Annotated in this window: 56 protein-coding genes and 3 riboswitches (1 of these 59 running past the window's edge); of the genes, 41 read left to right on the top strand and 15 right to left on the bottom strand. The window is 45.2% G+C overall.

Going from position 1 to position 57,671, the window contains the following annotated elements; genetic code table 11:
• Window positions 1-1,306 carry the 5' portion of a beta-glucosidase family protein gene (locus ASG81_RS25675; RefSeq protein ID WP_056641247.1) on the bottom strand. The gene continues 971 nt to the left of window position 1, outside the view, so only the first 1,306 of its 2,277 coding nucleotides appear in the window; the start codon lies at window positions 1,304-1,306; the stop codon falls past the left edge of the window.
• A gap of 163 nt (window positions 1,307-1,469) precedes the next feature.
• Between ASG81_RS25675 and ASG81_RS25670 the strand changes: the two genes are divergently transcribed.
• Both ASG81_RS25670 and ASG81_RS25665 read left to right on the top strand, forming a co-directional pair.
• Window positions 1,470-2,705 carry a helix-turn-helix domain-containing protein gene (locus ASG81_RS25670; RefSeq protein ID WP_056641244.1) on the top strand — a complete coding sequence of 412 codons (1,236 nt, stop codon included), beginning with the start codon at window positions 1,470-1,472 and terminating at the stop codon, window positions 2,703-2,705.
• A 14-nt stretch (window positions 2,706-2,719) separates the two neighbouring features.
• Window positions 2,720-3,037 carry a low molecular weight protein tyrosine phosphatase family protein gene (locus ASG81_RS25665; protein WP_056641705.1) on the top strand — a complete coding sequence of 106 codons (318 nt, stop codon included), beginning with the start codon at window positions 2,720-2,722 and terminating at the stop codon, window positions 3,035-3,037.
• Between the two features lie 16 nt (window positions 3,038-3,053).
• On the opposite strand, the gene ASG81_RS25660 is transcribed toward ASG81_RS25665, so the two are convergent.
• Window positions 3,054-4,202 (bottom strand): metallophosphoesterase, encoded by a 1,149-nt coding sequence (locus ASG81_RS25660; RefSeq protein ID WP_056641241.1) that lies wholly within the window; start codon window positions 4,200-4,202, stop codon window positions 3,054-3,056.
• 205 nt (window positions 4,203-4,407) lie between these two features.
• Here ASG81_RS25660 and ASG81_RS25655 point away from each other — a divergent pair, with 205 nt between their 5' ends.
• The 6 genes from ASG81_RS25655 (at window position 4,408) to sda (ending at window position 9,648) form a co-directional block, all read left to right on the top strand.
• Window positions 4,408-5,319 carry a hypothetical protein gene (locus ASG81_RS25655; protein WP_056641238.1) on the top strand — a complete coding sequence of 304 codons (912 nt, stop codon included), beginning with the start codon at window positions 4,408-4,410 and terminating at the stop codon, window positions 5,317-5,319.
• 66 nt (window positions 5,320-5,385) lie between these two features.
• On the top strand, window positions 5,386-7,560 hold the full coding sequence (locus ASG81_RS25650; protein ID WP_056641235.1) for a DNA topoisomerase III: 2,175 nt from the start codon (window positions 5,386-5,388) through the stop codon (window positions 7,558-7,560).
• 120 nt (window positions 7,561-7,680) lie between these two features.
• Window positions 7,681-8,112 (top strand): hypothetical protein, encoded by a 432-nt coding sequence (locus ASG81_RS25645; protein ID WP_162255069.1) that lies wholly within the window; start codon window positions 7,681-7,683, stop codon window positions 8,110-8,112.
• Between the two features lie 3 nt (window positions 8,113-8,115).
• On the top strand, window positions 8,116-8,370 hold the full coding sequence (locus ASG81_RS25640) for a DUF2269 family protein (RefSeq protein ID WP_056641229.1): 255 nt from the start codon (window positions 8,116-8,118) through the stop codon (window positions 8,368-8,370).
• A 114-nt stretch (window positions 8,371-8,484) separates the two neighbouring features.
• Window positions 8,485-9,156 carry a YheC/YheD family protein gene (locus tag ASG81_RS25635; protein WP_081417588.1) on the top strand — a complete coding sequence of 224 codons (672 nt, stop codon included), beginning with the start codon at window positions 8,485-8,487 and terminating at the stop codon, window positions 9,154-9,156.
• A 348-nt stretch (window positions 9,157-9,504) separates the two neighbouring features.
• Window positions 9,505-9,648 carry a sporulation histidine kinase inhibitor Sda gene (gene sda, locus ASG81_RS30360; protein ID WP_081417587.1) on the top strand — a complete coding sequence of 48 codons (144 nt, stop codon included), beginning with the start codon at window positions 9,505-9,507 and terminating at the stop codon, window positions 9,646-9,648.
• A gap of 381 nt (window positions 9,649-10,029) precedes the next feature.
• Here the strand turns inward: sda and ASG81_RS25630 are convergent, their stop codons facing one another.
• Window positions 10,030-11,031, bottom strand: a complete 1,002-nt coding sequence (locus tag ASG81_RS25630; RefSeq protein ID WP_056641223.1) for an NAD(P)/FAD-dependent oxidoreductase — start codon at window positions 11,029-11,031, stop codon at window positions 10,030-10,032.
• Window positions 11,032-11,364: 333 nt separating this feature from the next.
• On the opposite strand from ASG81_RS25630, the gene ASG81_RS25625 reads away from it, so the two are divergent.
• On the top strand, window positions 11,365-12,558 hold the full coding sequence (locus ASG81_RS25625) for an NAD(P)/FAD-dependent oxidoreductase (RefSeq protein WP_056641220.1): 1,194 nt from the start codon (window positions 11,365-11,367) through the stop codon (window positions 12,556-12,558).
• Window positions 12,558-12,824 carry a hypothetical protein gene (locus ASG81_RS25620; RefSeq protein ID WP_056641217.1) on the top strand — a complete coding sequence of 89 codons (267 nt, stop codon included), beginning with the start codon at window positions 12,558-12,560 and terminating at the stop codon, window positions 12,822-12,824. The genes ASG81_RS25625 and ASG81_RS25620 overlap by 1 nt, the downstream gene beginning before the upstream one ends.
• 124 nt (window positions 12,825-12,948) lie before the next feature.
• On the opposite strand, the gene hemQ is transcribed toward ASG81_RS25620, so the two are convergent.
• A complete protein-coding gene (gene hemQ / locus ASG81_RS25615) occupies window positions 12,949-13,695 on the bottom strand; it encodes a hydrogen peroxide-dependent heme synthase (RefSeq protein WP_056641214.1) in 747 nt (248 codons plus the stop codon).
• A 164-nt stretch (window positions 13,696-13,859) separates the two neighbouring features.
• On the opposite strand from hemQ, the gene ASG81_RS25610 reads away from it, so the two are divergent.
• The 3 genes from ASG81_RS25610 (at window position 13,860) to dnaI (ending at window position 16,765) form a co-directional block, all read left to right on the top strand.
• Entirely contained in the window at window positions 13,860-14,150 is a 291-nt protein-coding gene (locus tag ASG81_RS25610; protein WP_056641211.1) for a YuiB family protein, read from the top strand.
• A gap of 104 nt (window positions 14,151-14,254) precedes the next feature.
• Window positions 14,255-15,790 carry a hypothetical protein gene (locus tag ASG81_RS25605; protein WP_056641207.1) on the top strand — a complete coding sequence of 512 codons (1,536 nt, stop codon included), beginning with the start codon at window positions 14,255-14,257 and terminating at the stop codon, window positions 15,788-15,790.
• 18 nt (window positions 15,791-15,808) lie between these two features.
• A complete protein-coding gene (gene dnaI / locus ASG81_RS25600; protein ID WP_056641204.1) occupies window positions 15,809-16,765 on the top strand; it encodes a primosomal protein DnaI in 957 nt (318 codons plus the stop codon).
• A 78-nt stretch (window positions 16,766-16,843) separates the two neighbouring features.
• Here the strand turns inward: dnaI and ASG81_RS25595 are convergent, their stop codons facing one another.
• Window positions 16,844-18,430, bottom strand: a complete 1,587-nt coding sequence (locus ASG81_RS25595) for an alkaline phosphatase family protein (RefSeq protein ID WP_056641201.1) — start codon at window positions 18,428-18,430, stop codon at window positions 16,844-16,846.
• Between the two features lie 171 nt (window positions 18,431-18,601).
• On the opposite strand from ASG81_RS25595, the gene ASG81_RS25590 reads away from it, so the two are divergent.
• The 5 genes from ASG81_RS25590 (at window position 18,602) to ASG81_RS25570 (ending at window position 22,804) form a co-directional block, all read left to right on the top strand.
• On the top strand, window positions 18,602-19,201 hold the full coding sequence (locus ASG81_RS25590; protein WP_327205192.1) for a class I SAM-dependent methyltransferase: 600 nt from the start codon (window positions 18,602-18,604) through the stop codon (window positions 19,199-19,201).
• A gap of 467 nt (window positions 19,202-19,668) precedes the next feature.
• Window positions 19,669-20,784, top strand: coding sequence for a sulfate ABC transporter substrate-binding protein (locus ASG81_RS25585; RefSeq protein WP_056641702.1), 1,116 nt, complete (start codon window positions 19,669-19,671; stop codon window positions 20,782-20,784).
• A gap of 34 nt (window positions 20,785-20,818) precedes the next feature.
• Window positions 20,819-21,652, top strand: a complete 834-nt coding sequence (gene cysT / locus ASG81_RS25580; protein WP_056641194.1) for a sulfate ABC transporter permease subunit CysT — start codon at window positions 20,819-20,821, stop codon at window positions 21,650-21,652.
• Window positions 21,653-21,672: 20 nt separating this feature from the next.
• The gene (gene cysW, locus ASG81_RS25575; RefSeq protein WP_056641191.1) at window positions 21,673-22,557 is read left to right on the top strand and encodes a sulfate ABC transporter permease subunit CysW; all 885 of its coding nucleotides are present in this window, start codon (window positions 21,673-21,675) and stop codon (window positions 22,555-22,557) included.
• Window positions 22,558-22,582: 25 nt separating this feature from the next.
• The gene (locus ASG81_RS25570) at window positions 22,583-22,804 is read left to right on the top strand and encodes a YezD family protein (RefSeq protein ID WP_056641187.1); all 222 of its coding nucleotides are present in this window, start codon (window positions 22,583-22,585) and stop codon (window positions 22,802-22,804) included.
• Between the two features lie 55 nt (window positions 22,805-22,859).
• Here ASG81_RS25570 and ASG81_RS31440 read toward each other — a convergent pair whose 3' ends face one another.
• Window positions 22,860-23,006, bottom strand: coding sequence for a YqzM family protein (locus tag ASG81_RS31440; protein ID WP_155971946.1), 147 nt, complete (start codon window positions 23,004-23,006; stop codon window positions 22,860-22,862).
• Between the two features lie 179 nt (window positions 23,007-23,185).
• Here ASG81_RS31440 and uvrC point away from each other — a divergent pair, with 179 nt between their 5' ends.
• Entirely contained in the window at window positions 23,186-25,084 is a 1,899-nt protein-coding gene (gene uvrC, locus ASG81_RS25565; protein ID WP_056641184.1) for an excinuclease ABC subunit UvrC, read from the top strand.
• Here uvrC and ASG81_RS25560 read toward each other — a convergent pair.
• On the bottom strand, window positions 25,050-26,678 hold the full coding sequence (locus tag ASG81_RS25560; protein WP_056641181.1) for a CPBP family intramembrane glutamic endopeptidase: 1,629 nt from the start codon (window positions 26,676-26,678) through the stop codon (window positions 25,050-25,052). The genes uvrC and ASG81_RS25560 overlap by 35 nt on opposite strands.
• A 245-nt stretch (window positions 26,679-26,923) precedes the next feature.
• Window positions 26,924-27,126, top strand: a riboswitch (cyclic di-AMP (ydaO/yuaA leader).
• 137 nt (window positions 27,127-27,263) lie between these two features.
• On the opposite strand from ASG81_RS25560, the gene ASG81_RS25555 reads away from it, so the two are divergent.
• From ASG81_RS25555 to ASG81_RS25545, 3 genes are all read left to right on the top strand, one after another.
• Window positions 27,264-27,926: a potassium channel family protein gene (locus tag ASG81_RS25555; RefSeq protein WP_056641701.1), complete on the top strand. Its 663-nt coding sequence runs from the start codon at window positions 27,264-27,266 to the stop codon at window positions 27,924-27,926.
• 28 nt (window positions 27,927-27,954) lie between these two features.
• A riboswitch (cyclic di-AMP (ydaO/yuaA leader) is annotated at window positions 27,955-28,086 on the top strand.
• Between the two features lie 60 nt (window positions 28,087-28,146).
• The gene (locus tag ASG81_RS25550) at window positions 28,147-29,505 is read left to right on the top strand and encodes a TrkH family potassium uptake protein (protein WP_056641178.1); all 1,359 of its coding nucleotides are present in this window, start codon (window positions 28,147-28,149) and stop codon (window positions 29,503-29,505) included.
• Between the two features lie 67 nt (window positions 29,506-29,572).
• Window positions 29,573-30,853 carry a sodium:proton antiporter gene (locus ASG81_RS25545; RefSeq protein WP_056641176.1) on the top strand — a complete coding sequence of 427 codons (1,281 nt, stop codon included), beginning with the start codon at window positions 29,573-29,575 and terminating at the stop codon, window positions 30,851-30,853.
• A gap of 138 nt (window positions 30,854-30,991) precedes the next feature.
• Here ASG81_RS25545 and ASG81_RS25540 read toward each other — a convergent pair whose 3' ends face one another.
• A complete protein-coding gene (locus tag ASG81_RS25540) occupies window positions 30,992-31,900 on the bottom strand; it encodes a LysR family transcriptional regulator (RefSeq protein ID WP_056641171.1) in 909 nt (302 codons plus the stop codon).
• A gap of 300 nt (window positions 31,901-32,200) precedes the next feature.
• On the opposite strand from ASG81_RS25540, the gene ASG81_RS25535 reads away from it, so the two are divergent.
• From ASG81_RS25535 to sdhB, 3 genes are read left to right on the top strand one after another with little or no spacing between them, the layout of a single operon-like run.
• Entirely contained in the window at window positions 32,201-32,872 is a 672-nt protein-coding gene (locus tag ASG81_RS25535; RefSeq protein WP_056641168.1) for a succinate dehydrogenase cytochrome b558 subunit, read from the top strand.
• 24 nt (window positions 32,873-32,896) lie between these two features.
• The gene (gene sdhA / locus ASG81_RS25530) at window positions 32,897-34,654 is read left to right on the top strand and encodes a succinate dehydrogenase flavoprotein subunit (protein ID WP_056641166.1); all 1,758 of its coding nucleotides are present in this window, start codon (window positions 32,897-32,899) and stop codon (window positions 34,652-34,654) included.
• A gap of 2 nt (window positions 34,655-34,656) precedes the next feature.
• Complete coding sequence (gene sdhB / locus ASG81_RS25525) at window positions 34,657-35,421, top strand: succinate dehydrogenase iron-sulfur subunit (RefSeq protein WP_056641163.1); 765 nt, start codon at window positions 34,657-34,659, stop codon at window positions 35,419-35,421.
• A gap of 182 nt (window positions 35,422-35,603) precedes the next feature.
• On the opposite strand, the gene ASG81_RS25520 is transcribed toward sdhB, so the two are convergent.
• The 5 genes from ASG81_RS25520 to corA form a co-directional block, all read right to left on the bottom strand.
• A complete protein-coding gene (locus ASG81_RS25520; protein WP_056641160.1) occupies window positions 35,604-35,912 on the bottom strand; it encodes a winged helix-turn-helix transcriptional regulator in 309 nt (102 codons plus the stop codon).
• A gap of 75 nt (window positions 35,913-35,987) precedes the next feature.
• Window positions 35,988-36,833: a DMT family transporter gene (locus tag ASG81_RS25515; RefSeq protein ID WP_056641157.1), complete on the bottom strand. Its 846-nt coding sequence runs from the start codon at window positions 36,831-36,833 to the stop codon at window positions 35,988-35,990.
• A 163-nt stretch (window positions 36,834-36,996) separates the two neighbouring features.
• Complete coding sequence (locus tag ASG81_RS25510; protein WP_056641153.1) at window positions 36,997-37,806, bottom strand: histidinol-phosphatase; 810 nt, start codon at window positions 37,804-37,806, stop codon at window positions 36,997-36,999.
• A gap of 36 nt (window positions 37,807-37,842) precedes the next feature.
• Complete coding sequence (locus ASG81_RS25505) at window positions 37,843-38,745, bottom strand: LysR family transcriptional regulator (RefSeq protein ID WP_056641150.1); 903 nt, start codon at window positions 38,743-38,745, stop codon at window positions 37,843-37,845.
• 153 nt (window positions 38,746-38,898) lie between these two features.
• The gene (gene corA / locus ASG81_RS25500; protein ID WP_056641147.1) at window positions 38,899-39,834 is read right to left on the bottom strand and encodes a magnesium/cobalt transporter CorA; all 936 of its coding nucleotides are present in this window, start codon (window positions 39,832-39,834) and stop codon (window positions 38,899-38,901) included.
• 304 nt (window positions 39,835-40,138) lie between these two features.
• Window positions 40,139-40,248, top strand: a riboswitch (SAM riboswitch).
• A 100-nt stretch (window positions 40,249-40,348) separates the two neighbouring features.
• Here corA and metA point away from each other — a divergent pair.
• The 10 genes from metA to ASG81_RS25450 all read left to right on the top strand — a co-directional run bounded on the left by metA (window position 40,349) and on the right by ASG81_RS25450 (window position 51,307).
• On the top strand, window positions 40,349-41,266 hold the full coding sequence (gene metA, locus ASG81_RS25495; RefSeq protein ID WP_056641144.1) for a homoserine O-acetyltransferase MetA: 918 nt from the start codon (window positions 40,349-40,351) through the stop codon (window positions 41,264-41,266).
• Between the two features lie 27 nt (window positions 41,267-41,293).
• Entirely contained in the window at window positions 41,294-42,457 is a 1,164-nt protein-coding gene (locus ASG81_RS25490; protein ID WP_056641142.1) for an aminotransferase class I/II-fold pyridoxal phosphate-dependent enzyme, read from the top strand.
• Window positions 42,458-42,460: 3 nt separating this feature from the next.
• Window positions 42,461-43,633, top strand: coding sequence for a trans-sulfuration enzyme family protein (locus ASG81_RS25485; RefSeq protein WP_056641139.1), 1,173 nt, complete (start codon window positions 42,461-42,463; stop codon window positions 43,631-43,633).
• A 162-nt stretch (window positions 43,634-43,795) separates the two neighbouring features.
• Entirely contained in the window at window positions 43,796-44,881 is a 1,086-nt protein-coding gene (mqnC, locus tag ASG81_RS25480; protein ID WP_056641136.1) for a cyclic dehypoxanthinyl futalosine synthase, read from the top strand.
• Between the two features lie 174 nt (window positions 44,882-45,055).
• On the top strand, window positions 45,056-46,105 hold the full coding sequence (locus tag ASG81_RS25475) for a tyrosine-type recombinase/integrase (protein ID WP_056641134.1): 1,050 nt from the start codon (window positions 45,056-45,058) through the stop codon (window positions 46,103-46,105).
• 300 nt (window positions 46,106-46,405) lie between these two features.
• A complete protein-coding gene (locus ASG81_RS25470) occupies window positions 46,406-47,359 on the top strand; it encodes a phage lytic cycle repressor MrpR family protein (protein WP_056641131.1) in 954 nt (317 codons plus the stop codon).
• Between the two features lie 272 nt (window positions 47,360-47,631).
• Complete coding sequence (locus tag ASG81_RS25465) at window positions 47,632-48,003, top strand: hypothetical protein (protein WP_056641128.1); 372 nt, start codon at window positions 47,632-47,634, stop codon at window positions 48,001-48,003.
• Entirely contained in the window at window positions 48,000-49,874 is a 1,875-nt protein-coding gene (locus ASG81_RS25460; protein WP_056641125.1) for a DEAD/DEAH box helicase, read from the top strand. The genes ASG81_RS25465 and ASG81_RS25460 overlap by 4 nt, the downstream gene beginning before the upstream one ends.
• Before the next feature lie 103 nt (window positions 49,875-49,977).
• Window positions 49,978-50,856 carry a DUF3991 and TOPRIM domain-containing protein gene (locus ASG81_RS25455; protein ID WP_056641122.1) on the top strand — a complete coding sequence of 293 codons (879 nt, stop codon included), beginning with the start codon at window positions 49,978-49,980 and terminating at the stop codon, window positions 50,854-50,856.
• A gap of 208 nt (window positions 50,857-51,064) precedes the next feature.
• Window positions 51,065-51,307: a hypothetical protein gene (locus tag ASG81_RS25450; RefSeq protein ID WP_056641118.1), complete on the top strand. Its 243-nt coding sequence runs from the start codon at window positions 51,065-51,067 to the stop codon at window positions 51,305-51,307.
• 308 nt (window positions 51,308-51,615) lie between these two features.
• Here ASG81_RS25450 and ASG81_RS25445 read toward each other — a convergent pair whose 3' ends face one another.
• Window positions 51,616-53,295 (bottom strand): PQQ-binding-like beta-propeller repeat protein, encoded by a 1,680-nt coding sequence (locus ASG81_RS25445; protein WP_056641115.1) that lies wholly within the window; start codon window positions 53,293-53,295, stop codon window positions 51,616-51,618.
• A gap of 323 nt (window positions 53,296-53,618) precedes the next feature.
• Here ASG81_RS25445 and ASG81_RS25440 point away from each other — a divergent pair, with 323 nt between their 5' ends.
• The 6 genes from ASG81_RS25440 to ASG81_RS31695 all read left to right on the top strand — a co-directional run bounded on the left by ASG81_RS25440 (window position 53,619) and on the right by ASG81_RS31695 (window position 57,036).
• A complete protein-coding gene (locus tag ASG81_RS25440) occupies window positions 53,619-53,942 on the top strand; it encodes a hypothetical protein (RefSeq protein WP_056641112.1) in 324 nt (107 codons plus the stop codon).
• Window positions 53,943-53,976: 34 nt separating this feature from the next.
• Window positions 53,977-54,501, top strand: a complete 525-nt coding sequence (locus ASG81_RS25435; protein WP_056641107.1) for a hypothetical protein — start codon at window positions 53,977-53,979, stop codon at window positions 54,499-54,501.
• A gap of 51 nt (window positions 54,502-54,552) precedes the next feature.
• The gene (locus ASG81_RS25430) at window positions 54,553-55,023 is read left to right on the top strand and encodes a GNAT family N-acetyltransferase (protein WP_056641104.1); all 471 of its coding nucleotides are present in this window, start codon (window positions 54,553-54,555) and stop codon (window positions 55,021-55,023) included.
• Window positions 55,024-55,088: 65 nt separating this feature from the next.
• Window positions 55,089-55,952 (top strand): DUF5677 domain-containing protein, encoded by an 864-nt coding sequence (locus ASG81_RS25425; protein ID WP_056641101.1) that lies wholly within the window; start codon window positions 55,089-55,091, stop codon window positions 55,950-55,952.
• Window positions 55,953-56,175: 223 nt separating this feature from the next.
• Window positions 56,176-56,547: a hypothetical protein gene (locus tag ASG81_RS25420; protein ID WP_056641098.1), complete on the top strand. Its 372-nt coding sequence runs from the start codon at window positions 56,176-56,178 to the stop codon at window positions 56,545-56,547.
• A gap of 30 nt (window positions 56,548-56,577) precedes the next feature.
• Complete coding sequence (locus ASG81_RS31695) at window positions 56,578-57,036, top strand: hypothetical protein (RefSeq protein ID WP_056641096.1); 459 nt, start codon at window positions 56,578-56,580, stop codon at window positions 57,034-57,036.
• Window positions 57,037-57,069: 33 nt separating this feature from the next.
• Here the strand turns inward: ASG81_RS31695 and ASG81_RS25410 are convergent.
• Window positions 57,070-57,671, bottom strand: a 602-nt coding sequence (locus ASG81_RS25410; RefSeq protein WP_155971940.1) for an IS256 family transposase, incomplete at its 5' end; no start/stop codon positions are given.

Raw genomic sequence — 57,671 nt, 5'->3', positions numbered from 1 at the left:
GCGCAAGCTGGTTGCCCGGAATGTTCAGATGCTGGCGATCATAACCTTCCGACTCATAGCGATCGGGCAAGCCGATGAACAATACGACTACGTCAGCAGTGCCGGCTTTATCCTTCGCTTCTTGAAGCAGCTGCTCATCTTGGTCATCGTTGTCGAGACGATAGCCTTGCGCATAGGATACTTGCGCCGCGGCTCCGGCTGTGCGCGTAATTTCCGCTAGCGTGTTATCGAGCTTCGTCGGCTTAATATGGGAGCTGCCGCCGCCTTGGTACCTGGGCGCATTAGCGAACGCGCCGATTACGGCGATCGAGCCGCTCTTCGGAAGCGGCAGGATAGCTTGCTCGTTTTTGAGCAGCACCATGCTCTCAGCCGCTACCTTCGTTGCCAGCTGATGATGGGCGTCCGCATCGTATACCGCATTCTCTTTCTTGTTGTCCACTGCTTTAAATACAACCGTCAAAATCCGTTCCACCGCATTGCTCAGCGTTTCTTCTGACAATTTGCCATTCTGGACGGCTTCTACGATTTTTCGGTCTCCCGAACCGTTGCTGGACGGCATCTCCAGCTCAAGGCCTGCCGCTAAGCCGGCGACACGCTCATTGACTGCGCCCCAGTCAGATACGACAAAACCTTCATGACCCCACTCTTCCTTCAATATTTCGGTAAGAAGACGGCTGTTCTCGGAGGCGAATGCGCCGTTTACTTGATTGTAGGAGGACATGACCGTCCACGGCTGGCCTTTGATAACCGCCCCTTCGAAGCTGGCCAAATAAATTTCCCGCAGCGTACGCTCATCTACGACCGCATCGGTTGTCATGCGGCGATGCTCCTGGTTATTGACAGCGAAATGCTTTAGCGAGGTACCGATGCCTTGGCTTTGAACGCCGTTGATATGGGCAGCGGCCATTTCCGAGGATAAATAAGGGTCCTCAGAAAAATATTCGAAATTTCTTCCGCATAGCGGCGACCGTTTAATGTTAGCTCCAGGTCCGAGCAGAACGGCTACGTCCTCCGCCTGGCATTCTTCGCCGAGCGCCACACCGACCTCACTCACAAGCTGAACGTCCCACGAGCACGCAAGTCCCGCCGCAGAAGGAAAACATGTTGCCGGAACGCTGTCGAGCAGTCCGAGATGATCGCTGCTTCCGCTTTGCTTACGGAGACCATGCGGTCCGTCCGTTACCATAACGGATGGGATGCCGAGCCTCTCTACGCCCTTCGTATGCCAGAAGTTAAGGCCTGAGCATAGCCCGGCTTTTTCCTCAAGTGTCAGTTGTGATACGATTTGCTTGATATTTCTAGTCATCGTACAAGCTCCCTTCAACCTATTAATAACGCTTTCATTGCTGGTGTAAGCTTATTTTAAACGATAAAAAAGAGGAGTTATGGTAAAATACATAGATAAATAGTATAAATTCTTTATTGGATATCGAGGGCCATAAAATGCTGTGGATGGGAGGAGAGTAGTAATGGAACATGCTGCATCGGATGAGCAAATTACCGCGATATGCAGGTTGATGTACAACAATTTTCAAGTCAATGCTCAATTTGTAAATGCTCAGTTGGAGCTGCTATCAGGGTCAGGCGGCGAAGCACACGCAGCTAATCCGCTCCATTCAACCCTTCGGGAATCGTTAGTGCAGCTGAATATAGAGGCTGCCGAGCTCAATTATCCGCTTATTCAGAGCCTGAACGAGCTGGAGAACTATGTCATTGTCCGTATAGAGCGGGAGAAGATGCGGGTAGGCTATGTCATTTTTGGGCCGTCTGCGTATTCGGATATTTCCGTTGATGCGATTACGGGATTTTTGAATGATTACAACGTGCCGGCCAACCTGAAGGAAGCAGCGCGTGATTATTATTGTTCATTGCCGATCATTAGCGGGTTTAAGCTGCTGCATGCAAGCGTACTATTGTATTACCTCATTTACGGCAAAGAGCTGAATACGCTGGATGTTCTCCATCACAGAGCACTTTTTTCAGAAGATGAGCATGTGCGGTTTGAGCGGCATATAGACAAAAATTTATCCGATCAACGGGAAACGACAGCGCTCCATCATGACGTTGAACTGGAAAAGCAGCTTTTTCAAAGCATTAAGGAGGGAAGGACGGAGAAGCTGCGGGAGTTGGCGAACTTTGATCCCAAAAACCTCGGTATTTTGTCCAAAAGCAGTTATTTACGAAGCCAAAAAAATATTGCGATAGCCGGAATAACGCTTGCGACGCGCGCGGCGATGGAAGGCGGGCTCCATTCGGAGATCGCCTATACGATGAGTGATTTGTACATTCAGCACATGGAGGAGCTAACGGACATTCAAAGCGTCGTAAAGCACCGGACCGAGGCGATGATCGCTTTTGCCGAGCGAGTCAAGCAAAGCCGGTCCGAAAAGTATTCACGAGTGGTCGCCGAGTGTCAGAAATATATTTATAACCATATTTACGAGGAGTTAACGGTGGCAACGCTTGCGGAAAAGGTAAGGTTAAATGCAAATTATTTATCGCAGCTGTTCAAGAAAGAGGTTGGAATTCCGATCCACAGCTATATCATGCGCGAAAAGGTTGAGGAAGCGAAGAAGCTGCTGACCGCCTCCGAGCTCTCACTGTCCGAGATTTGCGCGCGGCTTAACTTTTATGATCAGAGCCATTTCACAAAAATATTCAAAAAACTGACCGGCGTAACGCCGAAGCAGTTTCGTTCCTATTAAGGAGAGTGAAGCTAATTAATCTATTATTTATTTGCAGCCGAAACAAGTGGCGCAGCTTAACGGCCGAAACGATTTTCCAAGGCGTAGGCGGCCATGAGGTAAGGTCGGCGGGGACGGAAGAAAATGCCCGCATTAAGGTAACGGAAGGGCATATTGGCTGGGCTGACATTATTTTTGCTATGGAAAAAAAGCATGTTCGAAGGCTTCATCATAAATATAGCGATGCCCTTATTGGCAAAAAGCTCATTTGCCTTCATATACCGGATGAATTTGAATATATGAACGAAGATCTGATCGGTCTGCTGCAGTCGGGCGTAGATTCATATATTTAACACGTTCGTACAACCTTCATGCGTGAACGAACTCGATCTCGATATGAATTACCTCAGAGCGGCTGCCGATCCGCACGGGGGGGCCCCAGGTGCCGAAGCCGGATGAGACGATAGCATGCAGCCCGCCTTTTTTTAAATAGCCCCAGTCGAGCTCGAACAATCTTCTTGTAATGAGATGATTTGGCATCATTTGACCGCGATGGGTGTGGCCGGATACGGAAATGTCAATGCCGTTCTCGGCTGCTTTCGTGATATCGGACGGCTGATGGTCGAGCATAATGAGCGGTCGTGACTGGTCGAGCGGTGCGACCAGCTCGTGGATGGAGAGCCTGCTATCTGCGCCGAAGCCCGCGGACGCTTTGTCCTTGCGGCCGATGACGTAGAAGCTGTCCTCCACTAGCGCAGCCTCGTCCATGAGGACGCGAATGCCGATCGCATCCATTGCGGCAATAAATTCCGGCACCTTTCTGCCGATGTATTCATGATTGCCGGTTACGGCGAATACGCCTAATGGTGCTTTCAGCTTACCAAGCACCTTGGACATATTTTTGCGAAGAAAAGGCTCAATGTCATCGTCCAAAATGTCGCCGGGAAGCAAAATAAGATCCGGCTTGATTTGCTCCACCTTGTTCACCAAGCGTTTCAAATGCCTGTTGCCGACAATTGTGCCCAAATGAAGGTCGGATGCCATTGCAATTCGCAGCTTTTTCATTTTTCCAGCCGGCTTCGGTACTTGAACGTGATAGGTTCGTATAATCGGGCTCCATGCATTCCAGCTGCCGCGGATGAGGAGTATGGCCATTAGAAGAATGGTGATGCATCCTACGGCAATGATATAAACCGGCTTATCTGCGCCCGCCGCTTTTAAGATGAGTGAAGCGACATTGGCAGGCGGCAAAATGATCACGGCGTATTCCAGTACGGCAAACCAGTAGGAGCCGATCAGCTTCAGCGCCTCAGCTGCCGGTTTAAGCGGGTTGCGGTAGGCGAGCCGGCCGATGAAATACGCATAAGCTATGATGCTGGAGAAGATCGTATACCAGCCCGCATTTTCCCATGTCAATAGAGTAGATAAGAACAGCCAGCCATTCCAACCGATATAGAAGGAAATACTGCTGTATACGAGTAGGATACAAAAAATAATAGCAATAAAACGCAGCTTCATTATCAACGCTCCTTGGCTCATCATCTGCTTTCTATAAGCTGAAACTTACTATATCACACCGGGATTCTAGCAGCAAAAAACGCAACACTAGCAGGAATGGATTGCTAAAGGTGATAGATTTATATAGGATAGAAAATATGGGAAATGGATACAGAAGAGTCAGGCAGCCAGCAGTAATTTCCGATTATGCGAGGAGGAAATTGTAATGGGAATTCCGGTTATGAAGAAGGAGCAGTTGGAGCAAGCGGTTCGATTTTTGAAGGAGTCGGCAAGGCCGCTTGAAAAAACGATGTATGCCTTTGAATTCGAAGGAGGCCCGGCTGAGGATGTAATCAGGGAGCTTTCAGCTTATCGGAATGCGGATGGCGGATTTGGCAATGCGTTAGAGCCGGATTTACGGGCTGCCGCATCCTCTGCGCTTGCAACGACGGTTGCTCTTCAAAATCTGTTATACCTCAAAGCCGGTCCCGAATCTCTGCTTGTCCAAGGGGCCATACAATATCTAATAGCTGCATACAACACTTCACAGAAGGCCGGCTGGGACATTGTGCCTCCTGAGGTCGACACGGCGCCGCGCGCTCCCTGGTGGAATTATAATGCGGGTCATAACGGCTGGGGAAATCCGGCAATAGAGATCGTTGGCTGCTTTTATCGATACTCGGAGCTTGTACCCGCGGGCCTGCTGGATGAGCTGACGCAGCACGCGATTACTTATATTAATGAAACCTCATTGCGGAAAGATTTTCATGAGCTGCTTTGCTGCTTGCGCTTTGCGGAGCTCGTGCCGCGAGCGGTACTGAGCAAGGTTAGACCGGCGCTGGATGAAATGGTGGAAAATTGCGTGACGACGAGTCCAGGGGAATGGAACGGCTATTGCCTCACTCCGATACAGGTGGCGGAATCTCCAAGCTCGATCTATTATAGTCAGCTCAGCGAAAGCGCGAAGCTCTATTTGGGACATTTGCTGACGAAGCAGCAGGCGGATGGAGCTTGGTCGCCGCCTTGGAGCTGGGGACAGTACGAGGACGTTTGGCCGCAGGCCCAGCAGGAATGGAAAGGCGTGCTGACGCTTGAGGCGTTGCGCAGGCTGCGAGCCTATGGTATCGTTTCGTCATAGTGAATGATGCGCTTTCTTTTCTGGAAGCAAAAATGGCATCGATATGAAATGGAGCGAACAACGTAAATGAAATCGCTGGTATTGGCGGAGAAGCCGAGCGTGGCGAAAGAAATTGCCCGCGTGCTCGGCTGCGGACAGAAGCATAAAGGCTATATGGAAGGCTCTACCTATGTCGTAACCTGGGCGCTGGGTCATTTGGTGACGCTGGCAGAACCGGAGGAATACGATCCGAAATATAAGACCTGGAATTTGGAGGACCTGCCGCTGCTTCCGCCGAAAATGAACTTGAAGGTGATGAAGGAAACGTCGCAGCAATTCCGCGCGGTAGCTCAGCTTTGCAAGCGGCAGGATATTAGCGAGCTTATTATCGCTACCGATGCCGGCCGGGAAGGAGAACTCGTGGCACGCTGGATCATGGAGCTTGTCCATTGGCGCAAGCCCTTCAAGCGGCTTTGGATTTCGTCCCAGACGGATAAGGCGATTAAGGATGGCTTCAGCAGTCTAAAGCCCGGTAAGGACTATAATAATTTGTATGCTTCGGCTGTTTGCCGCGCCGAAGCTGACTGGCTGATCGGCTTGAATGTAACAAGAGCATTAACGACGAAATATAATGCGCAGTTGGCCGCAGGCCGGGTGCAAACACCTACACTCGCGATGCTGATGGAGCGGGAGCAGGAAATACAATCGTTTCAATCGCAGCCTTATTGGCATGTAACAGCCGAGTTTGGATCGTTCACGGCGCTTTGGAGAGAGCAGGAAGCGCATGACGGAAGGGTGTGGGACCGTGCTGAAGCCGATGCGACAGCTGCCCGAATTCAAAGGGGGAATGCGAAGGTTGACAAGCTTCGCACCGTCGAGAAATCGGAGCCTCATCCTCAGGCGTACGATCTGACCGAGCTGCAGCGGGATGCGAACAAACGGCTTGGCTTCTCGGCTAAGCAAACATCCAACGTTCTTCAGAAGCTGTACGAGCAGCATAAGCTTGTTACCTATCCGCGTACGGATTCGAGATATTTGTCCAGTGACATGGTGCCCACCCTGAAGGGCCGTTTGGAGAGCATCGCCATCGGCCCCTATGCGCAGCTGGCACGAAAGCTGGTTCGGATGCAGCTTCCCATTACGAAAAGGATCGTCGATGACAGCAAGGTAACGGATCATCACGCTATTATTCCAACCGAGCAATTTGTTAATTTGGGGGCATTAAGCAGTGATGAGCGCAAGCTGTACGATCTTATCGTAAGGCGGTTTATCGCTTTGTTTTATGGTCCTTACCGGTATGACGAGACGAGCGTCGTACTGGCGGCAGGCAGGGACCTGCTTTATGCGAAGGGAAAAATCGAGAAGGAAAAGGGCTGGAAGGAAATTTATCAGTCCGATTCGTATGCTTCCGGCCAAGATGAGGAGGAAGACGATGAGAGCGAAGGCAGCGGCTCTGGACAAGGCAAAGCCGACCGCCAGCCGGCGCAGCTTCTTCCTCCGCTTCAGTTGGGACAGGCGCTGCCTATCAAGCAGGAAAAAGTACGGGAGCTGCGAACGCTGCCGCCTGCACGGTATACGGAAGCGACGCTGCTTACCCGGATGGAGAAGCATAGCCTGGGTACGCCTGCAACGCGCGCCGATATTATTGAAAAGCTGCTGGGCACGGACACCATTACACGTACGCAAAACAAGCTGATGCCGACGGGAAAAGGCAAACAGCTTATCGAGCTGGTCGTTAACGAGCTCAGAAGCCCTGATTTGACTGCCAGGTGGGAACAGGAGCTGGAGCGGATTGCGAAGGGCAAGGGCGATCCGGCAGCCTTTATGAAGGGTGTGCGCGAGCAAGCGAAGAAATGGGTATCCGAGGTCATTGCGGAGACGAAGGAATACAAGCCGCATAACCTGACGCATTCCCGCTGTCCGGATTGCGAGAAGCCTTTGCTCGAAATTAACGGCAAGCGCGGCAAATCGCTCGTTTGCTCTGATCGCGAATGCGGCTATCGGCGTGCAGCGGAGCCTGCGCTTTCCAACAAGCGCTGTCCGCAATGCCATAAGAAAATGGAAATGAAAGACGGCAAAGCAGGCAAGTATGCGCAGTGCAGGCCTTGTAATGTCATCGAAATGCTTGGCGACAAGCAGAGCGGCAAAGTGGGCCGAAAGCAGAACCAGAAGCTTATCGAGCAATACAGCGATAATTCGACGATGTCAAACAGCTTGGCGGACAAGCTGAAGGCAGCGCTGGAGAAACAATCAGGCAAGTAATTAAGGAGAAACCGGCAAGCAGAGCCAGAGATGGCGGCCTGCCGGTTTTTTGCTGTGCAAAGGCAGCTGGAAAATTTTGTTTACAAACCGACCGACGGTCTGTATATTGGAGAACTAATAATGGCTTCGCAGCTGGAAGTCATTAATGCATCCTTTCACCTTGCGGTGGAGCAAAGCAGCAACTTGACTGGCCCGCTGCTTGCTATTGCCGAAGGGCTGGTTCAGCTTCAGCAGAAGGACAGCGTTGCCAATCAAATTTTGACCTATTTGCTCAGCCAGAAGGATAAGCCGGGAATTGCAGTCGTGCTGCAGCAATTTCACGAACGCTCCACGTCTGTATCGCTTTATTGGATTGAGACCGGACAACGCGAAGGCGTCATCGATCGAACCGTTGATGCGCGCAAGGCAGCGGAGCAGTTCGTCATGCTGTCTTACGGCATGTGCATTCGCAACATCATGTTGGCCGAGGCTGGCTCGTCGCCCGCGCGCTCCTTCGAGAAGGAAGATTTTTATCAATTTATGCTTCTTATTTTGCAAGGAGGAGGCCGTTGATTTATGGGACGTATATTTTTATTTTTGCATGTGCTTGGGGCAGTTTTATTTCTCGGGAACATCATTACGACCGCCTTTTGGAAAATAAGGCAGGACCGCAGCAGCGCGCCGGAGCCGCTGCATCATATGGCGCAAAGCATTATGCGTGCCGATTATATCTTTACCATTCCAGGCATCGTGTTTCTTGTGGTGTTCGGTATATTAACGGCTCTTGATTATGGCTATTCCTTGGTGGTTCCCGTCGGAGCGAGCGGCTAAATCTCGCAACGATGCTAGTAAATAAAGGCTCCTAACCTCTGTCATTCATCCAAGAGACAGATAGCTCTCCATCATATGCTATGGAAGAAGCGACAGGAAAGGAGACAGGAATCGTTGGGTGAACATTATGGAAGGCGAATTGCGGACAAATGGGCCAAGACGGCGGCTCTGCTGTCGCATCATAGCATTGCACCGCATATTCCTCCTACAAGCAGATTTACGGCTAACCATCTAAGTAGCATGCTGGATACACATCATATGGTAGTCGTGAAGCCAGTGGTTGGCACGGGCGGCCATGGCGTCATTAAGGTTTGGCGTAACGGCGAAGGATATGCCTATATGTATTATTCAAAGACGAAACGGTTTGCTAGTTTTGCAGCGCTGCTGGCTGCGCTTCATAAACAACGCAAAGGTCGAGCATATATGATTCAAAAAGGCATTTATTTAGCTACAGTAAATGGCAGACCGATCGATTACCGCGTGAAGTATGTCAAGACGAAATCCGGCTGGGTATACCGTTCAATGGTCGGCCGAATAGCGAGACCCGGACTGTTCGTAACAAATTTATGCCGGGGAGGAACAATGGTTACAGCAGCGCATGGTATTAGCCGGTCATTGTCAGCATCGCTTGTATCAGCAAAGAAGGACAAGATGCGTAAGCTTACCGTATGGTCAACCGCCGTGCTGGAATCGAGATATCCCGGTATCGGGCAGCTTGGTTTTGACTACGGCATCGATAAGCAGGGGAAGATTTGGATATTCGAGGTAAATACGAAGCCGCAATAAATGTGCTGGAAGGGCTGTTCCGAAAGGTCATTGACCTTGAGGGACAGCCCTTCTATTTGCTAATGAAATCGTCCGATTCTATTGAAAGTAAGCGATAAGGTTATATATTCCATTAATAGATTCATAGAAAACGATTAAAGTTTTTTATAGATTTGCTGACAGATGGGCCTGTGGATAACTATATCCACATTATCCCCCCCCTATTTTGCTTATCGTTCATTGTATATACACATGCTATTCACACCGTATCCACAACATCTTGTGTATAAGAGGAGCTGTTGTCCTTCTAATAGTGCCATGCTACTATGAGTAAGAATTAACCAAAGGATGGAAGAAAGGGTGTGTAGTATGGAGCTACTGTCTGACGAAATGTTAGTAGACACTTATTATGCAGCGATTCATTTTGAATTAGAGCCGGAATTTATTCGGATGTTAACGGTCGAAATGAAGCGAAGACGTCTTAATCCGGAAGTCTTCAAAATTACCGCTTAAATCCTGTCGTAACTTGCAGTCTTTTCAACATGATTACCATTCCGTAACGGAAACCTCTGTTGCTTCGTTACAGGTCGAGCAATATAAAAGATGCTTGCAAGCTGAATTATTTTGCAAATACACATCACCACTTAGAAGCGGTTCGTCTTCGATCTGCGCATAGGGAGCATAGGGACCTGTTAGATCAGATAATCGACCGCAATCAACAATTGCGCCAGCGCAAGAGGAGCAGCGTATATGCAAAGATTGAATTCCGTTACAGACAGGACAAAACATAAGGGTATCCTCCTCGGCACACCTTGCATTTGAATGCGATAGGTGCATGAAATGAATGAGCCAAGGTTAGGATACCCTTTTGTTAACATTTTAAAATGATAAATTTTAAAGCTTCATGTTGCTGCTGTGTCCAGGCGACAGCTTGGCGCTCGGATCAACGTATACCTTTGCATTGTTAATGGCGGTTGGCGCCTCGCCGAAGCCTACTGCAATAAGTTTAAGCTTGCCGGGATAGGTTGTAACGTCGCCTGCGGCGAAGATGCCCGGTATATTCGTCTCCATCCGGGTGTCCACGATAATAGAGCCGCCTTGAATATCGATACCCCATTCCGCGATCGGGCCGAGAGAAGAGATGAAGCCAAAGTTTACAATTACGGCATCGACATCCAGTTCGGTCGTTTCTTTCGTTTTAACATTCGATAGCGTAACTTTAGTAATGCTCTCATCACCATGAAGCGCTGCAAGCTCAACCGGCGTTAGCACGTTCACCTTGGATTTTATCAGATTCTCCACGCTATGCTCATGCGCTCGGAATTTATCGCGGCGATGAATAAGCGTCACACTCTCGGCAATGGCTTCCAGCATAAGCGACCAGTCCACAGCAGAGTCACCTCCACCGCTAATGAGCACCCTTTGCCCCTGAAAGCGCTGCAAATCACCTACAAAATAATGAAGATTTTTTTTCTCGAATTGAGCGGCTTCAGGCAGTTCTAACCGACGCGGTTCAAATGCGCCAACTCCCGCTGTAATAATTACCGCTTTAGAAAAATGTGTGGCTTTGTCTGTTATAATTTCAAAGAGGCGCTCGTCATGTTTGATGACATTTGTAACCTTCTCCTCCAGACAGATCTCCGGTTTGAAATGATTGAGCTGCTCCGTCAACCGGTCAACCAGCTCTTGAGCCGTCACCTTAGGAAATCCGGCAACGTCGTAAATATATTTTTCTGGGTAAAGCGCTGCAAGCTGACCGCCTAGCTGGGGCATGCTTTCAATCAGTTTCACTGATGCTTGGCGCATACCGCCATAGAAAGCAGCGAACAATCCCGCAGGCCCTCCACCGATGATTATTATATCGACGGGGTTTACGGCTGTTTTAAGGTTAGACAAGATAGCCACCTCCACATTTTAAGCTTTACGTTTTTTATTATAAACTTTCAATGAAGAAGAAGGAAATAATTAATTTGTATACAGCTCTAAACAATTTCGTACAAATTGCCCTTGAACTTTTACTGAAAACTATGTAAAATTTCTGATGTATGTTATGCACGGGACTGGTTGCGAAGGGCGGTGAAAGTTATCGCTCATTAGTAAGCGATTCAATGATAAAACCGCTTTAAATAGAACACACTGAACTTATCATTAATAAATACTCGGTTTGGCTTGTGTAATTTTTCACAATGTTTAAAATACAAAGATAAGAGGAATGGATGGGATTAAGCGATGAGCAACATACCTAAAATCGTTATTCTTGGCGCAGGGTACGGCGGTGTTTTGACCGCGCTTCGTTTGCAAAAAGAATTAAATTACAATGAAGCTGACGTCACTTTAGTGAATAAACATGATTACCACTACATTACGACACATCTCCATATGCCGGCAGCAGGAACGGACAATCCGGAAAATGCCCGTGTGAGCATTTCTAAATTGATTGATGAATTTAAAATTGATTTCGTCAAATCGACAGTTGTTCAAATTCGTCCGCAGGATAAAAAAGTTATTCTTGAAGACGGTACGCTGTCATACGATTATTTGGTTATCGGCCTTGGCGGCGAGCCGGAAACTTTTGGTATCCCGGGTCTAGGCGAACATGCTATGAACATCCGCAGCATTAACTCGGTTCGTTTGATCCGTGAACATATTGAGTATCAATTCGCCCGCTACAAACGCGAGCCTCACCGTACGGATTATTTGACGTTCGTTGTCGGCGGCGCAGGCTTCACAGGCATTGAGTTCGTCGGCGAGCTTTCCGACCGTATTCCGGAGCTGTGCAAGCAATTTGATGTAGATCCGGCGCTTGTGAAAATTTATAATATTGAAGCGGCTCCTACGGCGCTTCCTGGCTTTGATCCTGAGCTCGTTGAATACGGCATGGACGTATTGACGAAGAAAGGCGTTACGTTCCGCATTGGCACAGCTATCAAGGAATGCTCGCCAGAGGGCGTAATTGTCGGCGAAGGCGAAGAAATCAAATCGGCTACTGTCATTTGGACCGGCGGTATTCGCGGTAACCGTCTAATTGAAGAAGCAGGCTTCGAAACGATGCGCGGCCGCGTAAAGGTCGATGAGTTTCTACGTGTTCCAGGCAATGATAACATCTATATCGTAGGTGATAACTCGCTGATGTTTAACCCGGAAGGCCGTCCATACCCGCCGACTGCTCAAATCGCAATGCAGCAAGGCGTAGTATGTGCGCATAACCTTGTCGCTTCGATTCGCAATCAGCCTCCTAAGGGCTTCACGTTCAGCAATAAAGGAACAGTAGCATCGCTTGGCAAAGGAGAGGCAATCGGTATCGCATTCGGCAAAAAATATAAAGGCCGCGTTGCGGCTTGGTTGAAAAAAGCGATCGACCTTCGTTACCTGTTCATTATCGGCGGCATTCCGCTCGTTCTTCGTAAAGGGAAATTCCTATAATGAGACACTGCAGCGTACAAGTCCGCGGCTTGCTGACGAGAGACGAACTGGATCGTTACAACGCATTAATGGAGGTTGGTTCCTTCCTGGAATCGCAAACGCGGTACGACTTGGCCTATACGGTGCAAAAGGAAGTTGATCTGCTCATACAGCCGGCGATCGAGCGCTTGAAGGACAAAGGCAGGGCGCGTGACCGTGCGACCCAGGAGTATTTGGAAGCAAAGCGCCTCGGCTTAGATGAAGAGGACGAAGAGGACGATAACTGATTTAAAAGGCTTTCGCTTTTGGGACAGCATCATAGGCTGCCCAAGAGCGAAGGCTTTTTTTTTTGCAGCATGCAATACAAAAAGACAGTCCGAGCCGATTGAGTGGCTTGGACTGTCTTGTTTTTTACAGCTTAAGCAATGCTGCGAATTTCTCGCTGTTCAGAAGGTTGCCGACGTAGAAGTCACCGAATTCCGCATAGCGCGCGCTCACTTCATCAAAGCGCATTTCGTAAATCAGCTTCTTGAATTGAAGCGCATCGTCGGCGAATAGCGTAACGCCCCATTCCCAGTTGTCGAAGCCGACAGAGCCGGTAATAATTTGCTTCACTTTTCCGGCGTATTGACGGCCGATCATGCCGTGGCTGCGCATAAGCGTTTTACGCTCATCCATGCCGAGCATATACCAGTTATCTTGGCCGTCGCGGCGTTTGTTCATCGGATAGAAGCAGATATGATTCGCTTTCGGCAGTGTTGGCTTCAGTCTGGCAATGATATCCGGATTTTGCATCGGATCAGTGCCTGGCTGCGCCATATAATTGCTGAGCTCCACTACGCTTACATAGGAATGCACCGGATAGGTGAAGCTTGCGAACGTCGTTTTGTTGAATGCCGTCTCGATCGCGTTCAGCTCATCCAGCGTCTCGCGCAGGTGCATGAATACGAAGTCAGCCTTTTGGCCAACGATTGCATATAAAGCAGTGCTGCCTTGTTTATTTTCCTCAACCGCAGCCCATTGCTGCAAAAAGGATTGCAGCTCGTCAAGCGCGCGGCTGCGTTCACTTTCATCGGCTAAGCGCCAAGCGGTCCAGTCAATGCTGCGGAAATCATGCAGCGAGTACCAGCCTTCTAATGTTTGTGCTGCTTCACTCATTGAATAAATGCCCCTTTCAAGTCCCATAATGATGCTGCAATCATTGTATCGTAATCATGGCAGGGTGAGCAAATGGCGGTCTTGTGACATTTGTCCGCAGCTAATTGACTTCCATCTGTCCATTAATTAAACTATTAAACGAGAGTCTGAAAGGGGAAGTATGGATGCTTCAATTGATGATAGCGACGGTGCTGTTTTTAGTCATGATGTTCGGTATTGGCTTTATTTTGAATATGTTGTTAAAAACAACATGGTTTCCGATATATTTGTTTATTCTCGTACTGATACCGCTAGGCATATGGGCGCCTTGGGACAAGTCAGCGACTGCAACGATAGAAAACTTTGTCCATTACACGGTTATTGATTACATACCGGTAATCGGGGCGCTCATCGGCGCTTATGTAAGCGGCTGGGCAATCCAAGCGCTGCGCAAGGGCGGCTACAAAATGTTTTAATAGAAAAATCCCTCTATCGGGGGATTTTTCTATTTTTCGACTCGTCCGAAGCAGCTGTTTTTATGCTAAAATAATAGAATGAAAGTAAGGATGGAGCTGATGCAGTGCGCATCAATAATATATTGCAGTTCACGGAACATCATCGCTATTACATATTTCGTGATTTTTCGCTAAGCAGTCTGGATTATAAAATGCTTTCGCTAATCTATCAGCCGATGATTGGCGCTTTTTCTGTCGCATTTTACCAGCTGCTTTATCATGGGATTGCTGAAGGGCGCTCCGGCTATTCTTCGTTAGAACCGCAGCGCAAGCTGTTTCTTGGGCTCGGGCTGGAGATGAACGAGCGCGGACGCAAGCATTTGATCGAGCAGGCTTCTAAGCTGGAAGCAGTCGGTCTGCTGCAGACATCGCGGCTAGGCGTACCCGACAATGCAGATGTTATTTATGAATACGAGCTTTCGGAGCCGTTAACACCTGCAGAGTTTTTTCGCAACATGCATTTGACGATGCTGCTGCGCGATAAAGTTGGCAAATATGCGGTAATATCGCTTCGTGAATCGTTTGGTGCAAACGAACCGGATGAGCTGGCAGGCGCGCAATTAACGAAAGAGAACATATCGGTTCCGTTCTACGAGCTGTTTAAGCTTAATATGCAGTCGGTAGATAATGAGCTCGAACAAGCGCTGACAGAGGTCGCGCCTTCCCGGCAATCCGCTGCGAGACCCGCACAGGCGACGGCAGGTATTCCTTATGGGGAAATTATTTTGCGCTTCCCCCGCAATTCAGCGAACCGCCGGTTTGTGGAGCGTCTGCGGAGCGATGAGGAGCAGCTTTCTCAGGTGAATTATGTCGCGTACAAATACAACTTAGCAGTAGTCGATATATGCCGCTTGCTTGATGAAGACGGTATTTTCAGCGAGGGCGGCGTGCTCAATGTCGATGAGCTTCAGCTGCGTGCCAATCAATTATACCGCCAGGATAAGAAGCGGGAGGGAGAGCGGCAGCGCACGCTGTCGCGCACGCAAATGATCGCAGGCGAGGAGCCGGTTGAACCGGATGAATTGACGGAGGAATACGAGGTACAGGAGCAGCATTATTTGCAGGTACCGAACCAGCTTGTTGGCCGCTGCGATGTTCAGCAGTATAACATGCTGATGAGGAATGAACCGCATACCCGGTTTTTGCAGCGCTTTTTTCCGGGCGCGGTACCGGATTGGATAGAGCGGGTATTTGAACGGATTGATCTTAATTATAAATTAGCGGCACCGGTAATAAACGTACTCATTCATTATGTTATAGGGGCTAACGATGCACAGCGGGTAACGAAGACGTTTTTGGATGCGGTAGCATCGAATATGCTCGTTAAACAAATCGATACATTCGAGAAAGCAGTATTATATGTTCGTGAGCAAGCACAGGTGGAACAGGATAAGGAACGCCGCAAGGAAGCGGCGGCGAGCTATACCGGTGGAGGCTATAACGGCGCCAAGAACGGTGCTCGAAGCGGGGGCAACAGCCGTGGAACCTCGCGCAAGCCTTCGATCCCGATCGTGCAGGAGGGTCAGTCCGCTTCGGCGGTCTCGGCTGACGAGCTAGAGGAGCTGCGCAAGCTGGCGCGTAAATTAGACGGTAAATCATAGAAACGGGGTGAGCAGATGATGGAGTCAATGGGCGAATTGCTAAAGGCGTGGCCGACAGGTCAGGCTCTCACGGAGCAGGCGGAGCATAAGCTGACCGAGCTGCTCGCAGAACCGCAAGTCGAGAAGCTGCGAATGAAATATCCCGATTTGGATGTGCAAACAATCCGTCTTAATCTGAACCGTGTTTATCAATATGTAACCGAATATCGTAATTGCAGCAATTGTCCGGGATTAGATAAATGTCCGAATGATTTTGAAGGCCACTACACGCTGCTTAGCTCTGATACGATGAACGGGGTTACACAGCTGTATGACCGCAAGGTGGCGTGCAAGAAATTCATTGCCCGCAAGACCGAGGAGCAGATTCGCAGCCGCGTCCGGAGCTTTTACATTGACGAGAAGGCGCTGCAGCGCGGCTATTCATCCGATGAAATTTTAACAAATGATTTGGAACGGGCGAAAGCGGTTGGTCAAGTGCTTCGATATATCGACCGTACGAGGGAGCATGGTTTGCAGGAGGAAGGCTTGTATTTGGCGGGACGTTTCGGAACGGGCAAGACGTTCCTCATGTGCTACCTGCTCCATGAGCTTGCGAAGGCCGGATACTCCGGCGTTATCGTCTACATGCCTGACTTTGTCGAGGACTTAAAGTCGCTGATGCATGAGCCAGGCAAGCTGAAGGAAACGGTCGAGATGATGAAGGAAACCGACCTGCTCATCTTTGATGATATGGGCGCGGAAAATTTGAATCCATGGGTTCGCGACCATGTGCTTGGCGCGATCTTGAATTATCGTATGCAGCGCAAGCCAACGTTTTATACGTCCAATTACGAGCTGGAGGCGCTGGAGCGGCACTTCAGCTTCACGAGCAAGGACGGCGACGAGCTTCACAAGGGGCAGCGGATTATGGACCGCATACGGCCTTATGTTGAGGTAGTTATGGTAACAGGTGAAAACAAGCGCGGGCGGAAATAATGTGCAAAGCTTTGGTGAGCGGAATCCAGCAATAGGACTCGGCCAGCCAAAGTTTTTTTTGTTTTAGGGGTTTAAAACTTATCCGTTCACCAATTGCAGAATCCAGTCTTTGATATCAACGATTCGCAGTGTTTTTGGCCGTGTATTCGTTCCGGAAATAATTAATGGGACAAGGGAATCTTTTTCATGCAGTGAACCATGAGCCCCCCCTCCGATGTGGGTAGGGGAACTTTCTCCGACGAGTTCATATCCGGGTTTGACCGTGATGACAATGTATCTTCCTTCATGAGAATGCATTGCCCCGAATAACCTCGCCAAAACGTCAGGATACATTCCATACTTGATCCGATTATTATTTAGCGTAATATCTACTAGGCCCGGTTCACCCGATAATGACCAAGATTGACCATATTCATCGATGTAGTTTCCACCGGGACGATAAGAAAACATGTTACCGTTTTTCCCCGCAGTAACACGAACATTTTTATCATCTTTCATTGCGATGATGTCGAGCTTGTCCTCATTTTGCAAAAGCTTCACGACGTCGGCTAACTGCACATTAGCATCGACCGCATAGACATAAGCCATCCGTTCATTAGTGGAAATCACAATTTGGTCTTCGGTTCTTACAGCTTGATTTAATTTTGCTATGCGGTAACGGTTCAAAAGCGGCCTTATCTCAATAGTGGCTGCCTGCCGATCATCGTAAACAGCGCTTTGCGCACTGTCGCCCATGACGATCCATGTAGCATTTTTAACAGCCTGCTCCCACGAACCGAATGCGTTAAGCACGACTTGCAGAGCTTGATCCGCTTTTTTAATTCCATCCAACTGAGCCGTGCCCTTTCTATGCACCAAATTATCATTCTCAGGAAAGTATGTGATGGTTACATTTGGAAGTTTTTTTTGATTAATCAGAAAAGCAGTGTCTTGTGCGGAAAACTCGTCATTCATCCCGTATTTTTTCCACATAAGAGTATTCCAGCTATTCTTCAGATCCAGTTGTGCAAAAGCCGCGTAGGAAAACCATTTAGGTCCTGTTATTTTCAATTGTTCTGGAAAACGTTTGCTGTACGTCATGAAGCGGGGCACATTTAGGATATGTTCCGTTTTTCCTCTAAAAACAATAGCATTGATTGACGCTGATTCTTTTCCTTTTTCGGCCAACTCTTCATGAATCGTTTTCGTTTTTTTGTTCAATTGAACTTGGTTTAACTGATAAATAGCATCCATAAATACTTGCATTTGATCTATCTTCAACGCTTCTTTGGCACCATTTCCGTAGAAAATCATACGATTCTCTTTGCCGCTGTACCAAACAAGTCCGGGCACATGATGGCGGTCTGCATACGTCCCCGTTAATAATGTGCTATCGATCGTCACGGACATCGTGGGAAACGAACTCACAACCTGCGGGAAGTATTGCCCGTTTTTAAGGAGATACTGCATTGCGGGTGCACGGCCTTCTTGAATCGCATCGTGCAAAGGCTTGTCCATTAAAGAATCAATCAAGATAAATATGACAGGTTTGGCATTTTGATTTGCAGCGGAATGGGACTTGACGTTTTGTTCATTTAGCTGTTGACTGGAGTCCGCCCTGCAACCGATGATCAGCAAACTTAAACCTATCACTACAAAAATGGAAATTTTATCATTTATTTTCATAGGTTTACTCCCTTCATTAAAACAAAATCCTAATTATTCTTATTCATTTAAGATGAAAATAAACATACCCCATTCAGGGTAATTTTATGTAAAAATCAGGTTTTATTTGCATGAATTTTTTTAATCTTATAGGTTAAATTATCTTTCGTAGCTTAATTCGAAGGATGGTGAATTCCCATTAATATTTCGTTCGCGCCTAGGCTTTATCATTGGTTTGTACGTCCGAAATGGTTTACAAAAAAATATATTCACGACCATGTACATTCCCATTTTAAATTTGATGGCCAAACCGTACTAGATTTTGGCTCCGGTACTGGGGCGAATTGCTCCATGTTCCATCCGTCAAATTATGTTGGGATGGACCCTGATGCCAAACGAGTTAATTATGCAAAGCGATTATATCCCGACCATACATTTCAGGTCTTAGATAGTAAGAGATTCCCATTTGATAATGAATCGGTCGATTACATCCTTATTATCGCTGTGTTGCATCATATTTCTTCGGATGAAATATCAAGTTACATGAAGGAATTTCAAAGAATTCTAAAGCCTAACGGAACCATTGTCGTTATGGAACCCTGTTTATGCAAGAAAAATACGTTATGTAATTGGTTTATGAATTGGTATGACAACGGGGAGTATATTCGTAATGAAGAAGAATATATTCGCTTGTTTAGTGATCATAACTATGATTGTAAGGTCATAAAACGATTCCGAAAATGTTTTTTGTATCAGGAGTTATTTTTTTCTGTAAAACCAAAATCACTGTAAAGGGAGGTGCAAACTCCCTGTCAAATCAAGGATGATTATTATGGAGTGTGATGATAGAATGACTACTGCTGATATAGACGGATACTCGATGCATCATACTCTTAACTCATCCCGATCGGGCATGGGGAGGCATTGTCATCGGCGGAATGTCGGAAGTGAACGAATGGATTCATTAAAAAAGTCGATCACCGGATTCCGACAAAAGCTTCCAACATTGAACGGACTTATCAAGCAGTTCGTGCATCGCTTTGACCAAGAATGAAAGCGCATCCAAAATATTAAGTATTGACAGTAATCGGCGCTCACTGGTAAGATTCTCCCATAACCAACTAAACAGGTAGGAATAATGGTTTCCGACCGGACGAACCGGAGTAAACACCTATCAAGGAGAAACACCGATTACGTTTATTAATAACGAATACGTGTTTCTGCAAGCCTGTTATATTCAAAAAGGGGTGTTTGGAATGATGAAGAAAATTACTCATGTTCGTTCAGTTGTTATCCTATTGGCTTTGGTGCTTGTTTTGGCCGCTTGCGGTCAAGGAGGCAGCAACGCAGCAAACAAAGAAACGAATAAACCTGCTAATGAGGCTGCTGCAACGAACGCGGCGAAAGCGGAAGAGCCGGCCAAAGAGGAGCCAAAACCGCCGGTTGAGCTTCTAAACGTATCGTATGATCCGACTCGTGAGCTTTATGTAGATTTTAACGAAGCCTTCTCGAAGCATTGGAAGGCTGAAACGGACCAGGACGTGACGATCAAACAATCACACGGCGGCTCAGGTAAACAAGCCCGAGCAGTTATCGACGGCTTGAAAGCAGACGTTGTAACGCTTGCGCTCGGTTATGATATCGACGCTGTCGCAGAGCCAGGCTTGATTAATGCGGATTGGCAATCTAAATTCGAGCACAACAGCGCGCCGTACACATCAACAATCGTATTCCTGGTTCGCAAAGGAAATCCGAAGGGCATTAAAGACTGGAACGATCTCATCAAGGATAAGGTTGAAGTTATTACACCTAACCCGAAAACATCGGGCGGCGCTCGTTGGAACTACCTTGCTGCATGGGGCTATGCACTGAAACAAAACGGCAACGACGAAGCAAAAGCACAGCAGTTTGTTGCTGAATTGTTTAAGCGCGTGCCTGTACTCGATTCCGGTGCGCGCGGATCAACGACAACATTCGTAGAACGCGGAATCGGCGATGTACTGCTGGCTTGGGAGAATGAGGCTTTTCTATCGATCAATGAGCTTGGACCAGACAAGTTTGAAATCGTATATCCTTCTTTGAGTATATTGGCTGAGCCTCCGGTAGCCGTTGTTGACAAGGTAGTGGATGAGCACGGTACTCGTGAAGTAGCTGAAGCTTACCTGAAATACCTCTACACAGAGGAAGGCCAAGAAATTGCCGCTAAAAACTACTACCGTCCGATTTCTGAAACAGTTGCAGCGAAGTATTCGGAACAGTTCAAACCGCTTGAGCTGCTTTCAATCGATAAAGATTTTGGCGGCTGGAAAGCAGCACAAACGAAACATTTTGCTGACGGCGGCATTTTCGACAAAATTTATACGCCAGGCTCATAATGCGCGATTCGAACAAGACTGGAGCTGACTTCACATGAGAGGTTCCAAGGCCCGTAACGTTTTGCCGGGATTTGGTTTATCGCTAGGATTCACGTTGTTCTACTTGAGTATCATTGTTTTAATCCCGCTGGCTGCCGTTTTTTTCAAAACGGCAGAGCTCAGCTGGTCCGAGTTTTGGAGCACGGTTACGAATGCGCGAGTCGTTGCCTCCTACCGTGTCAGCTTCCTAACAGCTTTTTTCGCGGGACTTGTTAACGCGGTGTTCGGCTTGTTAATCGCCTGGGTGCTTGTACGCTACCGGTTTCCAGGCAAAAAATTTATGGATAGCTTAGTCGATTTACCTTTTGCTCTCCCAACGGCGGTAGCGGGTATCGCGTTAACGGCAATCTATGCACCGAACGGCTGGATAGGCACGATCCTGGAGCCGTTAGGGGTTAAGGTCGCTTACACACCGATTGGCATTACAATCGCACTTATATTCATTGGTCTGCCGTTTGTCGTTCGGACGGTGCAGCCGGTACTGCAGGACATGGAGAAAGAGACGGAAGAAGCGGCAGTTATGCTTGGCGCATATCGTTTGCGAACGTTTTGGAAGGTCGTTTTGCCGGAGCTATTGCCAGCGCTGTTAACAGGGTTCGCGCTCGCATTTGCAAGAGGCATTGGCGAGTATGGCTCGGTTGTCTTCATATCCGGCAATATGCCGCTTAGGACGGAAATAACCCCGCTGCTCATCATGACGAAGCTGGAGCAGTACGATTACGCCGGCGCTACCGCGATTGCACTCGTTATGCTTGTGGTGTCCTTTCTTATGCTGCTTGTTATCAACATACTGCAGTGGCGAATGAACCGCCGTACAGTTTCAGATTAAGAAAGGGGGCTCACACACACATGGCTGGCGCAATAACCGTCCATACCGATCAAGAAGTATCGAAGCGCCCGCGGCATATAATAGAATCGGGCCCCGTTCAAGGGCTGCTCATCGGAATTGCCATGCTGTTTCTCGGATTAATCGTTTTGCTGCCGCTGGCTTCCGTATTCGTCGAAGCGTTCAAGAAGGGCGTAGGCGTATACTATGATTCTATAACGGAGCCGGATGCCTTATCCGCACTTAAGCTGACGCTTATCGTCGCCTTGATTGCGGTTCCCGTAAATACGATCTTCGGCATATCGGCGGCGTGGGCCATCAGCAAGTTTCGTTTTCGCGGAAAAAATATGCTGATCACACTAATCGATTTGCCTTTTGCCGTATCGCCCGTCATTTCCGGCATGATCTACGTGCTGCTGTTCGGCACGCAAGGCTTTCTCGGACCGTGGCTGGATGAGCGCGGTATCCAAATTGTGTTCGCTGTGCCAGGCATCGTGCTTGCAACCGTATTCGTTACTGTTCCCTTTGTAGCCCGTGAGCTAATTCCGCTCATGCAGGCACAGGGCGTTCAAGAGGAGGAAGCGGCCGCTAGTCTTGGAGCTAAAGGCTGGCAAATTTTTTGGAGGGTAACGCTGCCTAACATCAAATGGGGACTTTTATACGGCGTCATTTTATGCAATGCCCGCGCAATGGGTGAGTTCGGCGCAGTATCCGTCGTTTCCGGCCATATTCGCGGTGAAACGAATACATTACCGCTGCATATTGAAATTTTGTACAATGAGTATCAATTTTCGGCATCGTTTGCGGTTGCATCCTTACTCGTGATGCTTGCAGTCATAACCTTATTTGTGAAAAGCATCGTGGAATGGAAGTCTGCTCAGCAAAAGCCGGCCGAAAAAACCGAGTAAATCAATTTTAATGGAGGGGTTTCGAATGGCAAAACCGTTAGAAGTGGATCAACAGTGGCTGGAGCGAATCGCTGATCAAGTAAGTGGGCTTAATTACGGGTCTGTGACGATTACCGTTCATGACGGCAGAATCGTGCAAATCGACCGGACGGAAAGAACGCGTTATGATGGGCCCTCTCAAAGACCGTCCGAGTCGAAGCTGCGGGAGAGCAAGCCATTAAGCGACGCGCTTCGCATCGTTCAATAATAGCGGCTGCCGTTTTTGGCCAACAAAAAAAGGAGCAGCAGTCTGCTCCTTTTTTTTATGAAATGATGAATTTTACGATTACAGCTGCAGCGAAAATGACGGTCATAAAACCGAGCATACCGCCAAAGCCGAACACAACATCCATCAAGTCATCGCGAGGCTCTTCGTTAAAATGCTCGCGCGGGTCTCTTACGTTTTCCATCGCCTGCGTCCTCCTTGAAAAAGACCGATTGCTATGTAGTATCGGTTTATTCAACTTATATTAGTATACCCAAACTGCCAAACAGTTGTAAAGCAAATACCGGTGACAATTGTAAGGCGAAATACATTCTATTTATGCTAAAATGTGTACAGAATCATTAGGCAGTCGGAGGCGAGAGCATGGATCATCAGCATACGGATCGGAAGCAGGCGGAGCAGCAGCTTGCGGAGGCAAAAGAGACGATACGGAACAAACTAGCTTTGCTCCCCGATCAATCAGGCTGTTACCTTATGAAAAACAGCGAAGGCGCCATTATTTATGTAGGTAAAGCGAAGGTGCTCAAAAATCGGGTGCGTTCCTATTTTAACGGCAGCCACAACGGGAAGACCCAGCGGCTTGTATCGGAAATTCGGGATTTTGAATTTATTGTAACCTCGAGCAATATGGAAGCTCTTATCCTGGAATGCAATTTGATTAAACAATACCATCCTAGATATAACGTACTGCTCAAGGATGATAAAACCTTTCCTTATATTAAAATAACGAACGAAAAGCATCCGAAGCTTGAGGTCACTAGACGGATCATTAAGGATAAAGGCAAATACTTCGGTCCATATCCGAATGCATACGCGGCTCAGCAGACGAAGAAGCTGCTTGACCGGCTTTATCCGCTGCGGAAGTGCAAGACGCTGCCGGATAAGGTGTGCTTGTACTATCATCTCGGACAATGTATTGCGCCATGTGAATTTGATGTGCAGCAAACAGAGTACGACCGGATGATTCAAGAAATATCGCGTTTTCTTAACGGCGGTCAAGATGTAGTGAAGAATGAGCTGCAGCGCAAGATGGAGGAAGCTGCCGAGAAGCTCGAATTTGAACGGGCGAAGGAGCTTCGGGATCAGCTTATCGCCATCGATGCGGTCATGGAGAAGCAGAAGATTACGATGTCGGATGCGCTTGACCGCGATATTTTCGGTTTTGCGGTAGATAAGGGCTGGATGTGCGTGCAAATACTGTACATGCGCCAAGGCAAGCTTATCGAACGACATGGCACGACCTTCCCTTATTACGGGGAAGTATACGATGATTTTATGACGTTCGTGACGCAGTACTACAGTGACAATCCGGCGCTGCCGAAGCAAATTTTGCTTCCGCTGCCTCCCGAGCAGCAGCATGAGGAGGTTCAGGGAGAGGCGGCGGAAGAGACCGCTGCTTCGCGTGCTGACGATGTCATAGCTTCACTTCACAGCTGGCTGAAGGTTAAGGTGCTTATGCCGCAGCGCGGACGTAAGAGCGAGATCGTAACGATGGCTGCCGACAACGCGAAGGTAATGCTTGATGAGAAATTCAGGCTAATCGAAAGAGACGAGGAGCGGAGCGTCAAGGCGTCCGAGTCGCTCGCCGGCTGGCTTGGCCTTGAGGAAGTACACCGAATCGAAGCCTTCGATAACTCTAACATTCAAGGAACGAATCCGGTCTCGGCCATGGTCGTCTTTACTGACGGTAAGCCAGACCGTAAGGAATACCGCAAGTACAAGGTGAAAACCGTGCAAGGACCGGATGATTACGAAACGATGCGCGAGGTCATACGGCGGCGGTACGAGCGTGTATTGAAGGAGGAGCTGGCAGCTCCCGACCTGATCGTTGTCGATGGCGGCAAGGGGCAAATATCGGCGGCGCTCGATGTGCTTGAGAATGAGCTTGGCTTGTACATTCCCGTATGCGGCCTTGTGAAGGATGCGAAGCATAAGACGGCGCAGCTCATGACCGGAGACCCTGCTGAGATCGTACCTCTGCCGCGCGACAGTCAGGAGTTTTATTTGCTGCAGCGCATCCAGGATGAGGTGCATCGGTTTGCCATTACGTTCCACCGCGAGCAGCGCGGCAAGTCCATGGTCGAATCGAAGCTCGACTCGATTCCAGGCATCGGAGAGAAGCGCCGCAAGCTTCTGCTCAAACATTTTGGCTCCATCAAAAAAATAAAAGAGGCCTCAGTCGAAGACTTCCGGCCTCTATCGATTGGAGATAAATTAGCTTCGCAAATTATAGCTGCTCTAAGTGAGGAGGAGTCGTCGTAACGGGCGGCTTCTTCTCTTTTTTGCGGCTTAAATATTTGATGGCAAAGGCAATCGGCACCGGCAGCACCGTGAAGAAGATCGCAGAAATAATATTTGGCGCCGATCCGATCGTCAACAAGGATAAGCCTACGGCTGCGCTGTTGAAGATCGCATGGGTAAACATAGAAGTAATGAAGCCGTATCTGACGAAAATAAAGCTGAATACAAGCCCGATAATCATGAGCTCAATCAATCTCGTCGAGGACGGATAAAACGGGTACATGACGTGGCCGAGCGCCCAGAAGAAGGTCGGGAGCAGCGCTGCGGCAAACGTATTTTTGAACCATCTGCGGAATAAACCGATACCGAAAAAGCGGAATACGGCTTCCTCGGAAATAGCGGCAGCCCAAGCAAGCACCGGCATCAGCCATAGAACACCCATATTATAAGGAGATTGGGTGGCATCCGTCGTATCCCATGTTCCGATCGTTAGCCGCAAGCCGATAAAGATGACGGATTGCAGCGCGAACAGGATGATCGCGAATAAATAGGCGAGGCCAACGCTGCGCCAAACATGATCACCATAGCCCTTTTGCCCGAAGCGCGGCCATAATGCACGGCCCTGCGCCTTCCAGAGGCCGTCTCCCGCGATCAGCGAAATATAGATGGACCCGGCCATCGGGATGGTCAAAAGAACCGTAACGATGGCTGTAATCATTGCGGCTTGGCCGGCCATTTCATTTTCGCCTAGCTGAGCACGTATACCATCCAGCATGTTAAGGTTCATGATGATATAGGTAATTAAAAATACGACGGTGAGAATGATTCCAAATTTAAAGGAAGTGAATCTCCGGTACAGCACCGCGTAAATAATCGCCAACACGAATAGCACTATGCTCATGAAAAAATAACCGAAGCCGGTTAGAAAGCCAGCTATTGTATCCTGCTTCTTTACATAGCGGATGTAGTCATCCGGCGCTGCGAACGCAGGCTTGTATTTGGTAATAACGGTGCGGCCATCCATGTTTAGCGCATGAACATCGATCTTAAGCTGAGCTTTCATAATAGTAGCGGAAGGCGGCTCGCCATGCCAGTCACCGTTAGGCAGCAGCGTGCTTCCCCGAAAATCAAGCCCGCTGAAGCTTTGTGCCGACAGGAAAGAGATCACAGCCTCCGTCTTAACGGCGTCAGGCAGCGGCTCGCCGTCAATTAGCAGGTTCCACGCCACGATCTTTTCACTCTGCATATGTACATAAACAAAGCCGCTGCCGCCGCCGGCAAATTTCAAATCAACCTGAAACGTATCCGTCGGGAAGCTCGGATCATATTTTTCAGCGTATATTTTGACCAGCTTATTTTTGGATAAATAACCATTAAGCATTTTATCGGTTTGATGCACGGCTTTAGCCGATTTCACCTTCAGGCCGGTTTGTTTCTCAGCGAAAGCAGCAGCGCGGTTCTCTGCAGCCGACTTTTCAATAACCTTTGTGTTTAATTCACCGGATGCAATGGAAGCAATCATGGGCCAGACGTCAACGGCTGCATAAATAATGAAGCAAGCAACCGCCGCCCATATAAAACGTTTCCATTCATTAGGCCTGATAGAATCGATCATTGGTTCACCTCTACTGTCTTTTTAGTGAGTAGCTTATTTCATTACATTACCATACAAATCCCTGAATTATCCAATGGTAAAGCACGGCTGTTTTCAAAAAACTGCGAAATAACGATGTCTGGCAAGCTTGCTGCTTGCTGCTTTGTCCCATTGCCTATATTTGGACTAATATCGTCCTTTTTGTCGTAAAAGTCAGCTTTATATCGAGACTGTTTTGGGATTATAATCGTAAACGGCATACAAATTGAATAGAACAGCCGAATTTCCTATGGAAAACGGGGGAACCATAAAGCTGTCAATATCGATGAACCTGCTGTAAGCAGGAGGTTCGCATTTGGCGGCATGGGGTGAATTTTAGCGTTGGAGCATCTTCTCCAGCCGCCGAATAGGGCTGCCTGTCCAGGCCCGAATCCGTCAGCTAACCTCGTAGGCGTACTGGAACAGGACTCATCGCACAGAGCATTTGAGTATCCAGTGCTTTTTTTTATGCATAAAAACGGGCTGAGATGTTATAAGACACGCCTCGGCCTCGTACAGAAAAAGAATTGCAAATTTAAGTTTGGATAGGGGATTAGGTAAGTGGGAATGAAAAAGAAGCAGTTTGTCATTGTAGGTCTTGGAAGATTTGGTTCGAGTTTGGGCCGGGAGCTCGTTGAGCTTGGTCATGAGGTGCTCGGTATTGATAAGGACGAGGAAGCGGTTCAGGAAATGAGCAGCGTGCTGACTTATACCGTGTCTGCCGATTGTACAGATGAGGAGACATTGCGCTCGCTGGGCGTTCGCAACTTTGACTGTGGCGTTGTAGCAATCGGTGACGATATTCAGTCCAGTATTTTAACGACGATTTTGCTTAAAGATTTAGGCGTCAAGCAAGTAGTGGCGAAAGCGATGAGTGAATTGCATGGTCGTGTCCTTGAAAAAATCGGAGTCGACCGTGTTGTTTATCCGGAGCGGGACATGGGCATTCGGGTAGCGCATCAGCTCGTATCGCCTAACCTGCTCGATTATATTGAGCTGTCAAAAGAATATACCATAGCGGAGCTTGCTGTTCCGCTGTGTTTGAATGGAAAATCTCTGAATGACCTTAATCCACGCGCCAGATTCGGCTGCAGCATCGTAGCGATTAACAAGCCGGGCGGCATTATTATAGCGCCTACGGCAACGGATGTGCTCGCTGAGCGGGATGTCATGGTTATCATTGGAACGAACGAGCAAATCGAGGATTTTGAGGCAACAGTTATACGCTAGGATTTCATTCGACTTGAATGAGAGTGTATTTGAATAAAAGCCGAATTTCTCCAAAAAAACAGGGAACCATATATTATGGGGTTAATATCGTAGAACCGTATGAATTTGGGGCATTACGCGAATCAGTCAGATAATCTGGCAGGCTTTACCTGCGGGATATCAACTGTTCAGATATTGGTTATCCAATATCTTTTTTTGTCCAAATAAGGAGAGATTTTGTATGAACATGATGAAAAAACCTTTCGAAATGAAGTTGACACCCCCTCAAATTTTGGTATCGGGCTTCGCCATCATCATTCTATTTGGCGGAATTCTGCTTTCCTTGCCATTCTCCACCCGGACGGGGCTCGGTACTCCGTTTCTTGATGCGTTGTTTACGGCGACCTCTGCTGTGTGCGTAACAGGGCTGGTGGTAGTGGATACGGGGACACATTATAGCCTATTCGGGCAAATCGTTATTCTGATGCTGATTCAAATGGGCGGATTAGGCTTTATGACCATGGCAACGCTGGTTGCTTTGGCGATCAAGAAACGGATTACATTAAAGGAACGACTGATTCTTCAGGAGGCTATGAACCAGAGCTCTATCGAAGGTATCGTGCGGTTGATCAAAAAAGTACTCGCATACGCTCTTGCAATCCAATTAATCGGAATGATTGTGTTTACCATTCGTTGGTCATTCGATATGCCGTTCCGCCAAGCGTTTTATTTCGGCACTTTTCACGCCATATCATTTTTTAACAATGCGGGCTTTGACCTATTCGGATTGTACTCTGGCAAATTCACTTCCATCATGAGTTACGTAGACGATCCGATCATCAATTTAACATCGATGTTTCTAATCATATTCGGGGGTATCGGGTTTATCGTCATTTCCGATATGCTGGGATTCCGCACGAGACGGAGTTTGTCGCTTCACTCTAAAGTGGTATTAAGCATGTCCGGATTTCTTATCGTATTCGGAGCCATCGTCATCTTTATCTTTGAGTTTACGAACGAGAAGACACTCGGCTCGCTGGATTGGACAGGGAAAATATGGGGAGCATTATTTCAATCGGTTACACCAAGAACTGCGGGCGCGAATACCTTGGACATCGCTGGCTTGCGTCAAGCGACTCAATTTTTCATTATCATCCTGATGTTTATCGGAGCTTCCCCGGGGTCGACTGGAGGCGGCATTAAGACTACTACTTTCACGATCCTAATCGGCTCCGTGATCGCCATGATCCGGGGTAAGCACGATATCGTACTCTTCCGCTACCGTTTGGCGCAGGATCGGATATTCAAAGCGATTACACTGACATTGATTGCTTTGTTTCTGGTCCTTTTTACGACCATGGTTCTGACGACTACGGAGGACCGGAATTTCCTGATGATTCTGTTCGAGGTGACCTCCGCTTTTGGCACAGTGGGCTTATCCATGGGGCTCACGCCGCAATTGTCGGAAATTGGGAGGATCATGATTATATTAATGATGTTTGCCGGCAGGCTGGGTCCGGTTACGCTGGCGTATTCTCTGAGACCCAAGGCTGAAAAGGAATTGTACCGTCATCCGGAAGGCAAGATTACAATTGGCTAATCCACATTCGGACAAGGAGTAACAATTCGAAGAGGCAATCAATTAACCGGCGTAGGAGGAATTATGTATGGAACAACAAGCCATAATGGCAATCGGCATATTTCTGTTAATATATGGCTTCATCATAGCGGAAAAAATACATCGGACCATTGTAGCCATGATTGGCGGCGTATTGATGGTCACACTCGGAATTGTCGACCAAGAAACAGCCGTTCACCACATCGACTTCAATACGCTCGGACTTCTGATCGGTATGATGATCATCGTGAATGTCACGGCTGAAACAGGGGTCTTTAAGTATATTGCCGTATACTCTGCTAAGAAAGCGAAAGGCGATCCTATTCGCATCCTTATTTCGCTATTTCTGATCACGGCATTTGCCTCGGCTTTTCTTGATAATGTTACGACGGTTCTGCTTATGGTTCCTGTAACCTTCAGTATAACAAGGCAATTGAAGGTAAATCCGTTTCCGTTTCTCTTTTCACAAATCTTGGCATCCAATATCGGCGGCACAGCTACGTTAATTGGCGACCCGCCGAATATCATGATCGGGAGCGCGGTCAAGGAACTGACGTTCATGGCGTTCATCAACAACCTTGCACCTATTGTGATCATCATACTGATTGTACATATTCCGATATTTGTTCTGCTGTTCCGCAATCACCTCCGGACAACTCCGGAATTAAAACAGAGCATCATGCAATTTAACGAAAAAGAGATCATCACAGATCGCAAGTTGCTTACAAAGAGCCTCTTCATAATCGGACTCACGATTCTGGGCTTCTTTCTTCATCAAATGCTGAATTTAGAATCCGCAACGGTCGCATTAACCGGAGCGTTTCTGCTCCTACTTCTGACCGGTGAGCATTCTATGGAGAAGGCGATATCTAAGGTTGAGTGGACCACCATATTTTTCTTCATAGGCCTGTTTGTGGCAGTCTCGGGACTTGCAGAGACTGGGGTTATATCAAAGATAGCTGAACAAGCCTTGCAATGGACAGGTGGTGATCTGGTTGCCACATCCATGTTGATTATATGGTTGAGCGCTATTGCTTCCGCCTTCATTGACAATATACCTTTTGTCGCTGCCATGATCCCGATGATTCAAGAAATGGGTAATTTGGGCGTTGTTGACCTGGAACCATTATGGTGGAGCCTATCCTTAGGAGCCTGCTTGGGAGGAAACGGTACCCTAATCGGGGCGAGCGCGAATCTAATCGTAGCCGGTTTAGCTGAAAAAGAAGGTTATCCCATCAGGTTTTTCCAGTTTTTTAAATACGGGTTTCTTCTCATGCTGCTATCCGTGATTCTAGCGAGTATTTACGTTTACCTACGCTATTTGCTTTAGATTTCATGTTATAAAAAAGGATTGCCGTCCGGGTTGAGACATTGGTTTACAGCGGTTATGAGGGAATATTTAGCTCCCGCAAAATGAGGAATGGATTCGGAAGCGTAATATTGGAAATGCTGAAGGACAGCGGCATCTTTAGAGGCTGCTGTCCTTTTTGCTTGGAAAACGTGCTGCCAGCTCATTGATCCACAAGCGAACCGAAGGGCTAAGAGCTGCTGAATCAGCATGGATGAGGGAGGTTGTCCGTTTCGTTTCCTCCAGCTCGCGAATCTGAACGACGGCGAGCTCGTTGTCTTCAAGCAGCTGATTGCGCATATAGGATTGGGGGAGCAGCGTCGCGGCTCTGCAAGTATGAAGCAAGCGCAAAATCGCTTCGAATGAATCGATCTCCATGCGGACATCCGGCTGCAGATGGTACTTGTCGAAGAGCTCGTCGGTGAGCAGCCGGTACCAGGTGCCTTTAGAAAATAAGATCATAGGCATGCCGGTCAAGTCTTGAATGCCGAGCGTTCCTTTATCGGTAATCACTTGATTACGGGGCAGTACCAATGATAGATGGTCCTCGAATAATGGAATGCACCTAACAGTCGAATCCTCGATGCTGGAGGCTACAATTCCGATATCCGCTTTATGGTCGCGGACGAGCGACACGATTTCATGCGTCTTGCCGGTAATCGCTTTGATGTCGAATTCCGGGTGGGTAGTCGTAAGCCGTTGGATTAGGTCGGGCAATGTCGTCTGCAGCGTTGTTAGACTCGCGCCTATCGTCAGCGTCGTATGGCCGGTTGACGTAAACTCGGAGACGGTTTGCAAATATTTGCGATGAAGCCGGCGCAGCTCAAGGGCATATTCGTACGTCAGCTGTCCGATCCGGGTGAGCTCAAGCCGTTTGCCAATCCGGCGAAATAAGGGGGAGCCTATTTCTTGCTCCAGCTTAGCTATTTTACGAGAGAGTGCAGGCTGGGACAGATTGAGCAGCACGGATGCCTTATTCATGCTTGACTGTTCGACGATAACGGTAAAGACATGCATCTCTTCATTCATGAAAGGAACTCCTTATATCATTTTGTTATAAGAAATTATAAAAAATAAGCAATTCCATTATAAGCTGAAAAGGAGTAGGATGTGAAGTGTGGCTAATGTGTGTCGACTTTTGTTGACGGAGGTACATGCTGGGGGTACAATGTAGAATGATTTGCCATGCGTAAATAGCTGACAACTGCCTAAGGCAGCGCAGCTTTGTTTTTGCGCTGAAATATAAGCAATGTATAATCGATAGATACATTCTTATATTTTAAAAAAAAGCATGCTAGCACTCACAGTATTGAAAGGAGAAGGAATGACATGAAAGGAAACTCGTATTTCTCGCGCAAGCTTCACTCGCTTCTCGGGATCATTCCGCTCGGCGGTTTTATCGTCGTACACGGTCTGACCAACTATCAGGCGTTTGAACGCGGACCTGAAGGCTTCAACAAAGGCGTACATCTGATCAACAGCTTGCCAGTGCTGCCGCTGCTCGAGATTTTCGGCATTTATCTCCCGCTATTGTTTCATGGTATTTACGGTTTATACGTTGCATACCAATCGAACACGAATACGGGACGCTTTAAGTATGGACGGAACTGGGCGTTTACCGCACAGCGGATTACAGGGGTGATTACTTTTGTATTCGTTTTCTGGCACGTGTTTCAGACTCGGATTCAGGTTTACCTCGGCATCATAACGCATGAAGAGCTGGGTTCCACGATGAATCAAATCGCAAGCAGCCCTGCAATGTTCGTGCTTTACGTTATCGGCGTACTTGCAGCTGTATTCCATTTCAGTAACGGTCTTTGGGCGTTTCTGATCAGCTGGGGCATTACGGTCGGCCCGAAAGCTCAGCGTATCTCTTCCTACATTTGTATGGGCGTTTTTGTTATCGTTTCAGCGTTGTTTATTCTATCGCTTATCGCGTTTAGCGGCGATGAATTTAAGGAAGCTGCGAGTGCCGCATTGGCACTTACGAATATCGGTTAGTTTGTAGACAAGGAGCGAAGCGTTATGGCTAAAAATAAAATTATCATCGTTGGCGGCGGTTTGGCCGGCTTGATGGCTACTATTAAAGCGGCTGAAGCAGGCGTACACGTTGATCTGTTCTCGCTTGTACCGGTCAAACGTTCCCACTCGGTTTGCGCACAGGGCGGCATTAACGGCGCTGTTAATACAAAAGGGGAAGGCGATTCTCCGTGGGAGCATTTCGACGATACCGTATACGGCGGAGATTTCCTCGCGAATCAGCCGCCGGTTAAAGCAATGTGCGACGCCGCACCAGGCATTATTCACCTCATGGACCGGATGGGCGTTATGTTCAGCCGTACGTCAGAGGGCTTGCTTGACTTCCGCCGTTTTGGCGGCACGAAACATTCCCGCACAGCATTCGCGGGTGCAACGACAGGTCAGCAGCTTCTATATGCACTAGACGAGCAAGTACGCCGCTGGGAAGCAGCGGGTCTAGTCAACAAATACGAGCACTGGGAATTCCTTGGCGCTGTTGTTGACGATGACGGCATTTGCCGCGGTGTATCGGCGCAGGATTTGCGTACGATGGAAGTACACACGGTTCGCGCGGATGCGGTTATTCTTGCATCAGGCGGTCCCGGCATTATTTTCGGTAAAACAACGAACTCCGTTATCAATACAGGTACAGCTGCCAGCGCGGTGTATCAGCAGGGCGTCAACTATGCAAACGGCGAGTTCATTCAAATTCACCCTACTGCGATTCCCGGCGACGACAAGCTCCGCTTGATGTCCGAATCGGCTCGTGGTGAAGGCGGACGTATCTGGACGTACAAAGACGGCAAGCCTTGGTACTTCCTGGAGGAAAAATATCCGGCTTACGGAAATCTCGTGCCTCGCGACATCGCTACGCGTGAAATATTTAGCGTGTGCGTCGATCAGAAGCTTGGTATTAATCAAGAAAACATGGTTTACCTTGATCTGTCCCACAAAGATCCGAAAGAGCTTGACGTTAAGCTCGGCGGTATCATTGAAATTTATGAGAAGTTCATGGGTGACGACCCTCGCAAAATTCCGATGAAAATTTTCCCTGCGGTTCACTATTCAATGGGCGGCATGTGGGTCGATTACAATCAAATGACGAACATTCCTGGTCTGTTCGCAGCCGGTGAGTGCGAGTATCAATACCATGGTGCGAACCGTCTTGGCGCGAACTCCTTGCTCTCCGCTATTTACGGAGGTATGGTTGCCGGTCCGAAGGCTGTGGAATATATCAAAGGCTTGAAAAAATCGGCTGAAGATGTAGCTTCCTCCGTATTCGACCGTGATAACAAGCGTCAAACCGATAAGTACAACAGCATCATTAATATGAACGGCAATGAGAATGCGTATGTCATTCACAAAGAGCTTGGCGAATGGATGACCAACAACATGACCGTTGTACGCTTTAACGATAAGCTGGAGCAAACGATTCACAAGATCAAAGAGCTCAAACAGCGTTATAAAAACATCAATATCAACGATTCGGCACAATGGAACAACGCAGGCGTTGCCTTCACCCGTCAGCTTTGGAACATGCTTGAGCTGTCCGAAGCGATGACGCTTGGCGGATTGCTCCGTAACGAGAGCCGCGGCGCTCACTACAAACCGGATTTCCCGGATCGCGATGACGACCATTTCATGAAATCGACAATTGCGAAATGGACGAAGGAAGGTCCGCAAATTTCGTATGAGGACATTGATGTAAGTCTGATCAAGCCTCGTAAACGCGATTACTCGAGCGATAAGAAGAAAGGAGAATAATGATGGCTGAAACGACTGTTGCTACAAAATCAGTTAAGTTTATCATCACACGTCAAGATACTCCTGACTCCAAGCCTTATACGGAAGAGTTCGAAATTCCTTACCGCGCGAATATGAACGTCATTAGCGGTTTGATGGAAATTCAACGTAATCCGAAAAAGGCGGATGGCGCGAGCACTGCACCGGTATGCTGGGATTCCAACTGCTTGGAAGAAGTATGCGGCGCATGTTCGATGGTCATTAACGGGAAGCCGCGTCAAGCGTGCAGCGCGCTAGTCGATAAGCTGGAGCAGCCGATTCGTCTTGAGCCGATGAGCACGTTCCCGGTTGTCCGTGACCTAGTCATTAACCGCGAGCGCATGTTTGGCGCGTTGAAGCGTGTGAAGGCATGGATTCCGATTGATGGAACGTATGATCTGGGTCCCGGACCACGCATGGCGGAAACGAAGCGCCAATGGGCGTACGAGCTATCCAAATGTATGACATGCGGCGTTTGCCTTGAAGCATGTCCTAACGTTAACGATCGCAACAGCTTTATCGGTCCTGCAGCGATTTCTCAGGTTCGCCTGTTTAACGCACATCCGACAGGTGAGATGAACAAAGAGGAACGTCTGGATGCGCTTATGACCGACGGCGGCATCGAAGGCTGCGGTAACTCGCAAAACTGTGTTCGCGCATGTCCGAAGGGCATTCCGCTTACAACCTCGATCGCGGCGATCAACAAGGATACAACGAAGCACTTGTTCAAAAAATGGCTCGGCATGTAGAGCTGCCGGAATATCGGAAGCCCTCGATTAAATCGGGGGTTTCTTTTTAATGTGATATTGATTATTATTATCAATGATAGTGGATTGGGAATCCTTTGTCAATTACGGAGAGTGAGGATATTTAGCAGGATTAAATTTGCTTTAAGCTAAAAATAAAAAAACCGCCTCAGCGGTTTCTTGTCTTACATCCATTGTTCTCCCCATTTTTGAATGGACTCGATAACAGGTTCAAGCTCGCGCCCTTTGCAAGTTAGCTCGTACTCAATTCGTACGGGCATTTCAGGATAAACTTGACGTTTAATAATCGTTATGGTTTCAAGCTCTTTCATTCGGTCCGTTAGCATTTTGTCGCTCATCTCGGGAATTTGCTCTTTAATCTCTTTGAACCGTTTTGGTCCGCCAAGCAATACCCGAATAATTCTGCCAGTCCACTTCTTACCTAATATGTCGGCAGCGGCTTCATACTTTGGGCACATTGTCGAATAATCCAACCGTATCACCCCGCTTTTTGTATTACCATTGTAGCATATGTACAAACTAAAAGTAAGTTCATTTCAGCCTCTTCCTTATAACCGGATAATGATTAATCCAAGAATGGTAAATGCAAAGGCCGCCCACTGCACGAACGTAAGCTTTTCTTTATAAATCGCAATCGCGCCTCCCGCTACAACGAGGCTGTTTGTCGCAAAGATGGGTGCGGCCAGATTCGCTTGTCCCGTCGCAAGTGCCATCGCATATAGCTGTAATCCGCCGTATGAGAACAGCCCGGCAATCATGCCGAACCATAGTCCGGTACGCCCTGCAGAACGGGAAACGGTTGCTTTGGAAGGAATAAGAAACCAGCAGAGCGAGAGGAAATAAGCAATGAACAGAATCGGGGCGCTAGGCAGTCCAAGCTCCCCCGTCACCTTCAAGCCGCCATTTCGCAGAGCGAACATAACGATAGCTACTCCGACGAGTATGAACCAACGTTTTTCCTTGATCGTGAGCGGTTCCTTCCGTTTGTGGGCAATAAATACAACGGCGAGAAGCAGCAGCGTAATGCCTACCGCCTCAGAGGCACTGAGCGGTTCCTTGTACCACCATGTCGCTAATGCGACAACCAGGATGATATTCATATTCGTAAGCGGGGAGGTTAAGCTGGCGGGGCCGTAATGCAATGCCTTCATAAATAGGGCGTTTCCCCAAGCGGAGCCTGCTCCGATAAGGATACCGGCAATCCATATATCCGGATCAGCTAGCAAAGCGAAAGTTCCTTCCAGCGCTGAATGCACGCCAAAACCGAGCGTTCCGGATGCGTATAATCCGAGCAGCAGCGTTCTGGTCGAGCCGCCGCGCATTTGTGATACTTTCATCCACCAGCCTGCTAGTCCAAATAAGATTGCACTGCTGATGGCCGTAATGAGCCACATGGATGTTCAACCCCTCAAATTTGTTACACAAATGAAATAGTTCTGTTATCGTCTTATTACATTATTGGGCTAATATAATAAACAAGACCCCCTTTTAATATAACTTTTGGGACCTGCAGCGTGCAGGTCCCCCTTTTTTTTGTCGGCATCATTTTTTTAAGCGTTATAGCTGAACAATAACCTGCTGACACTTGCGGTAAAATACCCACTGTGTAAATCCGATTTCCTTCAGCCGTTTTTGAACAAGTTCCCATTCATCGCCGACTCTGCTCGGCACATGAGCGTCCGACCCAAAGGTTACGTTCACCCCAAAGTGAAGCGCACGCTCCAAAATCGCATCCGACGGATACCAGCCGCCGACATCCTTCGTACTGCCAGATGTGTTTATTTCGATGGAAACGCCGCATTCGGCAATCGTACGCAGCGCATCGTCGATCCCCTCATTCGCCGGAATGTCGGAGAAAGCAGGATAGTAGCCCTTCATGGCATCGATGTGTCCCAAAATATTGAACATCCCGCTGCGTGCGGATTGCTTGATCAGATCATAATAGCTTTTTTTCACAGCGATATGCTGCTCTTCATCTAAGTTCTTCCATCGATTGCGGTTGAAAATGCTGACGCCGCTTACTTGATGCACGGAGCCAATTAAATAATCGAAGGGAACGCCCTCGAATGCATGCCGGTAGCTGTCCAAATAGTCAGGGAAAAAATCCGACTCCATGCCGAGCAAAACTTCGATTTTTCCTGCGTATTTCTCTTTCATGCGCAGTACTTCATCGACATAATTGGCGAAATCGCTTCTTGCCATAGCAATGCCAGGTGAAGGCTGATCCTCCTTGTGGTAAAAATAAGGCGAGTGATCGGAGATGCCGATAACGGAAAGCCCGGCGTCAATACCTGCAAGGATATAGTCCTCGATGGTGCCATTGGCATGTCCGCATCTGACATGATGGGTATGTAAGTCGAATTTCATTATAATCTCTCCTTGAATTTTGTCTGATGTGTTTAGTTATTCGCTGCTAATGAATTGATGCTCGGGCATACCTTTTAGGTCGCTGAGAAATTGCTGCAGCGCTGTATTAATGTAACGCCCGGATTTATAGACGACGCCTACTGGATGACTCGTTTCAAGCTCGTTAACCTTGATCATTTTTAGTGTACCCAACCGCAGCTCATTCGCAATCGAAAGCTTCGAAACGACGGCAGCGCCCAGATTAATCTCAACCATGCGCTTCACTTCTTCGCTGCTTGAAACTTCCATTACGATATTCGGCTGAATGTTGTATTTGCGGAATATTTGATTGAGGAATCTGCGGCCGAGCGTATCGGGTGCGAGCATGATCATTGGAATGTCCTTGAGCGTGTCAACTGTCGTATGATTCAAGCTGCTCATCGGATGTGTCGGGGACACGACGAGCTCAAACGTATCGTAATAAAGGACGGAGGAGGTGACGTTCGGATTTTTTTCGGTCAGGTATGTAATACCGATATCGACTGAGCCGTTCTCGACGCTTGTCATGACTTGGGATGAGGGCATGGAATGTATCGTTGTTTTGATTAAAGGAAATTGGTTTTGAAAATAGGATAGTACACGCGGCAAAATTTGAATGGCGATCGATGAAGTTGTTCCAAGTAAAATGTGGCCTTGAGGAGTTTGATTCAAATCGGACAGCTTCTGTTTTAGTTCTTCCACAATCGTAAGGATTTGCTCCGCATGCTCCAAAAAAACTTGCCCATGATCGGTTAAAGTTACCGGTTGATTACGATCGATCAGAACCGTCTTAAACTCATCCTCCAGACTTTTAATTTGCGCCGAAACGGCTGGCTGGGTCAGGTTGAGCAGCTCGCCTGCTTTCCGGAAGCTCATCGTCTTGGATATGGTAAGTAGTGTTTCAAGCTGGCTAATGTTCACGTCAATCCCTCCTTTCAAAGGTAAAAAATGTTCCATATATATTACACTATTATAATGGATTGAAGAGGTTACAGCAAAAAAAGGGCTGCGCCTGCATCAGGCATGGATTGCCCGAGCGGGTACAGCCCTTATGATCAAAAACGGAGCAGACGGCTACAGCCATTCCTTTTTCCGAAAAATGAAAAACATGCCAATGCCAAGCAGCAGCATAATGCCAAGTAAAATATACGAACCCATCCGGAGATGGAGACCTGGTATAAAATCAAAATTCATCCCGTAAATGCCGGTTATAAAGGTCAGCGGCATGAATATCGTCGTAATCGCAGTGAACACCCGCATGATTTCATTGGCACGGTTAGCAACGCTGGACTGGTATGCTTCTCGCAAGTTACCCATGAGATCGCGGTACGTATCGAACGACTCGGCGATTTTCAGCGCGTTTTCGTAAATGTCGCTAAAATATTTTTGCAGCTGGTCGTCAATCAGCTTCAAGTCCTTCTTATTAAGTGTAGCAATAACGTCGCGCTGCGGACCGAGCACCTTCTTGAGCCACAAAATTTCGCCTCGCAAACCGATGATTTCGTTCAAATGCGATTTTTTCGTATGCATCAAAATATCCTCTTCCAGCGCTTCGATACGGTTATCGATTCGGTCGCCGACGAGGAAATAGTTATCGACTACAATGTCGACGAGGTGGTATAAGAAATAATCCGGCCGGCTAACTTCTTGTTCCCATAGTACGGGCTTTAAAGAGCGCAGCTCGTTAATTTTCTGCTTCGTGACCGTAATGATATAATGGCGTCCGAGAAAAATATTCAGCGCCCTCAGAAAAATTTCCTCATCATCGAATCGGATGCTGTTAATAACAATAAAATAATGGCTTTCATATATCTCTATCTTCGGACGCTGCTCCTCTTCGCTAAGGCAATCCTCTACAGCCAGGTCATGCATGTTGAACATCGGCTGCAAAACAGCGAGATCCTCTACATCCGCGTCAATCCAGTAAAATCCTTCAGTCGTGGGAGTAAGTGTTTCATTAATATCTTCAATAGTGGTAAATACGCCATTGCTAACGAGACGAATTTTCAACCGGAGTCACTCCTTTCTTTCTTTAGAGGAAACTGCCGGCTGAATCGGAATTGGCCGGCAGTAACCGTATTCGATAATGATCAGGCTTCGGTCTGTCGCCTTCCATGTCCGTTTTCACCCCTTTTTAATGGAATTAACGTAATAATTCTTGTCTAGTATACTCCTGCATCAGCTTTACATTCAAGCATAAAAACTACGCTATTTCGGCTATATCTTTAGTTTATGTAAAGGAGCTTCTTGACGCGATTGACATAATGCATTAAAGTGAAATTGAAATGAAACCGCGAAAATTGAATAGACTACTTTCTTATCAAGAGCAGGCGGAGGGACTAGCCCGATGAAGCCCGGCAACCGGCGTTAAATACGCACGGTGCTAATTCTTGCGGAAACCATTAAGTTTCTGAGAGATGAGGAAGGCGGATGGCTTCTTTACTGAGCATACGACCTTTTCTCACTGCAGAAAGGGTCTTTTTCTTGTTCAAGCGGTCATACTGCCTAAAGAGGAGTGAACAACATGCCCATTAAAGTACCAGACAACTTACCGGCAAAAGAAATTTTGAGTAACGAGAACATTTTCGTCATGGATGAGAGCGTCGCCTATCACCAGGATATTAGGCCGCTTCGCATTGCCATCCTAAACTTAATGCCGACTAAGGAAACAACCGAAACGCAGCTGCTGAGGCTCATCGGCAACACGCCGCTCCAGGTCGAGGTCGTATTGCTGCACCCAAGAACGCATACTTCAAAAAATACGTCGGCCGAACATTTGGAATCCTTTTATAAAACGTTTGACGAGATCTCGCATGAATATTATGACGGGCTCATCATTACGGGCGCGCCAGTAGAGCATTTGCCTTTTGAGGAAGTCAACTACTGGGAAGAGCTAAAGGAAATAATGGATTGGAGCGCTAAGCGGGTAACTTCTACATTCCATATTTGTTGGGCGGCGCAGGCTGGACTTTACCACCATTACAAGGTGCCGAAATATAATTTAGACAGCAAAATGTTCGGGATATACCCGCATACCGTCGAGAAACGTAATGTTAACCTGCTGCGCGGATTTGATGAAATGTTTTTCGTGCCGCAATCGCGTCATACCGAGGTGCGCCGCGAGGACATCGAGCCGGTCGAGATGCTGGATATTTTATCGGATTCAACGGATTCCGGTGTATATATCGTGGCTTCTAAGGATGGCAGACAAATTTTTGTTACGGGCCATTCCGAATACGATCCGACGTCGCTTAAGTTCGAATATGACCGCGATAAGGCCAAAGGACTTCGCATTGACGTGCCGAAAAACTATTTCCCCGGAGATAATCCGGAAAGCCTGCCGCTTTCGACTTGGCGCGCGCATGCGAACCTGTTATTCTCGAACTGGCTTAACTATTATGTATACCAGCAAACACCTTTTGATTTGGGTGCAGGCATTTAACAATAGACGAGGGAGTGCTTCATTACAATGAAGATTGAAAGTCATTTAGCTCAAATCGGTTCCATTAAAGAGCCTGCAACCGGAGCGGTTAGCTTTCCAGTGTACCAGGCAACCGCATTCCGCCATCCCAAGCTCGGAGAGAGCACAGGGTTTGATTATGCACGTACGAAAAGCCCGACAAGAGCGGTGCTTGAGGAAGCGGCTGCACAGCTGGAGTCGGGCGATGCTGCCTTTGCCTGCAGCTCAGGCATGGCTGCGCTGCAAACGATATTCGCCTTATTCAGCCAAGGCGATCATTTGATCGTATCGCTTGATTTGTACGGAGGTACTTACCGTCTGCTGGAGCGGATTATGTCAAGATTCGGCGTAACGGCTTCTTATGTGGATACGAACGACATCGATGCGATGTCCGCATTATGGACGCCGAATACGAAAGCGGTTCTGATCGAAACGCCGACTAATCCGCTCATGATGATTACGGACATCGAGCGGATAGCAGCATGGGCAAAGTCTAAAGGCTTGCTTACGATTGTGGATAATACGCTGCTTACGCCGTTTTTCCAACGTCCGATTGAGCTGGGCGCAGATATTATCATTCATAGCGCAACCAAATATTTGGGCGGGCACAATGACGTGCTGGCCGGCCTCATTGTTACGAAAGGCAAGGAGTTGTCAGACGAGATGGCCTTCCTTCACAACTCCATTGGAGCGGTCCTCGGCCCGCAGGATTCATGGCTGCTTATGAGAGGCATGAAGACGCTGGCGCTGCGGATGGAGCGCCACCAATCCAATGCGACTGCGATTGCAAGCTACTTGCTTGAGCATCCTGCTGTTGAGGACGTTTATTATCCGGCGCTGCCGCATCATCCCGGGCATGATGTTCAGAATAGACAGTCCTCCGGCAATACGGGCATTTTCTCCTTCCGCCTGAAGGATGCTCGTTACGTAGAGCCTATTTTACGACATATTAAGCTGATTGCCTTTGCTGAGAGCCTAGGCGGCGTTGAGTCCTTAATGACCTATCCGGCTGTTCAGACGCATGCGGATATCCCGCTTGAAATTCGTCAAGCGATTGGCGTCGACGACCGTCTGCTGCGTTTCTCGGTCGGTATCGAGCATGCTGACGATTTGATCGGAGACTTGGAGCAGGCGCTGGCATCCGCAAAACGCGAAATTGAGGAGGGGCAATAACCGATGAGTAATGATAACAACAAAATGAAGCCTCAAGATCGGCGTTTTGCAACGAAGCTGCTCCATTTCGGCGCAGAGATTGATGAACATACAGGTGCATCAAGCGTGCCCATCTATCAAGCTTCGACGTTTCATCATCATGATATTTTCAACCCGCCGCAATACGATTACAGCCGCTCAGGCAATCCTACCCGCCAGGCGCTTGAGGATTATATCGCGCTGCTTGAGGGAGGAGCCAGGGGCTTTGCGTTCGCATCAGGCATGGCTGCCATATCGACGACCTTTCTGCTGCTGTCCGCCGGAGAGCATGTGATCGTTACAGAAGACGTATACGGCGGAACGTACCGCTTGCTTACGACGATTCTAGACCGGCTTGGGATTGAGTCTACGTTCGTCGATATGACCGATTTCGAAGCGGTTAAAGCCGCGCGTAAGCCAAATACAAAAGCGGTATTTATGGAGACGCCTTCGAATCCGACGCTCAAAATTACGAATATTGCTGAGACGACGGCATGGGCGAAGGAGCATGGGCTGCTCACGATGCTGGATAATACGTTTATGACCCCTTATCACCAGCGCCCGATCGAGCATGGTGTCGATATCGTACTTCACAGCGCGACGAAGTTTCTGAGCGGCCATAGCGATGTGCTGGCAGGTCTTGCAGTTACCGCTGACGAGGGTCTCGGCAAACGCTTGAAGCAGCTTCAAAACGGTATGGGAACGGTTCTAAGCGCGCAGGAGTCGTGGCTGCTGATGCGCGGCATGAAGACGCTGAAGGCGCGGATGGAGTATAGCGAGCACAGCGCGCGCAGATTGGCAGAATGGCTGTCGGGGCATAAGGATGTAACAGCTGTTTATTATCCAGGTTTGGAAAACCATCCGGGCCGGGCTATACATGAGAAGCAATCGCTTGGCTACGGCGCTGTCGTATCCTTCGATGTGGGCAGCGGGGAACGTGCCAAATCGTTGCTGAGCAAGGTTCAACTTCCTCTGGTAGCTGTCAGCTTGGGGGCGGTAGAGAGCATTTTATCCTATCCGGCGATGATGTCACATGCGGCTATGCCTAAGGAAGTGCGTCATGAGCGCGGCATAACGGACGGCTTGGTTCGTTACTCGGTAGGCCTAGAGGATATCGAGGATCTGATCGAGGATTTGGATCATGCGCTTCGCGCTTAATCGGGACGAAATGAAAGAAAAGCACGGTTGTTCTAACGAACGCGCCGTGTTTTTCCTTATTTCAGGCCGAGAGGGCATCATATGGCAAGTGACTTGGAGCAGAGATATATGTTAGGATAAAGTGATTGTCCACTAAGAACGGAACTAAGGAGGTCTTGCGGAATGGGAACGTTAGACCATATTTTGGATAAAGCATTGCGCGGCGAGCGAATTGAGCTTGAAGAAGGCATGGAGCTATTAGCCTCGGATCAGATCGAGAAGATGGGATATGTGGCTAATCAGATCATGCTGAAGCATCATCCTGAACCGATAACGACATTTGTTGTTGGCCGAAATGTTAACTACACGAACGTATGCGATGTCTATTGCCGCTTTTGCGCGTTTTACCGCGCTCCGGGCTCTAAGGAAGGATACGTGCTGCCTGATGAGACCATTTTGAATAAAATTCAAGAGACGGTTAACGTTGGCGGCACCGAAATTTTGATGCAGGGCGGTACAAATCCTAATTTGCCGTTTACGTATTATTTGGACCTGCTCCGCAAAATTAAGCAGCACTTTCCAAACATTACGATGCACTCGTTCTCGCCTGCGGAAATTCAGAAGATGAAGGTTGTATCGGACGGTCTCTCGCTTGACGAAGTCATTAGACAGCTGCATGAAGCGGGACTTGATTCCTTGCCCGGCGGCGGAGCTGAAATTTTGGATGACCGCACGCGCCGGAAGATCAGCCGGATGAAGGGCTCATGGACGGACTGGATGGACGTAATGAAATCTGCGCACCGCCATGGGATGAACACGACTGCAACGATGGTATATGGACTCGGCGAGACGGTCGAGGAGCGCGCGTTACATATGCTGCGCATCCGCGACGCTCAAGACGAATGCATAGCGAATAAATACGATTCGACCGGCTTCTTGGCTTTCATCTCTTGGCCATTCCAGCCGGACAATACGAACCTGAAGCTGGAGAAGGCGAAGCCTGAGGAGTATTTGCGTATCGTAGCGGCCAGCCGCATTATGCTTGATAACATTCCGAACTTTCAATCGTCTTGGGTGACGATGGGGCCGGAGATGGGCAAGTTGTCGCTGTCCTATGGCTGCAACGATTTTGGCAGCACGATGATCGAGGAAAACGTAGTTTCGGCTGCAGGAACGACTCATCCTGCCCAGCGGGATACGAAATATAATATTTTGAAAGTCTACAATGAAGCCGATAAAGCTGATCTTGATTTTATTATGCAAAACTAGCTTGTTTTGGAAAGGCTTCGGGCGACTGGTTTCTTTGGGGAAATCAACGAATAGGGTAAAAACTTCATACGTAGAATAGCGGTTATGTACTACAGTTAATGTGGTATTTACTCCGTTATTCAACAAAGGTAACTACAACGCTTGTCGATCATTAATCCAATTGGAGGGATTAGTATGGATAAGCGTTCTTTGTCGTCTGGAAGAGACATTCGGGGAAGAAAGAGGGCAATGTTATCAGAAGAGAACAGCGGTAGTGAGGTTAGGAATTATACCAAACTTACTATACATGACCTGTTTTCGAAATTTATTGAAATTAAGAGGTCAGAAGGGATTTCAGAGCGTCGAAAGAAGGATTTGATGCAGGACAAAAAGTACTTTGTTGATTTTCTTAAATCAAAAGGATACTCGGAATTAATGGAGGATATAACGACTTCGATTATTCGTGAGTGGTTAATTGAAATGCAAGAGCAATACGTAGTTTACCAAACTCATGTTCGTGGAGGAATACGTAAAGGACTTGCACCTAAAACGATTAATGGACGAATAAAGAACTTGAAACATTTCTTCAACGTATCTTATGAGAATAAATTGTGGGAGCGTAATGAAGCTTTTCCAATTAAGTTGCTTAAGGAACCAATCGATACCGTTGAAGGTTTAACGGAAGAACAAGTTAGAGCAATGCTCAAAGCATGTAAGAAAAGCACATATACAGGGTATAGGGATTACGTTTTTATTATGCTTGGCATAGATAGCGGTTTGAGAGCAGGAGAAATGATCTCTCTTTCAAGTAAAAGCTTCGATTTTGATATTGGAGTAGTAAAAGTTGAAGAGGATGTAGCGAAGAATGGAAGAGCTAGGATTATACCTGTTTCACGCAAAGTTCTAAACCTTATTCAAAAGCTACTAGCTGAAAACAAAATTAATTTTGGATCAGATCATTTATTTATGACAGCTTATGGTCAGACTATGACTAATAAAGGAGTAGTTAGACAGTTCGGTACGATAAGAAAGAACGCAGGTCTTGATGGAGTAAAGGCTTCTGCTCATGCATTAAGACATACGTTCGCTAAGTTTTATGTGCAAAATGGTGGAGATGCTTTTACTTTACAAAAGTTGCTTGGGCATTCACGTATGGATATTGTCAGGACTTATATTCAAATGAATGCGGTGGATATTGCCGAAGCTCACAAACGTTTTTCTCCAGCGAATAGATTTAGGGTATAGAGTATGGGATCAAGGTTAATTTGGTGATTAAGAGAGAGGATAATAAGAGAGTACTACCTAACGGCATCAGATTACACGTGTAGGCTTTTGGATTTATTGTAAGACTAGTGAGTATTATTTTATTCCAAAGCCATTACAAGCCAAATAGAGCGGTCTGAATGAAGTGAATACATTAAATAGCTTGGACGGTGTAAAAGCCGTCTTTTTATTTGTCCAAAAGAGTTGACAAGCGCAAAATAAAACAATATAATACACAATATACAAGTGCAAAATAAAACAAACGAAAGGATGGTGACAGACATGGCACAGTTATACAACGCTCAAATCAAAGGGAGTTTCTTAAGTGAATACCCATTAAAAACACAAGCTACATATAGAAGTGTTTTCGAGAAGAGTTCAGAATTCGAACAATTACTTAAAAAAGATGTGTTTGATTTTGACTTAACTGATTTTGAACATTTTTTTGTGAAGCTAAATATAAACTATATATCTACTTTAAGAAGTTATGGGAGAATTTTGACTGCATATATAAATTGGGCAATTGAGAATCAAGTGAAAAATGATTCAACAAATCCGTTAAATCACGTGAAAACGAGTTGGTTTGAACAGTTCATAGATGATAATGCAAAAATCTTTTTTACAGAAAATGAAATAAGAAACATTGAAAACTTTTGTGAAAATGCACAGGATGCTGTCATAATACGTTTAATATATGAGGGTGTTCAAGGCAAAGGAGTATGTGAGATACGTAATCTTAAAAGGAGTGATGTGAATTTTACGACTGGTGAATTATCTCTTATGGATGAAGATGGTTCCTTGAGAAGATTACATGTGACAGAACGCTGTCTAGGATTGATTAAGGAAGCTTACTCAGAAACTACTTACTTAAAGAGTAATGGATTGATGCAGGAAAGAGAGAATGTTAGGAAATTTACTGACTTGATTGACAATGATTATATTGTTCGAAGTTCCAACACAGGTAAAGATAAAAATATGGGTGCTGTTGACAAGTACGTTATCTACCGAAGGATAACAACAATTGAAAAAACCCTAGGTCTTGTCCACTTTAATATCAAGAACATTTCTCGTTCGGGGATGTTGAAACTTGCGAGAGACATGATAATTGCAAACAAAAGTAAACTTAATCTTATAATGCTTATCGAGATTGCTAATATGTATAAAGTAAGCTCTTACAATAGCTTGAAAAGTTTCATAACGGAAGCAAACATTTTAAAGCTTTATGGGAAGGATTAACAAGCCTTCTCTTAACATATACAAGCGCAAAATAAAATAAATGAGGTGAGCTAAATGAGATACTACATCAAAATAAGGGTTGAAAGACTCGGAAGATAAACCATTGATAAGAAAATTATGTTACTTAACAAAAAGAGGATGAATCCGAACAATGTTAAGTTTAATAAGTCATTGGATCGTATACGATTCTGAGTACAACATCAAGTTTTGATGACAAGTGCAAAATAAAATAATGCACAAATAATATTATATATCAAAAAAGGAGAATGAAAATGAAAAAAACAATAGCAAACACTTATATTAACGAATGCAAAAAAAGGTATGTAAAATTAACATTTGAAATAAATGAAGCAAGAAGCAATCTATGCAATAAAAAAAATATAAAAAGTGAGTATATGGATGATTATATAAATTTTAAAATAATTCCATGTAAAGATTTTGATTTTAAAGATCTTAAAGAATTGATAGATGAAATACAAGAAGAGATTATTGCATTAGAAAATTGTATGACTAAATTAATCTTAAGTAAGGCAGAACTTTGGGCAGAGTTAGTTAGTTTAGGGATAAGTGAAAGAGATATTATGGATATATTAGATGCAAAACTAGATCACATTTCAAATGAAAGAATGGAGGATGAAAAATGAAAACAGCTGAGTTAGTATATAAAGGTTTAGCTAAAAGAGTTAAACAAAATCTACATCCAAAAGGATTTTCTGATAGCTACAATTTGCTACGAGAATATCTATTTGCAAGTAAACAACTGCATTCCAAAGTTCATTGGATATGCGATTCTGCGCCAGGTCAAGGGAAAACCACAGCCTTAATAGAAGTTATGAAATCGATAAATAGTAACAAAGATACAACACCGTTTTTATTGGTCTTCAATAATAAGGATGCTTTAGAGAATGTCTTTAGTGAGATTGAGAACTATGCGATTGAACATAATCGATATAAATTTGTTCAATACATTAATGAGAACAACGTGAGTAACGTGTATGAGGAAATAGACCAGTACCAAATCCTATGTATCACGCAGCAGCGCCTGCGTGATCTAAGTTTGGGTTTTGGTAATAAAGAAAAGTATCAATGGTATAACAGCCCTTCTAATAGCTGGCTATCGAGAACTTTGATAATAGATGAAATGCCCATTTTTATAAACGAAACACAATTTAACATTTCTAGCAATGACAATTGCGTTAAATGGTTTGATGAATTAGCAAAAGAAAGCGGATTGGAATATAGTGATCTACAATCTGGTAGATCATTAATAATGGCACTCTTCAACAATGAAATGGAAAGTGAAAAATGCCAAACTCAACGGTTGGTAAAGATGATCGAAGGTACAAAAGAGGAAAAAGAGCTAACCGAAATTCTCAATAAAATAAATGTTGAGAATGCCACACGTGAAAATGTACTTAAGCTATGCTGGTTCAAGAAATTGCTTCATAAAGATGGTTTCGGTGTAATTGAAAGAACTGATTATGGCAATAGAATACTATGTGCAGAACGTATTGATTATAGAAATTTTGGTAATATCCTCATTCTTGATGGCACTAGTGGTATTACTCCAAGCGTATATAATGGTGAATATGAATATATAAAAATTCAAAATTATCATAACTACGAGAGAGTAATTCTACATAATCAGGTCATTGGTACATCTAAAAATCATAGGAAGAATCCTGACACCAAACAACGTATTGCGGAAGATATTTTTAGTATTCGAAAGGACATGGAGGTATTTCCCCTTATGGCGAAAGGGGATGTGATTTCCTACAGAAAGAATCAAGTGATTACGAGTGACCAAAGTAATTATTTTGATGATTATAGCGATTATTTAGATGATGATAAAAGTGATGCTGTATCATTGAGTTTATTTAATACGGTTGGAAAAAACATCTTAAATAACTATAGTACGCTGGCATTATTGAATTTACCTATAAGACATCATACTTACTATAAGAAAATTGCTATAAGTATATATGGAACAGAAATAGATATTAGCATAAACGATGGGAATTACGATAGTTGGTTTGTAGATGAACGAGTGCAAAAGATTTTTGAAGAGTTAGTACTGGCTGACCTTGTACAAATTATCCATCGTTGTAAATTAAGGAATATTAATGATTCAACTCCTGTTCACATCTATTTATATACTAAACAAACACGATGGATAGATACGTTGAAAACACATTTTTCTTTACCAGATAAAAATATGAGAAAGACAACTATACAAGATAGTTATCATGATCGTTTCATTACAATTTGCAATGAATGGGCTGAAATTTCTTTAAATCATTGTTTGAGTGATAAATACGATCATATCTTTGGAATGTCTTATACAGCAACTCAAATCGGTGGGCGTCCGTTTAAGGATTGGCTTAATAAGGCTTGGTTAAATGAAGAAAGACGAAACCTTATTGTCAATATCTTTAAAGAGAATGGACTTTTATTTGAAGAAGATAGTAATAAATATAAAAAGATATTCAAATCTGTAGTACGAAAAGTTTCATAGTATTTTTATAAATAATAGTCTGGTGACGCAAGGATTCTCTTAATTAGGGAAAGTCTTCGTCACCAGTAGTTTTGCCTATAACAATATGCAGAGGAGATTAATTATGGCTTATACCAAAGAACAGGTGAAGCTTGCACGGCAAGCTAATTTAGTGAGTTTTTGTGAGAATGAAGGGATACATTTAATAGATGCAGGAGGTGGTGATTGGAAATTGCCTAATCGTCATGGATTACTCATTAAAAATAATTATTACTATGTTCATGGAAGTAAAGAAACAGGATATGCAATTGATTTTTGCATAAATATATTGGAGTTAGAATTTAAGGTAGCGATGGAAAAATTGCTGAAATGCCCTACTTTCATTGAACAGGATGATTCAACACGCCTTCGGCGTGTGAAGGCGAAACAGGAAAAGAAGGCTGAGTTTGTATTGCCAGAGTCTAAAGCCAAAGATAGCATCTTTGCATACTTACGAAATAAACGTGAGATACCGATGTATTGGATTCGTGAACTGATGAAAAAAAGGCTTCTTTATCAAGATGAACATAAAAACTGTGTGTTTCCTTGCTATGATTTCTTTGGAAATCCAAAAGGAGCCATTCTAAGGGGTACAAGTGATAAACAGATATTTAAGGGGAGATCACTTGGTAGTGATGCCAATTATGGTTGGGTTGTAAAGCCAGAAGGCAATTCAGATAAAGTGATTGTTTTTGAAGCACCGATAGATGCGATGTCATACTTAGTATTCCATCCTTCAAGTAAGGACAATTATCTACTCTCTCTTGGGGGCTTAAACATGTCTACTCTTCAAACATTTTTAAAAGAATATAATCAAATCTCTAGTATTGTACTCGCTTTAGATAATGATGAGCCTGCAAAAGTGGCTATCAATGGATTCAGAGCTGAATATGGAGACAAATACAAGATTGAAGAAGTAATGCCATCAAATAAGGATTGGAATGAAGATTTAAGACGGAAATAACAACCATTCTTTCCTGTTCCGCAGCCTGCCGATAGGCAGGCAAATAAAATCATTAATATAGAAGATATGTATTAGAATATCCGTAAAAAAGTGTAAAGTGAAAAATTGTAAAAATGGGTCACTTTTCATTTTCAGATCGAAGTAATTAGACAATCCTTTCTAATAATATAATAATCTAATCCATAAATTTCGAGGGAGGCAGGCTAAAATGTCATTAATTAAGGAAATTGATTGGCAAATGCTTTCCTTCGTTGGTTTAAGCCTATTTAATGAATACTTAATTAATCTTCATTACCCGAAAATTTATTACTGGATTGGTCAGAGAGACTATTTGGAAAAGATTGAGAAGAGAAAACAAGAAGAAAAAAAAGAAGAAAAAAAAGAAGAGAAAAAAGAAGGGATAATAAAAATCACTATCAAACCTCATAATTTGGACGAAATCACATTTTAATTAAAGTACTATTGTTCATCTGGAATGAGGTTGAATGGATTAATTTTCTTATTTTTCTTATCCATTTCTGCTTGTGCAAGTAAAGGTTAGAATTAAAAAGCCATTTACCCTTGTGAAGAATAAATGGCTTTTAATTTGATCGCTAATTAGTCGGTTTTTTAAGTGATTTTACATTTATTTACTCCAATCCGTTTCACTTCTCCCGTAAATACTTTAAACTCAAGATTCTTACAAGCAAAGACATTTGCTACTACCGTTCAGACAACTATGGTGGGAGAAAGAGTTACTCACATGTAATCTTGTATTCGTCATTTATTAGCAAAGAGAATCAGATGATCATAATCATGTTTGGGATCATCAATAAGCCTAGCGAAATAAATCGAGTGCTTTTCAATATGAAAGCCTTCAAAATACGCAGCTCCATCATCGTAATAACCTGCATCTGGATACGGTTCTTCGAATATCTCTTCAAAAGCCGTCAGCGAGGTTAGCTGGTTATCCAAGAATATCTGAATACCGACTATCGTACCTTCTTTGCTTAAATAGGAAACATTTCCGTAGGTCAGCGTTTCATCATGCCCGAGTGACCAATAATGTCGATCCTTCCCTGAAGGGTTCCCCAACTGTTGTAGAATATCTTTTGTACTGCTGCCAATGTCAAAGTTCACACCTTTAATCTTTCCAGCTGTAACCAGTTCCAAAAATGTATCATCTGTGAGAGAAGAGAGATCAACATCAGTTTGATTCTCAAGTAATTCAGAATCTATAACAGGCTCGACTATTGAAGGTATCTCTTGAGCAGTAGTTACAGTCTCAGAGTCGTCTGATATTTCCTCCTTCGGATGTATCTCTTCGATTTTCCTCCATGTGGTTTGAACCTCGTCGGTGTCGATATTGTAGGTCCATATTTTGTGTCCGTTATTTTTTTCCATCGCATAGAATAAACCTTTGTTGTCCCCCAAATAAACAATATCTTCGGAAACGGCAAGTTTTGAGTGTATTTCACCTTCTGTTTTGCTTTTCCAGACTTCTACCCCGTTGCTTGCTTGCAGGGCATAAGCAAAATTGCCTCCACCGAAATATACGATGCCATCTACAAAAGTGAGAGGAGTCTCCAATGGACCATTTACGATGACCTCCCACTGGACACTTCCTGTTTTTAGATCCAAAGCAACCACTTTTTTTGTATCATAATCACCTAAGAACAGTTTCCCATCATAAACGGATAAGGTATGAGACGTGTGGGGAGTATCTGTCTCATGCTTCCATAAAAGTTGATGAGTCTGTGTGTCTAGAGCATAGACAAAACCACCCGTAGAAAATGCCACGATACCCGCCTCGATTACAGGTGTCATGTCAATTAAGCCGAAACTTTTATTTTCGCTTTCATTGATTTTGTATTGCCAATAGGTTTTGTTTTTCGTATCGTAAGCGTAAAGATAGCTAAACCCACCTACATAGATGACACCATCCACTTCATTAGGTATCGATATTGTTTCTGCAATCACGGGATATTCCCAAAGCGTACCGCCTGTATGAATATCAGCACTTTTGATGGATTGCTGTTTTGTCACTTCGTCATAAGCAATATAATAAAGTGAACCGTCTTTTGACAAGGACGGATAAGATGGATCGTCTTTTATTTTCCACTTTGGCTCTCCACTTTGGGCATCCACGCCAGACATGTAGACTCCGTCTCGATATGCAATGAAATCGTCGTGTGTAATGATTGACGTATTGATATGTGGGAAATCCTCCACTTTTATGGACCAGCTTTTCTTTCCATTTTTTTTATCGAGAGCATAAATGTATCCCGTTCCAGCTCCAAAGTAAACGTTATCCTTGTCTATTGCGGGATAATAGGTGAAATATTGATGCATATTTTCTACTGGTTTTTGCTCACCTTCGCTTATAACGTTTGCTGTTTCCTGTTTACAGCCACTTATAAACAGAGCAAAAACAGCTGCAATGATGAAAAGTTTTTTCATATAATCGCCCTCTCCTTATTTTTTATAAAACATAGAGAACCTTAACAATTTCTAATATGTATCGTATGTTATATTCACCAACATAAAAGTCATCAATTAATAGTACATCATGCTCAGCGGATGCCTTTTGTATTTCTTCTACATTAGGAAAGAACAATACTATCACCGCCTATGCTTTTTTTTTATTATATGTCTTATAGGCATTATGAACAAGAATTGGAAATTGGTTCGTAATAGTAAAGATAGCGATAAGCTAAAGACCAATATTCCAGCATATGGTATAGTATTGATACATGGAACAAAGATCATGTGGGGGCTTTTGAATGTTTTCTATTTGGATTGAAGCAGAAGAATGGGCAGAAGGTGAATGGGATATATATGACGATAATACGGATGTAATAGTAATGTTTGAAGATGGCTCAAAATGGGTTGCTTCATTTTATACATACAAAAACATACAAACGCTTGCTGAAAAGAATAGACAAACTGGCGAATGCTTACATGGAAAGTACTTTTGGGGCAGTGATATGCTACTTGTTGATGAATGTAGTCGTATTAGGATTGAGGAAGTTATTGAGCATCTAATAATCCAGGGTGATTTTGAATTGTTATTTGATAAGTGTGATGAACGCAATTTGGACGAATAATAGCACGATTTTATTTTGGATTTTGGAGGTCATTATGGAGATACTTAAAAATCAATTATGGGTTTTTAAGACAGATTACAGTTCATTTTTATTTTGTCGATTCATATTACTTGATTTAATAAGTCGATTTCCTTTAAATCAACACGAAGCAATCAAACTGATAAATTCTTTTTGGGGGCATTTAAAGGAATTTTATGAAGGTGACTTAATATACCATGAAGTTCCTGAATTTTGGTCATCAACAATGTACTGGGGAAATAATTCAGCTTGGTGGAAAAAAGGTAACGAAAGAATTAAGTATAATCTGCCTGAATTAAAGCCACTTCGGTTGGATAAAGAAACTAAGTATGAACTATGGGAACCCCAAATTAACTATTCAACTGATTATATTGATGATTATGTATTTGTTGATAATGAGGAAATAAAAGAACTGATAGATAACCGATTGATGATTGGACAATATCATAAGAAGTGGGAAGTGACAGCCCAAAATTATAGGGAAGCATTACAGGCATTATATAACTTTAAGGGGTGGGGAGAATACCTAGAGCAAGGATAAAAGAGCAATTTTATCTAATGTTATTGATGTGTAGGGAGGGTCGATATATATATGAGTTTCATTATAAGACATGCAAATCATGCTGATATAGAAACACTTGTTGAACTACGAATTGCTTTACTTCAAGAAGTCGGAAATATTGAAGTTGAGGATGATATACAAAAAGTTAGTGCTGCAAATAAGATGTATTATGAAAAAAACTTATTAACAGGAGAGATAGTATCATTTATTGCGGAAGCACAAGGAGAAATTATTGGGACAAGTGGATTAATTTTAATCACTCGTCCTCCACACTTACATAATCTTTCAGGTATTGATGCTTACATAATGAATATGTATACACTTCCAAATTGGAGAGGGAAAGGTATTGCAAAGGCTTTATTAGATGCTTGTATCGAATTTGCAAAAAGCAATAATGTAGGTCGAATAGCGTTAGACGCTTCTTCTGATGGAAAACTAGTTTATGAAAAAAGAGGATTTATACTTAAAAATTCTGCAATGGAATTGGTATTGAACGGATAAATCATTGAAGAAGTAGAACCAATTTAGATCAATGAATGCACGATTTTATTACGATGAGGTGAAACATGAAATCGTTTTTTTCTTCTGTAGGTGAATTAGAAGATGATTTATTATTGTACCTAGATGATATTGAACATAAAACAAAAGTTTGGCTAGAAGGTCAAAGTTCTATTTATGATGAACCACTCTACTTATTGCAAACGTATTATTTCTTTATTAACTTTGTAGTTGATTCAGGCATTTTATCAGGTAAACATGAGGTAACATTAATGTTAGCATCTAAAATGTCAAATGATCTCTTTGGTATTTATAATTGCTTGAAAAATGGCTGCATACATCAGGCGTCTACTATAATTCGTTCACTATTTGAGACAGCAGTAACGACAAGATTTATTTTCTTGGACTTTGATAAAAGATCAGAGTTGTTTTTTAACTATAAGTACGTTGAACAATTCAATAAGATGAGCAACGACCCCTTAATTATTGAATCTCATAATCAAAAAGATATTCGACAGAAGTACCATCAAGTGAAATCACACTATATCCCGAAATCCAGTTGGTACAGCAAAGTGCTAATGGAATTAATTCAGGAGGACAGAACTCTAAGAAATAAATATAAGAAACCTTCCTTTAAAGCGCTTTGTGAAATTGTCGGTTTTAAGGATGATTACGAAAAAGCGTATGGTTCATTATCACTAACTGTGCATGGTTCGTCTGTTGTCAGTCACCTATTTATCTCCAAAGGTATTTTTTCAGCAGCCCCTGTTTTTAATGAATTGATATATACAGAATCAGCGTTAGCAATAAACTACGCTCATAAGGTTATTGCGCCTATATTGGAGAAACATGAAAATGAAAAAGCACTTAAAATGATAGAATATTCGAATTGGTTACTATATGCAGCAATAGACTTAACGAGGAAGACATAGACTTATACAGTTTGACTTCGTCGAAGAAAAAAAGAGATTTGTAAACAAGATGAAATGAAATATACTAGCTTAAGCATTAAATGTACTATTAATATATGTTATGCGTAACTACAAAATCGTCCCTGCAAGCTTGTTTATACGCAAGGGCAGCAGATATATCGTGAGTGAGTAAGTTTAAACTAAGTTAAAAAAGCAATTTTATTTAGGGGAGGTATTGATTTCGATGCAGATACCTGACGAATTTGAACTACTGTCAATATTTGAATGTGAACCAGAACTCTTAGATGCTGAAATTAAGAATTTACCTTTTATATATAATCAAGCCACTTATAGGTTCTCAAATAAAAATGAGAAGTTTGTTGTCACCATTTCCCCTTCCACAGGTCAAGTGAAAGTAAAGGCTGAGGATTTGCGTTCAGACGAAGTTATATCTTACTTCGATTTGCAAAGAGTAGATAGGTTAGAAATTGTGGCAGACAAACAAGATAAATCAAGTGTTATAATTACGCTGTGCCAAGATGAAATCTTACAAACATTAGAAATTAATTTTAAGCCAAGATTTAAGGCAGTTTTTAAGGAACATTATGATAGATAAAACATGGATTTTTCTAAAGGTGGGATGAACTTGAAATTTGAGTATAGACTGTCTGGATTAGGATGGGCTGATGGACTTATTGAAATTGATACAAACATTTGTTACTTTACAACAAGCTATATGACAAATGCTTTGGATGATTTATTAAAGGCACTATTACAGCTTATTCCAGCTTGTGTGCCTGATGATGAATTAAAGTCACAAACCATTTTTGAATGGTATGAAGAACCAGCAGGTACAATGTGGACATTAAGTAGAGTAAACGAAGATAACATACATATTAAGATTGTTTCTTATAAAGACATTGACCATAAGCAAGATCCAGAAACGGAATTTGATTCCACATGTAGAAGGGTCTGTCAAGAATTTTGTGTAAACGTATTATTGATGTTGTCAAGGCAAGGGAGCTCCGCCCYCTACCGAAGGTGCTGCCCAACACGATCAGGGAAGAAAACGGATAGCTGTAGCAGCATTTGYCCCCAGTTTTGAACGCGGCCTGTCCATTTTCGTACGANCCGCCCCCTACCGAAGGTGCTGCCCAACACGATCAGGGAAGAAAACGGATAGCTGTAGCAGCATTTGYCCCCAGTTTTGAACGCGGCCTGTCCATTTTCGTACGACATCCATCGTGGAAAGGTATAGCATCTTAAGTAGCGCCTCATCACTTGGGAAAATGCTCTTCCCCTTCGTCACTTTGCGTAACTGACGGTGGTAGCTTTCGATGATGTTTGTCGTGTAGATAAGCTTTCGAATCTCTGGTGGATACTTGAAGAACGTAGATAATTCTTCCCAATTGTTGCGCCATGAGCGAATAATGAGGGGATATTTCTTRCCCCATTCTTCTTCGAATCGATCCAGTTCGACGAGCGCAGCTTCTTCCGTWGCSGCCTTGTAGATCGGTTTCAGATCCGCTGTAACCTTCTTAAGATCCTTGTAAGATACGTAGCGAGTAGAGTTGCGGATTTGGTGGATGATGCATTTCTGAATCTCYGTCTCTGGATAGCAGGCCGCAATGGCTTGAGAGAAGCCGGTCAGGTTGTCTACACAGGTGATGAGAATGTCCTGAACGCCGCGGTTTTTAAGYTCGTTTAAGACACTGAGCCAGAACTTGGCGGACTCATTCT

This window comes from Paenibacillus sp. Soil522 (genome assembly GCF_001428245.1).
Taxonomy (GTDB): domain Bacteria; phylum Bacillota; class Bacilli; order Paenibacillales; family Paenibacillaceae; genus Pristimantibacillus.
This window is presented reverse-complemented; position numbering and strand designations above follow the sequence as displayed.

Excerpts from the sequence above, each read along its gene's own strand:
- ASG81_RS25570 (WP_056641187.1), top strand. The coding sequence starts at position 22,583 with ATGGCAAAACCGTTAGAAGTGGATCAACAGTGGCTGGAGCGAATCGCT.
- ASG81_RS25655 (WP_056641238.1), top strand. The coding sequence starts at position 4,408 with ATGGGAATTCCGGTTATGAAGAAGGAGCAGTTGGAGCAAGCGGTTCGA.
- dnaI (WP_056641204.1), top strand. The coding sequence starts at position 15,809 with ATGGAGTCAATGGGCGAATTGCTAAAGGCGTGGCCGACAGGTCAGGCT.
- sda (WP_081417587.1), top strand. The coding sequence starts at position 9,505 with ATGGAGCTACTGTCTGACGAAATGTTAGTAGACACTTATTATGCAGCG.
- cysW (WP_056641191.1), top strand. The coding sequence starts at position 21,673 with ATGGCTGGCGCAATAACCGTCCATACCGATCAAGAAGTATCGAAGCGC.
- mqnC (WP_056641136.1), top strand. The coding sequence starts at position 43,796 with ATGGGAACGTTAGACCATATTTTGGATAAAGCATTGCGCGGCGAGCGA.
- ASG81_RS25560 (WP_056641181.1), bottom strand. The coding sequence starts at position 26,678 with ATGATCGATTCTATCAGGCCTAATGAATGGAAACGTTTTATATGGGCG.
- ASG81_RS25540 (WP_056641171.1), bottom strand. The coding sequence starts at position 31,900 with ATGAATGAAGAGATGCATGTCTTTACCGTTATCGTCGAACAGTCAAGC.
- ASG81_RS25650 (WP_056641235.1), top strand. The coding sequence starts at position 5,386 with ATGAAATCGCTGGTATTGGCGGAGAAGCCGAGCGTGGCGAAAGAAATT.
- cysT (WP_056641194.1), top strand. The coding sequence starts at position 20,819 with ATGAGAGGTTCCAAGGCCCGTAACGTTTTGCCGGGATTTGGTTTATCG.
- ASG81_RS25490 (WP_056641142.1), top strand. The coding sequence starts at position 41,294 with ATGAAGATTGAAAGTCATTTAGCTCAAATCGGTTCCATTAAAGAGCCT.
- ASG81_RS25435 (WP_056641107.1), top strand. The coding sequence starts at position 53,977 with ATGGAGATACTTAAAAATCAATTATGGGTTTTTAAGACAGATTACAGT.
- hemQ (WP_056641214.1), bottom strand. The coding sequence starts at position 13,695 with ATGAGTGAAGCAGCACAAACATTAGAAGGCTGGTACTCGCTGCATGAT.
- ASG81_RS25595 (WP_056641201.1), bottom strand. The coding sequence starts at position 18,430 with ATGAAAATAAATGATAAAATTTCCATTTTTGTAGTGATAGGTTTAAGT.
- metA (WP_056641144.1), top strand. The coding sequence starts at position 40,349 with ATGCCCATTAAAGTACCAGACAACTTACCGGCAAAAGAAATTTTGAGT.
- ASG81_RS25585 (WP_056641702.1), top strand. The coding sequence starts at position 19,669 with ATGAAGAAAATTACTCATGTTCGTTCAGTTGTTATCCTATTGGCTTTG.
- ASG81_RS25555 (WP_056641701.1), top strand. The coding sequence starts at position 27,264 with ATGAAAAAGAAGCAGTTTGTCATTGTAGGTCTTGGAAGATTTGGTTCG.
- ASG81_RS25660 (WP_056641241.1), bottom strand. The coding sequence starts at position 4,202 with ATGAAGCTGCGTTTTATTGCTATTATTTTTTGTATCCTACTCGTATAC.
- ASG81_RS25545 (WP_056641176.1), top strand. The coding sequence starts at position 29,573 with ATGGAACAACAAGCCATAATGGCAATCGGCATATTTCTGTTAATATAT.
- ASG81_RS25610 (WP_056641211.1), top strand. The coding sequence starts at position 13,860 with ATGCTTCAATTGATGATAGCGACGGTGCTGTTTTTAGTCATGATGTTC.
- ASG81_RS25485 (WP_056641139.1), top strand. The coding sequence starts at position 42,461 with ATGAGTAATGATAACAACAAAATGAAGCCTCAAGATCGGCGTTTTGCA.
- ASG81_RS25510 (WP_056641153.1), bottom strand. The coding sequence starts at position 37,806 with ATGAAATTCGACTTACATACCCATCATGTCAGATGCGGACATGCCAAT.
- ASG81_RS25460 (WP_056641125.1), top strand. The coding sequence starts at position 48,000 with ATGAAAACAGCTGAGTTAGTATATAAAGGTTTAGCTAAAAGAGTTAAA.
- ASG81_RS25425 (WP_056641101.1), top strand. The coding sequence starts at position 55,089 with ATGAAATCGTTTTTTTCTTCTGTAGGTGAATTAGAAGATGATTTATTA.
- ASG81_RS25470 (WP_056641131.1), top strand. The coding sequence starts at position 46,406 with ATGGCACAGTTATACAACGCTCAAATCAAAGGGAGTTTCTTAAGTGAA.
- ASG81_RS25440 (WP_056641112.1), top strand. The coding sequence starts at position 53,619 with ATGTTTTCTATTTGGATTGAAGCAGAAGAATGGGCAGAAGGTGAATGG.
- ASG81_RS25465 (WP_056641128.1), top strand. The coding sequence starts at position 47,632 with ATGAAAAAAACAATAGCAAACACTTATATTAACGAATGCAAAAAAAGG.
- ASG81_RS25640 (WP_056641229.1), top strand. The coding sequence starts at position 8,116 with ATGGGACGTATATTTTTATTTTTGCATGTGCTTGGGGCAGTTTTATTT.
- ASG81_RS25515 (WP_056641157.1), bottom strand. The coding sequence starts at position 36,833 with ATGTGGCTCATTACGGCCATCAGCAGTGCAATCTTATTTGGACTAGCA.
- ASG81_RS25445 (WP_056641115.1), bottom strand. The coding sequence starts at position 53,295 with ATGAAAAAACTTTTCATCATTGCAGCTGTTTTTGCTCTGTTTATAAGT.
- uvrC (WP_056641184.1), top strand. The coding sequence starts at position 23,186 with ATGGATCATCAGCATACGGATCGGAAGCAGGCGGAGCAGCAGCTTGCG.
- ASG81_RS25475 (WP_056641134.1), top strand. The coding sequence starts at position 45,056 with ATGGATAAGCGTTCTTTGTCGTCTGGAAGAGACATTCGGGGAAGAAAG.
- sdhB (WP_056641163.1), top strand. The coding sequence starts at position 34,657 with ATGGCTGAAACGACTGTTGCTACAAAATCAGTTAAGTTTATCATCACA.
- ASG81_RS31440 (WP_155971946.1), bottom strand. The coding sequence starts at position 23,006 with ATGGAAAACGTAAGAGACCCGCGCGAGCATTTTAACGAAGAGCCTCGC.
- ASG81_RS25455 (WP_056641122.1), top strand. The coding sequence starts at position 49,978 with ATGGCTTATACCAAAGAACAGGTGAAGCTTGCACGGCAAGCTAATTTA.
- ASG81_RS25645 (WP_162255069.1), top strand. The coding sequence starts at position 7,681 with ATGGCTTCGCAGCTGGAAGTCATTAATGCATCCTTTCACCTTGCGGTG.
- ASG81_RS25450 (WP_056641118.1), top strand. The coding sequence starts at position 51,065 with ATGTCATTAATTAAGGAAATTGATTGGCAAATGCTTTCCTTCGTTGGT.
- ASG81_RS25620 (WP_056641217.1), top strand. The coding sequence starts at position 12,558 with ATGAGACACTGCAGCGTACAAGTCCGCGGCTTGCTGACGAGAGACGAA.
- ASG81_RS25430 (WP_056641104.1), top strand. The coding sequence starts at position 54,553 with ATGAGTTTCATTATAAGACATGCAAATCATGCTGATATAGAAACACTT.
- ASG81_RS25535 (WP_056641168.1), top strand. The coding sequence starts at position 32,201 with ATGAAAGGAAACTCGTATTTCTCGCGCAAGCTTCACTCGCTTCTCGGG.
- ASG81_RS25625 (WP_056641220.1), top strand. The coding sequence starts at position 11,365 with ATGAGCAACATACCTAAAATCGTTATTCTTGGCGCAGGGTACGGCGGT.
- ASG81_RS25420 (WP_056641098.1), top strand. The coding sequence starts at position 56,176 with ATGCAGATACCTGACGAATTTGAACTACTGTCAATATTTGAATGTGAA.
- sdhA (WP_056641166.1), top strand. The coding sequence starts at position 32,897 with ATGGCTAAAAATAAAATTATCATCGTTGGCGGCGGTTTGGCCGGCTTG.
- ASG81_RS25670 (WP_056641244.1), top strand. The coding sequence starts at position 1,470 with ATGGAACATGCTGCATCGGATGAGCAAATTACCGCGATATGCAGGTTG.
- ASG81_RS25550 (WP_056641178.1), top strand. The coding sequence starts at position 28,147 with ATGAACATGATGAAAAAACCTTTCGAAATGAAGTTGACACCCCCTCAA.